This window comes from Nocardioides sp. Soil796 (assembly GCF_001429525.1).
Lineage (GTDB): Bacteria > Actinomycetota > Actinomycetes > Propionibacteriales > Nocardioidaceae > Nocardioides.
The window spans coordinates 1-57,671 of the sequence record NZ_LMSQ01000021.1 but is presented as its reverse complement, the minus strand read 5'-3'; the positions used below and the strand labels follow the sequence as shown (position 1 = coordinate 57,671).

General features: G+C 69.5%; 50 protein-coding genes and 3 tRNA genes (1 of these 53 running past the window's edge). 28 read left to right on the top strand and 25 right to left on the bottom strand.

Annotated features, from left to right (window positions below; genetic code table 11):
• On the bottom strand, positions 1-268 hold the 5' end (the start) of the coding sequence (locus ASH02_RS23120) for an ABC transporter ATP-binding protein (RefSeq protein WP_056687679.1). 644 nt of this gene lie to the left of the window's left edge; 268 of the gene's 912 nt are visible here — the first part of the coding sequence; the start codon lies at positions 266-268; its stop codon lies off the left edge, out of view.
• Positions 269-341: 73 nt separating this feature from the next.
• Here ASH02_RS23120 and ASH02_RS23115 point away from each other — a divergent pair, with 73 nt between their 5' ends.
• The 4 genes from ASH02_RS23115 to ASH02_RS23100 are packed head-to-tail and all read left to right on the top strand — an operon-like array spanning position 342 to position 3,430.
• Positions 342-824 (top strand): GbsR/MarR family transcriptional regulator, encoded by a 483-nt coding sequence (locus ASH02_RS23115; RefSeq protein ID WP_056891364.1) that lies wholly within the window; start codon positions 342-344, stop codon positions 822-824.
• 57 nt (positions 825-881) lie between these two features.
• Entirely contained in the window at positions 882-1,211 is a 330-nt protein-coding gene (locus ASH02_RS26750) for a hypothetical protein (protein WP_057295534.1), read from the top strand.
• An 18-nt stretch (positions 1,212-1,229) separates the two neighbouring features.
• Entirely contained in the window at positions 1,230-2,777 is a 1,548-nt protein-coding gene (locus ASH02_RS23105) for a sensor histidine kinase (RefSeq protein WP_082620992.1), read from the top strand.
• Positions 2,762-3,430 (top strand): response regulator transcription factor, encoded by a 669-nt coding sequence (locus ASH02_RS23100; protein WP_056687685.1) that lies wholly within the window; start codon positions 2,762-2,764, stop codon positions 3,428-3,430. Before ASH02_RS23105 ends, ASH02_RS23100 begins: the two co-directional genes overlap by 16 nt.
• Positions 3,431-3,679: 249 nt before the next feature.
• Here the strand turns inward: ASH02_RS23100 and ASH02_RS23095 are convergent, their stop codons facing one another.
• The 3 genes from ASH02_RS23095 to ASH02_RS23085 all read right to left on the bottom strand — a co-directional run bounded on the left by ASH02_RS23095 (position 3,680) and on the right by ASH02_RS23085 (position 6,145).
• Positions 3,680-5,212 (bottom strand): AMP-binding protein, encoded by a 1,533-nt coding sequence (locus ASH02_RS23095; RefSeq protein ID WP_057295533.1) that lies wholly within the window; start codon positions 5,210-5,212, stop codon positions 3,680-3,682.
• A gap of 164 nt (positions 5,213-5,376) precedes the next feature.
• Positions 5,377-5,451: transfer RNA gene (locus ASH02_RS23090), tRNA-Val, on the bottom strand.
• A 229-nt stretch (positions 5,452-5,680) separates the two neighbouring features.
• Positions 5,681-6,145, bottom strand: coding sequence for a peroxiredoxin (locus tag ASH02_RS23085; RefSeq protein ID WP_056687696.1), 465 nt, complete (start codon positions 6,143-6,145; stop codon positions 5,681-5,683).
• Positions 6,146-6,193: 48 nt separating this feature from the next.
• On the opposite strand from ASH02_RS23085, the gene ASH02_RS23080 reads away from it, so the two are divergent.
• The gene (locus ASH02_RS23080; RefSeq protein WP_057295532.1) at positions 6,194-7,024 is read left to right on the top strand and encodes a septum formation family protein; all 831 of its coding nucleotides are present in this window, start codon (positions 6,194-6,196) and stop codon (positions 7,022-7,024) included.
• A gap of 15 nt (positions 7,025-7,039) precedes the next feature.
• On the opposite strand, the gene ASH02_RS23075 is transcribed toward ASH02_RS23080, so the two are convergent.
• Together ASH02_RS23075 and ASH02_RS23070 are read right to left on the bottom strand one after the other, a co-directional pair.
• Positions 7,040-8,644 carry an AMP-binding protein gene (locus ASH02_RS23075; protein WP_056891366.1) on the bottom strand — a complete coding sequence of 535 codons (1,605 nt, stop codon included), beginning with the start codon at positions 8,642-8,644 and terminating at the stop codon, positions 7,040-7,042.
• Between the two features lie 84 nt (positions 8,645-8,728).
• Positions 8,729-9,160 (bottom strand): DUF3052 domain-containing protein, encoded by a 432-nt coding sequence (locus tag ASH02_RS23070; RefSeq protein WP_056687704.1) that lies wholly within the window; start codon positions 9,158-9,160, stop codon positions 8,729-8,731.
• A gap of 151 nt (positions 9,161-9,311) precedes the next feature.
• Between ASH02_RS23070 and aceE the strand changes: the two genes are divergently transcribed.
• On the top strand, positions 9,312-12,083 hold the full coding sequence (gene aceE, locus ASH02_RS23065) for a pyruvate dehydrogenase (acetyl-transferring), homodimeric type (protein ID WP_057295531.1): 2,772 nt from the start codon (positions 9,312-9,314) through the stop codon (positions 12,081-12,083).
• Between the two features lie 24 nt (positions 12,084-12,107).
• Here the strand turns inward: aceE and ASH02_RS23060 are convergent, their stop codons facing one another.
• Positions 12,108-13,106: an alpha/beta fold hydrolase gene (locus ASH02_RS23060; protein WP_056687710.1), complete on the bottom strand. Its 999-nt coding sequence runs from the start codon at positions 13,104-13,106 to the stop codon at positions 12,108-12,110.
• Between the two features lie 269 nt (positions 13,107-13,375).
• Here ASH02_RS23060 and ASH02_RS23055 point away from each other — a divergent pair, with 269 nt between their 5' ends.
• The 7 genes from ASH02_RS23055 to ASH02_RS23025 all read left to right on the top strand — a co-directional run bounded on the left by ASH02_RS23055 (position 13,376) and on the right by ASH02_RS23025 (position 20,916).
• The gene (locus ASH02_RS23055) at positions 13,376-14,560 is read left to right on the top strand and encodes a PucR family transcriptional regulator (RefSeq protein WP_056687713.1); all 1,185 of its coding nucleotides are present in this window, start codon (positions 13,376-13,378) and stop codon (positions 14,558-14,560) included.
• A gap of 127 nt (positions 14,561-14,687) precedes the next feature.
• The gene (locus tag ASH02_RS23050; RefSeq protein ID WP_056687716.1) at positions 14,688-15,875 is read left to right on the top strand and encodes an acyltransferase domain-containing protein; all 1,188 of its coding nucleotides are present in this window, start codon (positions 14,688-14,690) and stop codon (positions 15,873-15,875) included.
• Complete coding sequence (locus ASH02_RS23045; protein ID WP_056687719.1) at positions 15,872-16,873, top strand: beta-ketoacyl-ACP synthase III; 1,002 nt, start codon at positions 15,872-15,874, stop codon at positions 16,871-16,873. Before ASH02_RS23050 ends, ASH02_RS23045 begins: the two co-directional genes overlap by 4 nt.
• A gap of 66 nt (positions 16,874-16,939) precedes the next feature.
• Positions 16,940-17,185 carry an acyl carrier protein gene (locus ASH02_RS23040; protein WP_056687722.1) on the top strand — a complete coding sequence of 82 codons (246 nt, stop codon included), beginning with the start codon at positions 16,940-16,942 and terminating at the stop codon, positions 17,183-17,185.
• Between the two features lie 75 nt (positions 17,186-17,260).
• Positions 17,261-18,511 (top strand): beta-ketoacyl-[acyl-carrier-protein] synthase family protein, encoded by a 1,251-nt coding sequence (locus tag ASH02_RS23035; RefSeq protein ID WP_056687724.1) that lies wholly within the window; start codon positions 17,261-17,263, stop codon positions 18,509-18,511.
• Positions 18,511-19,929 (top strand): carboxyl transferase domain-containing protein, encoded by a 1,419-nt coding sequence (locus tag ASH02_RS23030; protein ID WP_056687727.1) that lies wholly within the window; start codon positions 18,511-18,513, stop codon positions 19,927-19,929. Before ASH02_RS23035 ends, ASH02_RS23030 begins: the two co-directional genes overlap by 1 nt.
• A gap of 117 nt (positions 19,930-20,046) precedes the next feature.
• Positions 20,047-20,916 (top strand): crotonase/enoyl-CoA hydratase family protein, encoded by an 870-nt coding sequence (locus ASH02_RS23025; RefSeq protein WP_057295530.1) that lies wholly within the window; start codon positions 20,047-20,049, stop codon positions 20,914-20,916.
• Positions 20,917-20,949: 33 nt separating this feature from the next.
• On the opposite strand, the gene ASH02_RS23020 is transcribed toward ASH02_RS23025, so the two are convergent.
• From ASH02_RS23020 to ASH02_RS23010, 3 genes are all read right to left on the bottom strand, one after another.
• Positions 20,950-22,020: an alpha/beta hydrolase family protein gene (locus tag ASH02_RS23020; RefSeq protein ID WP_235539106.1), complete on the bottom strand. Its 1,071-nt coding sequence runs from the start codon at positions 22,018-22,020 to the stop codon at positions 20,950-20,952.
• Positions 22,021-22,034: 14 nt separating this feature from the next.
• Positions 22,035-22,574 carry a DUF3145 domain-containing protein gene (locus ASH02_RS23015; RefSeq protein WP_056680868.1) on the bottom strand — a complete coding sequence of 180 codons (540 nt, stop codon included), beginning with the start codon at positions 22,572-22,574 and terminating at the stop codon, positions 22,035-22,037.
• A 143-nt stretch (positions 22,575-22,717) separates the two neighbouring features.
• Positions 22,718-23,527 (bottom strand): PP2C family protein-serine/threonine phosphatase, encoded by an 810-nt coding sequence (locus ASH02_RS23010; protein WP_056680872.1) that lies wholly within the window; start codon positions 23,525-23,527, stop codon positions 22,718-22,720.
• A gap of 140 nt (positions 23,528-23,667) precedes the next feature.
• Between ASH02_RS23010 and ASH02_RS23005 the strand changes: the two genes are divergently transcribed.
• The 9 genes from ASH02_RS23005 to ASH02_RS22965 all read left to right on the top strand — a co-directional run bounded on the left by ASH02_RS23005 (position 23,668) and on the right by ASH02_RS22965 (position 33,048).
• Positions 23,668-24,210 carry a hypothetical protein gene (locus tag ASH02_RS23005; RefSeq protein ID WP_057295529.1) on the top strand — a complete coding sequence of 181 codons (543 nt, stop codon included), beginning with the start codon at positions 23,668-23,670 and terminating at the stop codon, positions 24,208-24,210.
• A gap of 55 nt (positions 24,211-24,265) precedes the next feature.
• A complete protein-coding gene (locus tag ASH02_RS23000; RefSeq protein ID WP_156393593.1) occupies positions 24,266-25,672 on the top strand; it encodes a serine/threonine-protein kinase in 1,407 nt (468 codons plus the stop codon).
• Positions 25,673-25,781: 109 nt separating this feature from the next.
• On the top strand, positions 25,782-26,864 hold the full coding sequence (locus tag ASH02_RS22995; protein WP_200959231.1) for a glycosyltransferase family 2 protein: 1,083 nt from the start codon (positions 25,782-25,784) through the stop codon (positions 26,862-26,864).
• 21 nt (positions 26,865-26,885) lie between these two features.
• Positions 26,886-27,293, top strand: coding sequence for an LPXTG cell wall anchor domain-containing protein (locus ASH02_RS22990; protein WP_056680882.1), 408 nt, complete (start codon positions 26,886-26,888; stop codon positions 27,291-27,293).
• Positions 27,290-27,982, top strand: a complete 693-nt coding sequence (locus ASH02_RS22985; RefSeq protein ID WP_056680885.1) for a hypothetical protein — start codon at positions 27,290-27,292, stop codon at positions 27,980-27,982. Before ASH02_RS22990 ends, ASH02_RS22985 begins: the two co-directional genes overlap by 4 nt.
• Positions 27,983-27,986: 4 nt before the next feature.
• Positions 27,987-29,645, top strand: a complete 1,659-nt coding sequence (locus ASH02_RS22980) for a sigma-70 family RNA polymerase sigma factor (protein ID WP_056680888.1) — start codon at positions 27,987-27,989, stop codon at positions 29,643-29,645.
• A gap of 164 nt (positions 29,646-29,809) precedes the next feature.
• A complete protein-coding gene (locus tag ASH02_RS22975) occupies positions 29,810-30,505 on the top strand; it encodes a thermonuclease family protein (RefSeq protein WP_156393594.1) in 696 nt (231 codons plus the stop codon).
• A 44-nt stretch (positions 30,506-30,549) separates the two neighbouring features.
• On the top strand, positions 30,550-31,917 hold the full coding sequence (locus ASH02_RS22970; RefSeq protein WP_056680895.1) for an FAD-binding oxidoreductase: 1,368 nt from the start codon (positions 30,550-30,552) through the stop codon (positions 31,915-31,917).
• A 24-nt stretch (positions 31,918-31,941) separates the two neighbouring features.
• Positions 31,942-33,048 carry a pyridoxal-phosphate-dependent aminotransferase family protein gene (locus ASH02_RS22965; RefSeq protein ID WP_057295528.1) on the top strand — a complete coding sequence of 369 codons (1,107 nt, stop codon included), beginning with the start codon at positions 31,942-31,944 and terminating at the stop codon, positions 33,046-33,048.
• A 91-nt stretch (positions 33,049-33,139) separates the two neighbouring features.
• On the opposite strand, the gene ASH02_RS22960 is transcribed toward ASH02_RS22965, so the two are convergent.
• The 6 genes from ASH02_RS22960 to ASH02_RS22935 form a co-directional block, all read right to left on the bottom strand.
• Positions 33,140-33,213: transfer RNA gene (locus ASH02_RS22960), tRNA-Ile, on the bottom strand.
• A 300-nt stretch (positions 33,214-33,513) separates the two neighbouring features.
• A complete protein-coding gene (gene hrpB, locus ASH02_RS22955; RefSeq protein WP_235539105.1) occupies positions 33,514-36,051 on the bottom strand; it encodes an ATP-dependent helicase HrpB in 2,538 nt (845 codons plus the stop codon).
• Between the two features lie 88 nt (positions 36,052-36,139).
• Positions 36,140-40,774 carry a family 78 glycoside hydrolase catalytic domain gene (locus ASH02_RS22950; protein WP_162262618.1) on the bottom strand — a complete coding sequence of 1,545 codons (4,635 nt, stop codon included), beginning with the start codon at positions 40,772-40,774 and terminating at the stop codon, positions 36,140-36,142.
• A gap of 289 nt (positions 40,775-41,063) precedes the next feature.
• The gene (locus ASH02_RS22945; RefSeq protein ID WP_056680913.1) at positions 41,064-41,738 is read right to left on the bottom strand and encodes a M15 family metallopeptidase; all 675 of its coding nucleotides are present in this window, start codon (positions 41,736-41,738) and stop codon (positions 41,064-41,066) included.
• A 166-nt stretch (positions 41,739-41,904) separates the two neighbouring features.
• Positions 41,905-42,492 carry a hypothetical protein gene (locus tag ASH02_RS22940; RefSeq protein WP_156409842.1) on the bottom strand — a complete coding sequence of 196 codons (588 nt, stop codon included), beginning with the start codon at positions 42,490-42,492 and terminating at the stop codon, positions 41,905-41,907.
• 164 nt (positions 42,493-42,656) lie between these two features.
• The gene (locus ASH02_RS22935) at positions 42,657-43,127 is read right to left on the bottom strand and encodes a hypothetical protein (RefSeq protein ID WP_056680919.1); all 471 of its coding nucleotides are present in this window, start codon (positions 43,125-43,127) and stop codon (positions 42,657-42,659) included.
• Positions 43,128-43,277: 150 nt separating this feature from the next.
• Between ASH02_RS22935 and ASH02_RS22930 the strand changes: the two genes are divergently transcribed.
• Together ASH02_RS22930 and ASH02_RS22925 are read left to right on the top strand one after the other, a co-directional pair.
• Positions 43,278-43,955: a DUF1345 domain-containing protein gene (locus ASH02_RS22930; protein WP_057295525.1), complete on the top strand. Its 678-nt coding sequence runs from the start codon at positions 43,278-43,280 to the stop codon at positions 43,953-43,955.
• A gap of 148 nt (positions 43,956-44,103) precedes the next feature.
• Positions 44,104-45,048 carry a Dyp-type peroxidase gene (locus ASH02_RS22925; RefSeq protein ID WP_057295524.1) on the top strand — a complete coding sequence of 315 codons (945 nt, stop codon included), beginning with the start codon at positions 44,104-44,106 and terminating at the stop codon, positions 45,046-45,048.
• 152 nt (positions 45,049-45,200) lie between these two features.
• On the opposite strand, the gene ASH02_RS22920 is transcribed toward ASH02_RS22925, so the two are convergent.
• The 9 genes from ASH02_RS22920 to ASH02_RS22880 form a co-directional block, all read right to left on the bottom strand.
• Positions 45,201-45,276, bottom strand: a tRNA-Asn gene (locus tag ASH02_RS22920).
• A gap of 78 nt (positions 45,277-45,354) precedes the next feature.
• Complete coding sequence (locus tag ASH02_RS22915; protein ID WP_056680927.1) at positions 45,355-45,858, bottom strand: hypothetical protein; 504 nt, start codon at positions 45,856-45,858, stop codon at positions 45,355-45,357.
• A complete protein-coding gene (gene dnaG, locus ASH02_RS22910; protein WP_056680930.1) occupies positions 45,855-47,774 on the bottom strand; it encodes a DNA primase in 1,920 nt (639 codons plus the stop codon). The genes ASH02_RS22915 and dnaG overlap by 4 nt, the downstream gene beginning before the upstream one ends.
• A gap of 117 nt (positions 47,775-47,891) precedes the next feature.
• Positions 47,892-49,133, bottom strand: coding sequence for a deoxyguanosinetriphosphate triphosphohydrolase (locus tag ASH02_RS22905; protein ID WP_056680965.1), 1,242 nt, complete (start codon positions 49,131-49,133; stop codon positions 47,892-47,894).
• Positions 49,134-49,386: 253 nt separating this feature from the next.
• Complete coding sequence (locus tag ASH02_RS22900; RefSeq protein WP_156393600.1) at positions 49,387-50,250, bottom strand: hypothetical protein; 864 nt, start codon at positions 50,248-50,250, stop codon at positions 49,387-49,389.
• Positions 50,251-50,404: 154 nt separating this feature from the next.
• Positions 50,405-51,547 (bottom strand): tRNA dihydrouridine synthase DusB, encoded by a 1,143-nt coding sequence (dusB, locus tag ASH02_RS22895; RefSeq protein ID WP_056680936.1) that lies wholly within the window; start codon positions 51,545-51,547, stop codon positions 50,405-50,407.
• 186 nt (positions 51,548-51,733) lie between these two features.
• Positions 51,734-52,387 (bottom strand): hypothetical protein, encoded by a 654-nt coding sequence (locus ASH02_RS22890; protein ID WP_156388700.1) that lies wholly within the window; start codon positions 52,385-52,387, stop codon positions 51,734-51,736.
• Between the two features lie 48 nt (positions 52,388-52,435).
• The gene (locus ASH02_RS22885; RefSeq protein ID WP_056680941.1) at positions 52,436-53,833 is read right to left on the bottom strand and encodes a glycine--tRNA ligase; all 1,398 of its coding nucleotides are present in this window, start codon (positions 53,831-53,833) and stop codon (positions 52,436-52,438) included.
• A 94-nt stretch (positions 53,834-53,927) separates the two neighbouring features.
• Positions 53,928-54,236: an antibiotic biosynthesis monooxygenase family protein gene (locus ASH02_RS22880; protein WP_268793394.1), complete on the bottom strand. Its 309-nt coding sequence runs from the start codon at positions 54,234-54,236 to the stop codon at positions 53,928-53,930.
• Positions 54,237-54,391: 155 nt separating this feature from the next.
• On the opposite strand from ASH02_RS22880, the gene ASH02_RS22875 reads away from it, so the two are divergent.
• From ASH02_RS22875 to ASH02_RS22860, 4 genes are read left to right on the top strand one after another with little or no spacing between them, the layout of a single operon-like run.
• Positions 54,392-55,321: a metal ABC transporter substrate-binding protein gene (locus tag ASH02_RS22875; RefSeq protein WP_057295522.1), complete on the top strand. Its 930-nt coding sequence runs from the start codon at positions 54,392-54,394 to the stop codon at positions 55,319-55,321.
• Positions 55,315-56,130 (top strand): metal ABC transporter ATP-binding protein, encoded by an 816-nt coding sequence (locus ASH02_RS22870; RefSeq protein WP_082563735.1) that lies wholly within the window; start codon positions 55,315-55,317, stop codon positions 56,128-56,130. The genes ASH02_RS22875 and ASH02_RS22870 overlap by 7 nt, the downstream gene beginning before the upstream one ends.
• Positions 56,130-57,116, top strand: a complete 987-nt coding sequence (locus tag ASH02_RS22865) for a metal ABC transporter permease (protein WP_056680950.1) — start codon at positions 56,130-56,132, stop codon at positions 57,114-57,116. Before ASH02_RS22870 ends, ASH02_RS22865 begins: the two co-directional genes overlap by 1 nt.
• A complete protein-coding gene (locus ASH02_RS22860) occupies positions 57,103-57,540 on the top strand; it encodes a Fur family transcriptional regulator (RefSeq protein WP_056680953.1) in 438 nt (145 codons plus the stop codon). Before ASH02_RS22865 ends, ASH02_RS22860 begins: the two co-directional genes overlap by 14 nt.
• The last annotated feature ends 131 nt before the right edge of the window (positions 57,541-57,671 follow it).

Sequence of the window (57,671 nt, the reverse complement as noted above, 5' to 3'; positions counted from 1 at the left end):
GCCACAGGTTCACGTCGCCCGGCACGTAGGCCAGGCGGCGGTGCAGCTGGGCCGCGTCGCGCCACGGGTCGCCGCCCAGGAGCCGGGTGGTGCCCTCGTCGGGCCGCAGCAGGCCGAGCAGCACGCGGATGGTCGTGGACTTGCCGGCGCCGTTGGGACCCAGGAAGCCGTGGACCTCGCCGGTCGCGACGGACAGGTCGAGGTGGTCGAGAGCCGTGGTGGCGCCGAACTTCTTGACCAGCCCCGAGATCTCGATGACATCACTCATGCCCGTCACGCTACTCCTAATTCACGAATTTGTGAAACTTCCGAACTACTTGAATTTCGGATAGTCTGAGGCCATGGCCGACGCCCCTGATCCCGCGAGTGATACGCATCCGCGACAGTTCGTGGAGGACCTCGCCTCCATGCTCAGCGGCATGGGCTTCCCCCGCATGCCTTCACGCGTCTTCGCCGCCCTCCTCGGTGCGCCGGGCGCGGGCATGACCTCGCGTGAGCTCGCCGAGTCCCTTCAGGTCAGCCCCGCCGCGATCAGCGGCGCGGTCAACTACCTGCTGCGCGTCCATCTCGTGCGCCGGCGCCGCGATCCCGGCGAGCGCGCCGACCGGTTCTCCACCGAGGCGGACCTCTGGGCCGACGCCATGATGCTCGAGATCAAGGCGTACGACGCCCTGGTCAAGCTGATGGACACCGCCCTGTCCTCGGGCGACCTCTCCCCCGATGCCGAGACCCGCATCACCGACACCCGTGACTTCTTCGTCTTCATCGGCAACGAGCTGCCGAGTCTCTACGCGCGCTGGCAGGACGAGCAGAAGTCTCGATGAGGGTCTTCTCATCCGGGTCTCACGAGGACCCCACGATGAGGCAGGATCATCCAGGTCATGGGCAAGTGGAAACTGATCCTCGCGGCAGCGCTGGTGCTGCCGATGCTGGCCTACGTCGCCGGCTCTCTCGCTGCCGCCGGTGACGCGCCCGGCGACCGCAGCCCGATCCGGATCGACGAGCCGACCGGAACGAGCGGTACGCCGACCGACCGGCCCAGCCGCACGCCGAAGCCGCCGAAGAGGTCCGACGGCCCGCGGACTGTGACCGCCGTGCCCGATGACCTCGACGACGCCACCGACGACGACGGTCGTGACGATGACCGGCACGACGGTCGCGACGACGACGGGCTGGATGACGACGGCGACGACGGTGGCGATGACGACTGACTCCCGTGGCGGACGTCGATGACTGCCGCCGACCCCACCACCCGAGATGCCCGGCGACGCCCGGGCATCTCCGTGCGCGTGCGGATCACCGCCACGGTCGCCGTACTCGTCGCCCTCGCCCTGGCCGGCGCCGGTGCGATCATCTACGCCCTGGAGTCGGCCCGGCTCGAGAACGCAGCGTCGGCCCAGGCCGACCAGGAGATCGCCGAGTTCCGCCAGCTCCAGGAGAAGGGCAAGGACCCCAACACCGCGAGGCCCTTCGCCAGCGTCGAAGACCTCCTGGTCGTGTTCCTGCAGCGCAACGTGCCCAGCGACAACGAGTTGTTCTCCGCGTGGATCGATGACGAGTCCAAGTTCGAGTCGACCTCCGACCACTCCGGGTTCAGCAGGTCCCCCGAGTTCGAGTCGGTCGTCCGCCAGCACCTGCGCAAGGGCGGGGAGGAGCTCTTCGAGTCCGAGGTCGGTGAGGTGCTGGTGACCGTGCAGCCGGTGCAGGGAACCCGCACCGGGGGCGCCCTGGTGGTGGTCACCTTCCTCGACGACTCCCGGGGCGAGCTCAAGGAGCTCATCGAGACCTACACGATCGTCTCCCTGCTCTCGCTCGGCCTGATCACCGCACTGGCCGCGTGGCAGGCCGGCCGGCTTCTCTCTCCCCTGCGTGAGATGAGCGAGACCGCCCGCGAGATCAGCGAGACCGACCTCTCGTTGCGGCTCACCGAGACCGGCAACGACGACATCACCTCACTGACCCGCACGGTCAACGACATGCTGGCCCGGCTCGAGGCGTCGTTCACCAACCAGCGCGAGTTCCTCGACGCGGCCGGCCACGAGCTCAGGACTCCGCTGACTGTGCTGCGCGGACACCTCGAGCTGCTGGACGCTCACAATCCTGAGGAGGTCGGCGAAACCCGGGCGCTGCTGCTCGACGAGATCGACCGCATGTCGCGACTGGTCAACGACCTGATCCTCCTCACCAAGAGCGCCCGGCCCGACTTCGTCACGACAGGACCGGTCGACCTCGGCGCGCTCACCGACCTGGTGCTGACCAAGGCCCGCGCACTGGGCGATCGCGCGTGGGTCGACGACGGTACGGCGACCCGCACCGTGCACCTCGACGAGCAACGCATCACGCAGGTGCTGCTGCAGCTGGCCGACAACGCGGTCAAGCACACCGTGCCCGGCGACACGATCGCCATCGGCTCGTCCGACGAGGGCGAGCGGGTGCTGCTGTGGGTGCGCGACACCGGGCACGGCGTACGACCCGAGGACCGGGAGCGGATCTTCGAGCGGTTCACCCGCAGCACCGTGCTCCGGGGCGACGACGGCTTCGGCCTCGGACTGTCCATCGTGCGTGCGTTGGTCGAGGCGCACGGTGGCACGGTCCACGTCGAGGACGCCGATCCGCCGGGCGCCCGGTTCGTCGTCGCGCTGCCCGCGGCGACGACGGGCTCGGCGTCCGGCAGCAGCTCCTCGACGGACCTGCCTCCCGACACCGGCCATGCCGACACGATCAGGTTCGAAGCAGTCCGACCCGACGTCGAGGAGCGCCCATGGCCAGCATCCTGATCATCGAGGACGAGGCCCGCATCGCCTCGTTCGTCGCCAAGGGACTCACCGCTGAGGGCCACCAGACCACCATCGCCGACGACGGGCCGACCGGCCTCGACCTGGCGCTGGGCAACGGCTTCGACCTCGTCGTCCTCGACATCGGCCTGCCCGGCATCGACGGCTTCGAGGTGCTCGACCAGCTGCGCTCGCAGGGCTCCCGTGTCCCGGTCATCGTGCTGACCGCGCGCGACTCCGTGACCGACACGGTCAACGCCCTCGAGGGCGGTGCCGACGACTACATGCCCAAGCCGTTCCGGTTCGCCGAGCTGCTGGCCCGGGTCCGGCTCCGCCTGCGGCAGTACGACGACCAGGGCGCGGCGCGTGACGACGTACTCCGGGCCGGCGCGGTCAGCCTCGACGTCCGCACCCGGCGGGCCACCGTCGACGGGACCGAGGTGGACCTCTCCGCGCGCGAGTTCACCCTGCTCGAGATCTTCCTGCTCAACCCCGGACAGGTGCTGTCGCGGGAGCAGCTGCTCGACCACGTGTGGGGCTTCGACTTCGACCCGGGATCCAACGTGGTGGACGTCTACGTCGGCTACCTGCGCAGGAAGCTCGGCGCCGACCGGATCGCCACCGTGCGCGGTATGGGCTACCGCCTCGTCCCCTGATCGTCCCACCATCGACCTGTCGCCAGTTCCTGCCGACCCGTCGCGAATACCGGTTGACCCGTCGCCAGTTCTCGAACTCACGACGGGTCGATCCGAACTAGCGACGGGTCGATCCGAACTAGCGACGGGTCAGCGGCGGACCTTGAAGCCGGCAAGGTGACCGCGGGGCTGCCGCTCGAGGACGGGCTGCAGCGCCTCGGCGATCTCGGGCGGCACCCGCTCGGGCAACGCGCCGGGATCCGTCACCAGCTAGTTGACCTGTTTGGCCTGGTCTGCCCAGTAGGGCTCACGCAGCTTGAACTTCTGCAGCTTGCCGGTCGCCGTACGCGCCAGCTCCTCGCGGAACTCGATCGAGGTCGGCGCCTTGTAACCGGCCGCCTTGTCCTTGCACCACGCGATCAGCTCGGCCTCGGTGACCTCGGCGTCCGGCGCCAGCACCACCAACGCCTTGATCGTCTCGCCCCACTTCTCACTCGGCACGCCGATCACCGCAACCTCAGCCACCGCCGGATGCGAGAACAACACGTCCTCCACCTCGATGCTCGAGACGTTCTCACCACCAGTGATGATGACGTCCTTCTTGCGGTCACTGATCGTGAGATACCCGTCCTCACCGATCACCCCACCGTCACCGGTGTGGAACCACCCACCAGCCAGGCACCGCTGCGTCTCCTCCGGGTTCTGCCAGTACCCCTCCAACACCACGTTCGACCGGGCCAACACCTCACCCTCCGCATCAGTGGACAGGCGTACGCCGATCGCCGGCGCCCCCGCACGCACCAGGTTCGACGCCCGCTCCAACGGGTCCAGGTCATCCCACTCCGCACGCGACCGGTTGATGGTCAGCAGCGGCGACGTCTCGGTCAACCCGTAGATCTGGATGAACTCCCACCCCAGCTCGGCCTCCACCCGCGCCACCGTCTTGGTCGGCGGCGGCGCACCAGCCACGATGATCCGCACCCGGTCACGACCCGGGATCTCCCCCTCCCACTCGGCCGCGGCCTCCAGCACCGCGGCCACCACCGCCGGCGCCGCACACATCACCGTCACCCCATGCTGCTCGACACGGCGCAGGATCTCCGCACCATCGATCTTGCGGATCACCACCTGCGGCACCCCCATCCCCGCCATCGCGAACGGCATCCCCCACCCGTTCGCATGGAACATCGGCAACGTGTGCAAGTACACGTCCCGATCCGAGACCCCGGCATGCAACCCGAACGTCACCGCATTCACCCAGATGTTGCGGTGCGTGATCTGCACGCCCTTCGGACGCGCCGTCGTACCCGAGGTGTAGTTGATGCACGCCGTGGCAGCCTCATCCGGCTCCCACACCACCGGCTCCACACCCTCAGCAGCATAGATCTCGTCATCGTCGCCGATCACGAACTTGAACTCCGCCTCCACCCCGGCCAGCGACTCCTCCAGCTCCGGGTCGACCAACAACACCCGGGCCCCCGAATGCTCCACGATGTAGGACACCTCATCAGGGCGCAGCCGGAAGTTCACCGGCACCAACACCCGCCCGAACCCCGCCACCCCGAAGAACGACGTCAACAACCGCGCACTGTTGTGCGAGACCACCGCCACCCGGTCACCGAACCCGACACCCAGCTCATCGAGCTTCGCCGCCTGACGACGCGCGTTCGCCGCGATCTGCGCATAGGTCAACGAACCCTGCGACGGCGCCGGCTGATCAGGCTCATCGACCACCCCCACCCGATCGCCGTACACGACAGCGGCACGATCGATGAAGTCTGCAACCTGGAAATTGACGTGCATGAATGCTCCCTCACTGGTGACGGTGATCTCACCCTAGCCAGCAACGGTTGGCCCGCGGGAGTGCCCGGCCCTCGACTTGAGACGGACGGCAGCGGTGCTGCGACGAAAGGCGATCGCACGCCGACGGGCGGCCAAAGCGGCCGCCGGGGAGCAGGAGGACAGGCTGGTGCGTCGGGACGGTTTCGAACCGCCGACCGCTCGGGTGTAAACCGAGTGCTCTACCGCTGAGCTACCGACGCATTGAGGCGCGGGAAAGACTACGCGATCGCGCAGTCGGCCCCTAACTCGCGGACACCAGGAGGACTCCCCGAAATGAGCTGCGACCGCCGGCGTCTCGGGTCACCAGCGGTCGCAACAAGGACAATTCTGCGGCGTCTCCGGACTGTGCGTCAGGGGTTTGAGAAATATCCACAAAATTGGAGACGGCGGTCCAGACCAGCCCCTGCGGAACAGGTCCGGGCAGTGCGTTCAGACCAGTGCGTGCAGCTCGCGCAGGTGCTCGTCGAGGTCGCGGCCCTCGGGCATGGCGTTGTGCACCGCCCACGAGATGCGGCCCTCCTTGTCGATGATGTACGACGACCGCCGGGGGCATCCCTTCACGTCGTCGAACACGTCGTACCGGCGCGTCACCTCGCCGTGCGGCCAGAAGTCGGCCAGCAGCGGGAAGTTGAGCCCGTCGCGATCGGCGAAGGCCCGGATCGAGTAGATCGGGTCGCACGAGACCGCCAGCACCTCGGTGTCGAAGGTCAGGAACTCGTCGAGCCGGTCCCGGATGCCGGTCAGTTCTCCGGTGCAGATTCCCGAGAACGCAAATGGGTAGAAGAAGAGCGCAACTGCCTTGCGGCCACGGAAGTCGGAGAGGGACACGTCCTGACCGAACTGGTCCCGCAGGGTGAAGTCAGGTGCCGTGTCGCCGAGCTGGAGGGGTGTCACCGAGTGCCTGTCCTAGGATTCATCGTGTTAGCGACCAAGGGGTGTTTCATGTCTGACCGTCATCTTCGCACCAGCGCCCTGGCGCTGGCAGCCGGCCTGCTGCTGCTTGCCCAGGCATGCGGTACCAACACGGGGACGACCGAGCTGAATGCGGCGATGGGAGAGCCCGCCCAGTCACCCGAACCCGAGCTCGACCCGATGGCCGGAGCCCCCGTGGTCGGCTCCTGCTACAGCATGAGCCGCACCCAGTCCGTGTCGACGACCAACACCAGGAAGCCGGTCTCCGACTGCTACGAGAAGCACAACACGCTGACCTACCACGTCGGCCTCTTCAAGGCCGGCACCACGAGCTCGGACTACGCCGTGGTCACCAAGCAGTGCAAGAAGCACCTCCCGGAGGCGACCGGTCTGAGCAAGGGCAGGCTGCTCGGCTCGGTGCTGGACTGGATCTGGTTCGAGCCGACCACCGCACAGTGGTCGGCCGGCGCCCGCTGGTTCCGCTGCGACCTGGTCGCCGAGTCGGGAGACAAGCTCAAGCTGCTCCCCGAGACCTCGAGGACGACCGACCTCTTCGCCGACGGGCTCGAGGACCCCTACGCCCGCTGCATCCGGCGGGGCCCCGACACCAACGACGACGGTGAGGACGACGCGATCTACGTGACCTGCGACAAGCCGCACGGCTACCGCTGGGCCGGGTGGTTCGAGGCACCGGTCGGCAAGAGCGCGAAGTACCCCACCGACGCACAGTTCGAGAAGTTCGCGAACGCCAACTGCGGCCGCATCGCCGGCACCGACAGCTGGTGGGTGACCTGGCCCCTCGAGGCCTGGTGGCGCGACGGCGAGCGCCGGCTGTCCTGCTACAAGTTCACGTCGTCCTGACGGGGGCGCCCGCGCTCAGGGCTGCCAGTCGAACAGCTCGCGCTTGAGCACCTTGCCGGTGGCGTTGCGTGGCAGCTCGTCGAGGACGTGGATCTCGCGAGGCACCTTGAAGCGCGCGAGGTTCGCCTTGACCCAGTCCTTGAGCTGGTCCTCGTCGACGTCACCCGTGATCACGACGAACGCGCGCAGCCGCTTGCCGAAGTCGGGGTCGTCGATGCCGATCGCGGCGGCCTCGACGACGGCCTCGTGGCGACAGAGGCAGTCCTCGACCTCCTTCGGGAAGACGTTCTCGCCTCCCGACACGATCATCTCGTCGTCGCGGCCCTCGACGTACAGGCGGCCGTTGGCGTCGTACCGCCCGACGTCACCGCTCGACATCAGCCCGTCGATGACCTCCTTGCCGCCACCGCCGGTGTAGCCCTCGAAGAGCAGCCCGTTGCCGACGAAGATGCGGCCGGACTGCCCCTGCGGGACCTCCTTGCCCTCCGGGTCGAGGATGCGTACGACGGTCGCGTGCGGCGGCTTGCCGGCACTGTCGGGAGCAGCGCGCAGGTCTTCGGGTGTGGCGATCGAGGCATAGGCGATCTCGGTCGAGCCGTAGATGTTGTAGAGGGTGTCGCCGAAGGTGTCCATCCAGTTGAGGGCCAGGTCGCCCGGCAGTGCGGAGCCGGAGGCGGCGACCACCTTGACGGTGGAGAAGTCGTAGCGCGACCGGGTCTCCTCGGGCAGCTGGAGGATGCGCTGCAGCATCACCGGGATCACCACGAACGAGTCGCACTTGTTCTCGGAGACCACCTTGAGCGCGGTCTCCGGGTCGAAGCGCCGGGTGAGTACGGCGGTCGAGCCCAGCAGCATGCCGAGCGCCAGGTGTGCGAAGCCCCACGTGTGGAACAGGGGTGCGGCGATGTGCGAGCGCCACTGGGCCCGCAACGGCATCCGCGAGAGCAGGGAGACCGCCGCGTCGATACCGGCCTCGTTGCGGGGGGCGCCCTTCGGCGTACCGGTGGTGCCGGAGGTCAGGATGATCGTGCGCGAGTGGCGGTCCGGCGGCTGGAGGTCTGCGGAGGAACCCGCGGCGATCAGCTTCTCGACGGTGTCGAGGTCGGTGTCGGCGTCTGTCCACGCCAGGATGCGGTTCTCGACGTGGGCGCCGTCGAGGAGCCCGGTGAACTCCTCGTCGTGGATCACCGCGATCGGCTTCTCACGGGCCAGGACGTCCACCAGCTGGGGGCCGGCGAAGGCGGTGTTGAGGTAGAGCACGTCGGCACCGAGCTTGGCCACGGCCAGGCTGGCGTCGACGAAGCCGCGGTGGTTGCGGCACATGATGGCGACGCCGTCACCCTCCTTGACGCCGCGGGCGCGCAGGCTCGACGCGAGGGCGTTGCTGCGGCGGTGGATGTCGCCGAAGGTGAGCGTGCCGAGCTCGTCGATCAGCCCCGGGCGGTCGGGATGGCGCACGGCCAGTGACGCGAACCCGCCGGCCACGCCGGTCCCCCAGGTGACCACGGTGCGGGCCAGCCGGGCCAGCTTCAGTGGCGAGTAGGGGCGAACGACCCCGGATCCGGCAAGCACCTTGACGGAGGTTGCGCCCGACTTGAGGCGTTCACGACCCTGTCCCATGGATGTTCCTTTCGGCCGCCCGCACGGCAGCAGCTGGTCTGAGGGACCCAGCCTGCCAACTCGCCGGTAACAATGGGAAGGTGCTCAGTGGGCGGACTTCGGCGCCACCAGCCGCGTCGCGGCCCAGTCCTTGCTCACGGTCGCGGTCGTGGTCTGCGACAGTCCGGCGATCGGGGCCGCCTCTGCGATGTCGGACGGGTCCACGGCACCGGGGCGTCCCACCTTCGGGGTGAGCAGCCAGATGACACCGCCTCCGACGAGGTCGGTCAGTGAGTCGACGAGCGCATCGACCAGGTCGCCGTCGTCGTCACGCCACCACAGGAGGACCGAGTCCACGACGTTGCCGTAGTCCCCATCGACCATGTCCGCGTCGATGCAGTCCTCGATCTGAACACGCAGGTCGTCGTCGGTGTCGTTGTCCCAGCCGAGTTCCTGGATCACGAGCCCGGGCTTGAGCCCAAGGCGTTCGGCAAGTACGGCATTCTGGGCGGCCGGGCCACCCGCGGTCGAGCTCAAGAGACTCCTCCAGTCACGCGTCACGGAAAACAGGTGCCCGTAGTCCACCGGACATCGCCCCGCTGCGCAACCCTGCGCCCCCGGAGGTGGGCACCCGGGGTCTACCCCTCGGTAGATTTCCTCCCCTGTGGGCGCGTGCCAAGATGGCGGAGTGACCGACACCACCAAGCCCTTGAATCCACCCGTAATTCATGAGGGCCTCCCGACACAGCTGCCTGACATCGACCCCGAGGAAACAGGCGACTGGCTCGCGTCCTTCGACGCCATGATCGATGAGCGAGGCCGGGAACGCGCCCGTTACCTGATGCTCCGCCTCCTCGAACGTGCCCGCGAGAAGCAGGTCGGCGTACCTGCCCTGCGCAGCACCGACTACATCAACACCATCCCGCCGGAGCGTGAACCGTGGTTCCCCGGCGACGAGGAGGTCGAACGCAGGATCCGTGCGTTCATCCGCTGGAACGCCGCGGTCATGGTCTCCAGCGCCAACCGCAAGGGGCTCGAGGTCGGCGGCCACATCGCGACCTACCAGTCCAGCGCGAGCCTCTACGAGGTCGGCTTCAACCACTTCTTCCGCGGCAAGGACCACCCCGGCGGCGGTGACCAGCTCTTCATCCAGGGCCACGCCTCCCCCGGCATCTACGCCCGCGCGTTCCTCGAGGGCCGGCTGACCGAGCAGCAGCTGTTCCGGTTCCGTCAGGAGGTGCAGCACGGCAAGGGCGCTGGGCTGCCTTCCTACCCGCACCCCCGGCTGATGCCCGACTTCTGGGAGTTCCCCACGGTGTCGATGGGCCTGACCGGCATCGGCTCCATCTACCAGGCACGGTTCAACCGCTACCTCGCCAACCGCGGCATCAAGGACACCAGCGAGCAGCACGTCTGGGCCTTCCTCGGCGACGGCGAGATGGCCGAGCCCGAGTCCCTGGGCGCGATCCGCATCGCGGCCCGCGAAGAGCTCGACAACCTGACCTGGGTGATCAACTGCAACCTGCAGCAGCTCGACGGCCCGGTCACCGGCAACGGCAAGATCATCCAGGAGCTCGAGGCCAACTTCCGCGGTGCCGGCTGGAACGTCATCAAGGTGGTCTGGGGCCGCGAGTGGGACGACCTGCTGGCCCGCGACGTCGACGGCGTCCTGGTCAACCAGATGAACACCACCCCGGACGGCGCGTTCCAGACCTTCTCCGTCGAGAGCGGCGCCTACAACCGCGAGCACTTCTTCGGGCCCGACCCCCGGTTGCGGGCGATGGTCGAGCACATGACAGACCGGCAGATCGAGAAGCTGCCGCGCGGTGGCCACGACTACCGCAAGGTGTACGCCGCCTTCGACGCCGCGACGAAGCACGTCGGCCAGCCGACGGTGATCCTCGCCCACACCGTCAAGGGCTGGACGATCGACGCACTGGAGGGCAAGAACGCCACCCACCAGATGAAGAAGCTCACCCAGGACGACCTGAAGAAGTTCCGCGACCGGCTCTACCTGCCGATCAGCGACCGCGACCTCGAGTCGGCGTACGAAGCCACCGGCACCGCGCCGTTCTTCCACCCGGGCGAGAACTCCCCCGAGATCGAGTACATGATGGAGCGGCGCAACCAGCTGGGTGGCTCCATCCCGCAGCGGGTCAACCGCGCCAAGATGCTGACCCTGCCCGGCGACGGCACGTACGCCGAGCTCAAGAAGGGCGCCGGCAAGAACAAGGTCGCCACCACGATGGCCGCGGTCCGGTTGCTCAAGGACTGGATGCGCGACCCCGGCATCGGCGACCGGATCGTGCCGATCGCACCCGACGAGTACCGCACGTTCGGCATGGACGCGATGTTCCCGTCGGCGAAGGTCTACGACCCGGCCGGCCAGACCTACGAGTCGGTCGACCGCAACATGCTGCTCCAGTACAAGATGTCGACGACGGGCCAGATGCTGCACGAGGGCATCTCCGAGGCCGGCGCAATGGCGTCGGCCACAGCCGCCGGGTCGTCGTACACGACGCACGGCGAGCCGATGATCCCGTTCTACATCTTCTACTCGATGTTCGGGTTCCAGCGCACCGGCGACTCGATCTGGGCGATGGCCGACCAGATGGCGCGTGGGTTCCTGATCGGCGCCACCGCGGGGCGTACGACGCTCACCGGCGAGGGCCTCCAGCACGCCGACGGACACTCACCACTGCTCGCCGCGACCAACCCGGCCGTGGTGCACTACGACCCCGCGTTCGCCTACGAGGTCGGCCACATCATGCGCTCCGGCCTGGAACGCATGTACGGCACCAGCGAGCAGCACCCGCAGGGCGAGAACGTCATCTTCTACATGACCGTCTACAACGAGCCGGTCGCCCAGCCGGCGGAGCCCGAGGGACTCGACGTCGCCGGCCTGCTCAAGGGCATGTACCAGGTCTCGACCACGGACGCCGAGGGCCCGCGCGTGCGTCTGCTCGCCTCCGGCGTCGGCTTCCCCTGGATCGTGGACGCCCAGCGGATGCTCGCCGAGGACTGGGGTGTGCAGGCGGAGACGTGGTCGGTCACGTCGTGGAACGAGCTGGCCCGTGAGGCCATCGAGGTCGACAAGTGGAACCTGCGGCACCCGCAGGAGAAGCACCGGTCGGCGTACGTCACCGAGGTGCTGGCCGACGGCCAGGGTCCGGTCGTCGCGGTGTCCGACTACATGACGGCCGTGCCGCTGCAGATCGCCCGCTGGGTGCCCGAGGACTACCGGGTGCTGGGCGCCGACGGCTTCGGCTTCGCCGACACCCGGCCCGCGGCACGACGGTTCTTCCACATCGACGCGGAGTCGGTGGTCGTCCAGGCCCTCGGCGCGCTGGCCGATGCCGGGGAGATCGATCCGGCGCGGGTCACCGAGGCGCTCGATCGCTACCGCATCGACGACCCGACGGCCGTGGCCGGCGTGCTCCAGGAGGGCGGCGACGCCTGACCTGCTTCGTCCGCGCGGGGTCGGTCAGGCGAGGGCCTGGCCGACCTGCGGGTCGGTCTCGAGCGCGCGGAGCGGGGCGATCGGTGCCTTGCCGGCCAGCGAGCTCTGTACGTCGATCTCGCCACCGCGGGCGAGCAGGTCCCGGAAGACGGCCCGGTCGTAGACGGCCGGCTGGGTGCTGCCCATGAAGCCCTGCACGATCCTGACGAACCGTTCGGGGTGGTCCTTGTGCGGGAAGTGCCCGCAGTTGGCCAGCACCTCGACACGGGACCCGGGCGCCAGGGCGGCGGCGGTGTTGGCGTGCCGCACCGGGATCACCATGTCGTTGCGTCCCCAGATCACGCAGACCGGGACGGCCTCGGTGAGGTAGGCGCGGTCGCTCATCGTGACGACCTGACCGCGCCAGTCGACCACGGCGCGGGTGACGTGCCTGATTGCGGCCCGGGCTGCCGGATCCTTGAACGTGTCGACGATGTCGGCGACCTCGTCGAGGTCCCGGGCCCAGGTCTGGCCGGTCCCGGCGAGTGCGCGCAGGGCCGCGGTGGCCAGGTGGCGTACGCCGGGCAGGGTCAGCACGCCCAGGGCCGGGTCGGCGCCGGGCGTCGTCAGCGCGCGGATCGCCGGGGTGACCTCGGGGCCGAAGCCGCCCGAGGCGACCAGGATCATCCGCTCGGTCCGCTCAGGGAACTGGTAGGCGAACTGCATGGCCACCCCGCCACCGAAGCTGTGGCCGACCACGGTGGCCCGGTCGATGCCGAGCAGGGTCAGCAGGTCGCGCATGCCGTTGGCGTAGCCGCCCAGCGAGTAGTCGGCCCGGGGCTTGGCCGAGCGTCCGTGGCCGAGCAGGTCGGGGGCGATCACGGTGTGGTTGCGGGCCAGCTGCCGGATCACCGGCTCCCACGTGGTGTGGTCGCAGCCCAGGCCGTGGAGGAGCAGCAGCGCCGGACCGGACCCCGTGCGGACGAACGCCCGCCGGTGGCCGTGCAGGGTGACGTACTGGACGTCGAGCTTCTGCGCCGTCATCACCGCTCCTGTCTGGTCACGCCCGTCTGGCCACGCCGTCTGGTCACGGCGCCCTTCGTCTTGACAGTCGTCAAGTGAACCAGACGTCCGGCCGATTTCGGAGACCACCCGCCCGACCTCTTGCCCACTGGACCGGGTCTTGACAGAACTCTCCTTCCTGTCCATTGCAGTCATGTGACGCCGTGGTCACGATCGGCACACGCAGTGGCCGTCGCCGAGGTTCGTCGGGCCACCCGGCGAACTTCGACGTCGTCCACTAGCCTGCGAGCGTGACCCGGCCGACCACTCCACGCGAGGACGCCTCCGCACTGCTGCAGCGTGCGGTGGGTCCGCTGAGCACGGCAGCGATGGCCGGCATGGACACCGAGAAGGCCTGGTTCCGCGACCTCTCCGCGGAGAATCGGTCCTGGGTCGGCATGATCGTGCAGGCCGGTATCCGTGGCTTCATCTCCTGGTTCCGCGACCACGCCGATTCGTGGGATCTCTCCACCGAGGCCGACTCCCCCATCGCCGCGCAGGTCTTCGGGGCTGCTCCCCGTGCCCTGGCCGGTGTGATCACCCTGCAGCAGACCGTCGACCTGGTCCGCCTCACGATCGACGTCGTGGAGGCCAACCTCGACGACCTGCTCGGCGCCGAGCTGGCACCCGTCGTCCACGAGGGCCTGCTGCGCTACGGCCGGGAGCTCGCCTTCGCCACCGCCGAGGTCTACGCCAGGGCCGCCGAGTCGCGCGGCGCGTGGGACGCCCGGCTCGAGGCGCTGGTGGTCGACTCGGTGCTGCGCTCCGAGAGCGACGAGACCGTGCTCTCCCGCGCCAGCGCGCTGGGCTGGGGCGGCTCGGGCGAGGTGGTCGTGGTGCTGGGGCGAGCCGCACCCGGCTCGACGGTCAACATCTTCGACGACGTACGCCGGTCCGCCCGGGCGCACCACATGGACGCCCTGTGCGCCGTACAGGGCGATCGCATGGTGGTGATCCTCGGCGGCGTCGAGGAGCCGGAGTCCGCGGTGCGAGCGCTCAGCAAGCACTTCGCCGAAGGGCCGATCGTGTTCGGACCGGTGGCACCCGACCTGGGCAGTGCCCACCACTCGGCGACGGCGGCCCTGGCCGGCTTCCGGGTGGCTGCGGCGTGGCCGCAGGCACCACGTCCGGTCGCCGCGCGCGACCTGCTCCCCGAACGCGTCCTGGCCGGCCACGAAGACGCCAGGCGCCAACTGATCGAGGAGGTGTACCTGCCGCTGAAGGAGGGCCGCGGCACCCTGATCGAGACCCTCGACGCCTACTTCGGGCACGGTGGCTCGGTGGAGGGCACGGCCCGGTCGCTGTTCGTCCACCCGAACACGATTCGCTATCGCCTGCGCCAGGCCGCGGAGCTCACCGGGCTCACCGCCAGCCAGCCGCGCGACGGCTACACCCTGGCCGTCGCGTTGACGTGCGGACGTCTCTCCGAAACATGACGTTAACCTGGCGCCGACAACTCACTGGCGGGTAACAGGAAATTGTGGGAACCCGACAAGGAACCGCCCATGTATTTCGTGCGTGGCACCCCTCGGTCCACGGCCCGGACACGGCACAGTTGACGACGTGCTCGTCATTGTCGCTCCAGGCCAAGGTGCCCAGTCCCCCGGATTCCTCTCCCCCTGGCTCGAGGACCCCGTGTTCAGGGGTCGCTTCGAGTGGCTGTCGACAGTCGCCGGCCTCGACCTGGTGCACTACGGCACCGAGGCCGACGCGGAGACGATCCGCGAGACACAGATCGCGCAGCCGCTGCTCGTGGCCGCCGGCCTGGTCGCTGCCCTCGAGCTCTTCCCGAGCCCGGCCGACGCGTTCGGCAAGATCGGTGCCGTCGCCGGCCACAGTGTCGGCGAGCTGACCGCCGCCGCCGGTGCCCGTGCGATCACCGCCGAGCAGGCCATGGTGCTGGTCCGCGAACGCGGCCGTCTGATGGCCGACGCCGCCGCGCAGCGCCCGACCAGCATGACCGCTGTCCTCGGTGGCGACCGTGAGGAGGTCCTCGCATCGCTCGCCAAGCACGGCCTGACCCCGGCCAACGACAACGGCCCCGGCCAGATCGTCGCCGCCGGCACCGTCGAGCAGCTCGCCGCGCTGGCCGAGGACCCGCCCGCCAAGGCCCGCCTGATCCCGCTCTCGGTGGCCGGCGCGTTCCACACCGACCACATGGCTCCGGCCGTCGAGCGCATGGGCAGCCTGGCCCGCTCGGTCTCCACCCACGACCCACGCACGGTGATCATCTCGAACGCCGACGGCCAGGTCGTCCACGACGGCCGCGAGGTGCTGGCCCGCATCGTCAAGCAGATCAGCCAGCCGGTGCGCTGGGACCTCTGCATGGACACGATGCTCGACCTCGGCGTCACCGGGATCCTGGAGATGCCGCCGGCCGGCACTCTCACCGGTATCGCCAGGCGGGCGATGAAGGGCGTCGAGACGTTCGCGCTCAAGACCCCCGACCAGCTCGACGACGCCCGCGCCTTCTGCGAGAAGCACGGCGAGGCCTCCCAGATCGACACCAACCCGACCTGGCGGATGGTGGTCAGCCCCGCGAAGGGCACGTTCCACCGCGACGCCGCAGCGGCCGACGCCGTCGAGCTCGGCGAGCGCGCCCTGATCGGTGCCGTCGCCAGTCTGCGTGACCGCATAGACGTCACCGCCGCCCACGGCGGTACGGTCGTGGAATGGCTCGTCGAGGACGGCGACATCGTCTCTCCCGGCCAACCTCTCCTCCGACTCCACCCGACGGGCGCCGCCTCATGACCGCACTCCGCAGTTCCACCGGCTCAGCCGAGGCGACGATCCTGGGCGTGGGCGCCTACCGCCCGCGCCGCGTCGTCCCCAACTCCGAGGTGGTCGAGGCGATCGACTCCAGTGACGAGTGGATCCAGCAGCGCTCCGGCATCAAGACCCGTGGCTTCGCCGAGGACGACGAGACCGTGCCGATGATGTCGGTTGCCGCCTCGAAGCAGGCCCTCGAGCAGGCCGGCGTCGCCGCGGAGCAGATCGACTGCGTCATCGTCGCCACGGTCAGCCACCTGATGCAGACGCCGTCCGCGGCGTCGCTGATCGCCCACGAGCTCGGCACCAACGGTGCCGCGGCCTTCGACATCTCCGCCGCCTGCGCCGGCTTCTGCCACGGCGTCTCGCTGGCCGCCGACATGGTGCGCGGCGGCTCGGCCGGCCACGTGCTGGTCGTCGGCGTCGAGCGCCTCTCCGACATCACCAGCCCGACCGACCGCGGCACGGCGTTCATCTTCGCCGACGGCGCCGGTGCGGTCGTGGTGGGCCCGTCCGAGGTGGCCGGCATCGGCCCGGTGGTGTGGGGCTCCGACGGCGAGCACTACGACTACATCCGGCAGAACGTCGACTGGCGCGACGTGATCGCCTCCGACGATCCGCAGATGCCGCACCTGATCATGGAGGGACGCTCGGTGTTCCGCTGGGCCGCCTTCGAGATGGCCAAGGTCGCCCAGGAGGCGCTCGACCGGGCCGGGGTCACCGCCGCCGAGCTCGACGTCTTCGTGCCGCACCAGGCCAACATGCGCATCACCGACGCGATGGCGCGGGCGATGAAGCTGCCCGACACGGTGCGCATCGCCCGTGACATCGCCGAGCAGGGCAACACCTCTGCCGCCTCGGTCCCCCTTGCCCTCGAACGCATGATCACCGAGGGAGAGGCGCGCAGCGGCGACACCGCACTGCTGATCGCCTTCGGTGCCGGCCTGGCGTACGCCGCCCAGGTCGTCACCGTTCCCTGACCTGCACGTCAGACTGCACAATCAGACTGCACCACCAGAAATAACCCAACCCAAGGAGAACCCGGCATGGCCACCACTGAAGAGATCCGCTCCGACCTCGCCGAGATCGTCAACGAGGTTGCCGGCATCCCCGCCGACGACGTACAGCTCGACAAGTCCTTCGTGGACGACCTCGACGTCGACTCGCTGTCCATGGTCGAGGTCGTCGTGGCCTGCGAGGAGAAGTTCGGCGTCTCGATCCCGGACGACCAGGTCAAGAACCTCAAGACGGTCGGCGACGCGGTCTCGTTCATCGAGAACGCCGCCAGCTGACCCTCCCCCGTTCATCCCGGCCCCTCTGGGGCCAGCCCCCTCGAGGGCCCGCTTCCCAAACCGCGAAGGAACCGCATGTCTCTCAAGCGCGTGGTCGTCACCGGACTCGGCACCACCAACCCTGTCGGCGGCGACGTCGCCAGCACCTGGTCGGCGCTCCTGGCCGGCACCTCCGGCGTTCGCCACCTCGATGACGAGTGGGCACAGGACATCCCGGTGAAGATTGCCGGCCGGATTGCCGTGGAGCCCGGCGAAGTGCTCGACCGGGTCAAGGCACGTCGCCTCGACCGGTCGGCGCAGTTCGCCATGATCGCTGCCATGGAAGCCTGGCGGGACGCGGGCCTCGAGGGTGTCGAACTGGACGGCACCCGCACGGGTGTCGCCGTCGCGTCCGGCATCGGCGGGGTCACCACCCTGCTGGCCAACTACGACACACTCAAGGAGAAGGGCGCCCGCCGGGTCTCCCCCCTCTCCGTCCCGATGCTGATGCCCAACGCACCGGCCGCCAACGTCGGCCTGTACGTCGGCGCCCGCGGCGCGGTCAACGCACCGACCTCGGCCTGCGCCTCCGGCAACGAGGCCATCTCGATGGCCCTCGACCAGATCCGGCTCGGCCGGGCCGACGTCGTGGTCGCCGGTGGCACCGAGGCCGCGATCCACCCGCTGCCGATGGCCGCGTTCGCCCAGATGATGGCGCTGTCGAAGACCGGCAGCGAAGAGGGCGGCGACCCCACCACGGTCTCCCGTCCCTGGGACACCGCCCGCGACGGGTTCGTCCTCGGTGAGGGCGCCGGCATCCTGGTGCTCGAGTCCGAGGAGCACGCCCTGGCCCGCGGCGCCCGCATCTACGCCCAGGTCATGGGCTCGGGCATCAGCAACGACGCCCACGACATCGCCCAGCCCGACCCCGAGGGCCGTGGTGGCACCCGCGCCATCCAGCTCGCGATCGACTCCGGCGACTTCAGCCCGCGCGACGTCGTACACGTCAACGCCCACGCGACCTCGACGCCGCAGGGCGACGTGGCCGAGGGCCTGATGCTGCACGCCACGCTGGGCGACCAGGTCGACAACTGCGTGGTCACCTCGACGAAGTCGATGACCGGCCACCTGCTCGGTGGCGCAGGCGCCCTCGAGGCCGTCGCCTGCGTCCTGGCCATCCGCGACCGGGTGAGCCCGCCGACGATCAACCTGGACAACAAGGACCCACGGGTCGACCTCGACATCCCGACCAAGGCCCGCGACCTGCCCCAGGGCGACATCGTGGCGCTGAACAACTCCTTCGGGTTCGGTGGCGCCAACGTGGCCGTCGCCTTCGGCAGCATCTGATGACCGCGGTCGCCACCACGGGGACCAAGCCGAGCCGGGTCGACGACTCGCGTCACCCGCTCAACCGGATGGGCGCGTTCTTCGACGAGGGCACGCTCGAGACGCTGACCGAGGACGACGGGTCCGGCATGCTAGCCGCCCGCGGCCTGGTCAACGGCTCCCCCGTGGTCGCGTTCTGCTCCGACCCCACGGTCATGGGCGGCGCGATGGGCGACGAGGGCTGCAAGGCCGTGCTGGTCGCCTACCGTCGGGCCCTCCAGGACGACGTGCCCGTGGTCGGCCTGTGGCACTCCGGTGGCGCCCGACTCGCCGAGGGCGTGCTCTCGCTGCACGCGGTCGGCGAGATCTTCCACATCATGACCCAGGCCTCCGGCAGGATCCCCCAGATCTCGATCGTGCTCGGCGCCGCCGCCGGTGGCGCCGCCTACGGCCCCGCGCTGACCGACGTCGTGATCCTCGGCCCCGACGGCCGGATCTTCGTGACCGGGCCCGACGTGGTGCGCTCGGTGACCGGCGAGGACGTCGACATGGCGCGCCTGGGCGGTCCCGAGCCGCACGGACGACGTTCCGGTGTCGTCCACATCCTCACCGAGACCGAGGCCGAGGCGCTCGACCGCGGACGACGCGTGGCCACCCTGCTCGGCGCACAGGGGTCGATGGACCTCGACACGATCGAGGACCGCGACCTCGCCGCCTGCCTCCCCGAGTCGAAGAAGCGCGCCTACGACGTGCACCCGCTGGTCGAGGAGGTCCTCGACACTGGCACGATCCAGGAGCTGCACGCCCGCTGGGCACCCAACATCGTCACCGCACTCGGCCGCATGGGCGGTCGCACGGTCGGTGTCGTCGCCAACAACCCGATGCGCCTGGGTGGCTGCCTCGACTCGGCCTCGGCCGAGAAGGCCGCCCGGTTCGTGCGCATGTGCGACGCGTTCGGCGTGCCGCTCGTGGTGCTGGTCGACGTACCCGGCTACCTGCCCGGCGTCGGCCAGGAGTGGGACGGCGTCGTACGCCGCGGCGCGAAGCTGCTGCACGCGTTCGGCGAGGCCGTCGTGCCGCGCGTGACGCTGGTGACCCGCAAGACGTACGGCGGGGCCTACATCGCGATGAACTCCCGCTCCCTGGGCGCCACCCGCGTGTTCGCGTGGCCCGGCGCCGAGGTGGCCGTGATGGGCGCCGTCGCCGCGGTCCGCATCCTCCACCGCCGCAAGCTGGCCGAGGTCGCCCCCGACATCCGTCCGCAGGTCGAGGCCGAGCTGGCCGTCGAGCACGAGCGCATCTCCGGTGGCGTGCAGAAGGCCGTCGAGATCGGCGTGGTCGACGAGATCATCGAACCCGACGTGACCCGCAGTGCCCTGGCCCGGGCGATCGCCGGTGCCGCCGAGATCCGCGGCGACCACGGCAACATCCCCCTCTGACCCTCCCCCTTCCCCGTGTAACGCCCTGTCCACGACACTTTGCACCCCCTCGGCAGGGTGCAAAGTGTCAACATGGGCGCACAAGAGCCGTCGTACGCCGGCGGATAGCCTGCGGGCATGACCTACGAAACGCTGCGCTATGACGTCGCCGACGGCATCCTGACGCTGACCCTGGACCGGCCCGAGCAGATGAACGCGTTCACGGTGACGATGGCCGACGAGCTCGAGGCGGCGTTCAACCGGGCCAGCCAGGACGATGACGTCCGCGCGATCGTGGTGACCGGCGCGGGCAAGGCGTTCTGCGCCGGGATGGACCTCTCGGTCGAGGGCAACGTGTTCGGACTCGACGAGAGCCAGACGCCCACCATGGCGGACATGCAGGACCGGCTCGAGGACCCCGAGATCGCCACCGGTGTGCGCGACACCGGTGGCCGGGTCACGCTGGCGATCTTCAACTGCACCAAGCCGGTCATCGGCGCGATCAACGGTGCGGCGGTCGGCATCGGCGCGACCATGCTGTGCGCGATGGACGTGCGCCTGGCCTCGGAGAAGGCGCGCATCGGCTTCGTCTTCGGCCGGATCGGGATCACGCCCGAAGCCGCCTCCACCTGGTTCCTGCCCCGCATCGTCGGTATCTCCCAGGCCCTGGAGTGGGTCTACTCCGCCGACATCCTGACCGCCGAGGAGGCCCGCGACGGGCGCTTCGTGAAGTCGGTGCACCCGGCCGACGAGCTGCTCGACGCGGCGTACGCCCTGGCCCGCAAGTTCACGACGAACCGTTCGCCGGTGGGCACCGCGCTGGCCCGGCAGATGATGTACCGCAACAGCGCGGCCGCGCACCCGCTCGAGGCGCACCGGGTCGACTCGCTGTCGATGTTCTACACGAGCATCGGCGACGGCAAGGAGGGCGTCGCGGCGTTCCTCGACAAGCGCGACCCCGAGTTCACCAGCAAGGCCTCGGAGATGCCGCCGTTCCACCCATGGTGACAGCGCCGGTCTCGGGACGGACCTCAGGCCCTCTCAGCTGAGGGTGCGGCGCAGGAAATTGACGGTGCGTTCCATCGAAAGCGTCCACTGGGGGCCGAAGGCGTGCTCCTCGCCGGGATAGACGTGGAAGGTCACCCGCTCGCCGTGGGCCTGGAACGCCCGCACCGTACGACGACTCCACGGCAGCGGGCACGAGTCGTCCGACGTGCCGTGGTGGATCATCAGGGGTTCGGTCACCCGGCCGAAGAACGTGCGCGGACTGACGTTGCGCCAGAACCTGCGGTGGGTCCGCGGCTCGCCGTACCTCGTCAGGATGCGGGTCGCCACGTCGCCGCGCTCCGGACGGGTCCAGCGCTCGAAGTTGTCGACCGTGTCGGAGCTGACCGGTGCGAAGACGACGGCCGCGTCGACCAGACCGGGCTGCACCGTCAACGCGTTGTAGATGACGCCGCCGCCCATCGAACGACCGACCAGCCCGATCCGGTCGTCGTCGACGGGTCCGCGCCACCTGCGCAGGGCGAGCACCGCGTTGATGACGTCCTCGGTGTAGCCGAGCCGGAGCGACTCCTCCGCGCGCGGCGCCGGGTCGGAGAACGCGTGGCCGCGGTAGTCCACGTGCAGGGTGAGGTAGCCGGCCCGGGCCAGGTAGTCCTGCTCGCGCCGCATCCCTTGGCCGTTGTCGTAGTAGGCCGGGTCGATGTAGCCATGGGCCAGCACCAGCGCCGGGAACGGGCCCTTGCCGGTCGGCACGTTCATCAGCCCGGACACCTTCATCGTGCCGCTGAGGTAGCTCACGGTGTGCTGGGTGTACGCCGAGGTGCTGGCCGCCTCGGCGCCCAACGTGAGGGCGCGCCCGTCGTACGACTTCTGCATGAGGGCCGGCAACGAGACCGGGTGCGGAGGCCTGGCCGGAATCGTCGGAGCGGCGCCGGGTTCGGGACCCGTGGACGTCGACGAGCTGGAGGTCGGCCCGTCGTCGGCCGAGTCGTCGGAGTCCTTGGAACCTGACGTGTCGGAGCACGCCGTGAGCAGCCCGGCGCAGAGCACCGACGCCAGCCAACCGGCCGACGTGGTTCTCGAACCCTGTGCGGGAGCGACGCTCACATCTCCAGTGTGCGCTAGACGACTTGGTGCAGCCAGCGGACCGGAGCACCGTCACCGGCGTGCCGGAACGTCTCGAGCTCGTCGTCCCACGGCTTGCCGAGCAGCTTGTCGATCTCGTTGAGCACCGTCGTGTCGCCCAGCGCGGCCTTGACCACGGCAGCCTTGAGCCGGTCCTCGGGGATCATGATGTCGCCGTGCAGGCCGGTGACGGCGTGGAAGACACCCAGCTCGGGCGTGAACGAGTAGCGGCCACCCTCGGTGCTCGAGGTCGGCTCCTCGGTGATCTCGAAGCGGAGGTGGTTCCAGCCGCGCAGGGCGGAGGCGACGGCAGCAGCCGAGCCGGCGTCTCCGGTCCAGGAGAGCTCGGCCCGGTAGGTCCCGGCCTGGGCAGGCTGCGGGGTCCACTCCAGGCTCACGGCAACACCGAGTACGCCGCCCACGGCCCACTCGATGTGCGGGCACAGTGCGGACGGCGCGGAATGGACGAAGAGGATTCCCCTCGTCGTCTTGGTGTTGGTGCGCGTTGCAGTCGTGGTCACTGTGACCTCCTCCATCTCAGGCGTCGAGATACGCCTTCCCCAGCGGTCTACGACAAATCGAGATGAAGTCACACAAGTGACACATGTGTAGTTATGGAGCCATTGTGACCCATGTTGCCGCTGAATACCAGCGGATCAGCAGATCACCCGAAGATTGTTCAGGAGGTGCGGACCGCAGCCGGGTCGACGACGTTCGCGAGGTCGCGCACGGCCCCCAGCAACACCCCGTCGCCCACGACGCGCGGACCGTCGATGACGTCGAGCACCACGCAGGTGATGTTGTCGACGCCGCCGGCCTCGAGGGCACGCTCGACGAGGGTGGCCGCGGCGGACTGGGGATCGGCGACCCTGAGCCCTTCGGCGATCTCGTCGTCGGTGACCAGGTCGCTCAGGCCGTCACTGCACAGCAGCAGCCGGTCACCCAGCTCGACCTCCAGCTCGAGCACGTCGGCGTCCTCGACCTGGCCGATCTCAGCGCCGGGCAGCGCGCGCAGCACGACGTTCTTCCACGGGTGGATCCGCGCCTGCGCCGCAGTCAGGTGGCCCTGCATCACCAGCTGATGGACGTAGGTGTGGTCGGTCGAGAGCTGCGCCAGCCGGCCCTGGTGCAGCAGGTAGGCCCGCGAGTCCCCGACGTGCGCCATCACCACGCGGGTGCCGTCGGTGGCGACCGCGGTGAGCGTGGTGGCCATGCCGGTGCGGCGTACGTCGTGGGCGACGCCCTGGAGCAGCTGGTTCCGGGCGAACGTGACCGCCTCGCCGAGCACCTCGACCGGATCGTCGTCGGGGCGTGCGATCGCCTGCGCAGACACGGCGTACGTCGTGGTGGCCGAGGCGATTTCGCCCGCGGCAGCACCACCGACACCGTCAGCGACGAGGGCGACATAGGGACCGACGAAGGCGGAATCCTCGTTGTGGTCGCGCACGAGACCCACGTCTGTCACACCGGCACCCGAGAATCGCAACATGGGAGGCACCCCTCTCCTTGGCTAGGAGGAAGTAGAGCGGGTGACGAGTGAAGTCGTCAAGACCGACATTCGCCGTGACAATCTTCTCCCCGTGTGCCAAACCGGGTGTTTTCCGACTGCGTCCGCTTACCCTGAGCCCCATGCAATCCGTCCCGGAGACCGGCTCCGGCCTCGAGGTCTCACGCCGCCGGTGGCTCCCCTGGCTCTGGCTGCCGGCCGTGGTCGCACTGGTCGCCGTCGCTGTCTGGTGGGCCCGGCACCCGGCACCGCTCCCGCTGACCGACTCCACGGTGACCGCCTCGCCGAAGGTCGGGCAGCGCGTCTACCTCGGTGCCACTCGGAGCGACCTCGAGGCACGCGACCTCGCCATCAGCAGTACGTCGTTCCGCACCGCGGACAGCTCGACCGACGGGCTCGACGTCGACGGGCTCGAGGTGGAGGCGTGGATCTGTCGCGACGGGGCGATCTCGCAGACCACGGACCCGAGCCGGTTCTGCGCCGACGTGCTGCCCGCGGAGGGCAACACGCTGCATCTCGGCGGCGGGGACCAGCTGATGCTCAGCGTCGAGTCGCCCACCCCCGTGGCACTGGTCCTCGACCCTGTCGAAGTGGCCTACCGCGACGGCCTGCAGTGGGGCACGGACCGGATCGGCTCGGAGTTCGAGGTCGTCGTCATCGGCTGAGGACCGACTTTCCCCACCCGGCGTCTAGGATTCGCGGAGTCGAGGAAGGGGTTTCGTGAGCACATTGATCGCAGGGCGCTACCAGCTCGATCGGGAGATCGGACGCGGTGGCATGGGCGCGGTCTGGCTCGCGCGCGACGTCGTGCTCGGTCGAGACGTGGCGCTGAAACGTGTGGGGCTGCTGCCCGGCACCGACAGCGCCGACGTCGAACGGGTCCGCCGTGAGGCCCGCGTCTCGGCGATGCTCAACCATGCGCACGTGGTGGCGGTCTACGACCTGGTCACCGAAGGACACGACCACTGGCTGGTCATGGAGCACGTCCCCTCACGTGATCTCGGCGAGATCATCAGGCAACGCGGCCCGCTCTCCCCTGACGAGACGGCGCACCTCATCGGCCAGGCGGCCAAGGCCCTCGCCGCCGCCCACCGGGCCGGCATCGTGCACCGCGACATCAAGCCGGGCAACATGCTGGTCACCGACGACGGCAGGCTCAAGCTCGGTGACTTCGGCATCGCCCGCACGAAGAACGACCCGACCCTGACCCAGACCGGCATGGTCACAGGCTCCCCCGCCTACCTCTCCCCCGAGGTCGCGTCGGGGTCGAGCGCCAGCCCGGCCAGTGACATGTGGTCCCTGGGCGCCACCGTCTTCCATGCGGTGACCGGTTCCCCGCCGTACGACGCGAGCGAGAACCTGATCGGGGCCCTCTACCGCCTGGTGCACGACGAGCCGCCGCGCACCGACCGCGCCGGGTGGTTGGCGCCACTGCTGCTGGCCACGATGCACACCGATCCGGCGGGCCGATGGAACGCCCAGCAGGTGGCGCAGTTCCTCAGCGCGGGGCCGTCGGCGTCCGCACCGCCGATCCCGGTCGCCGCACCGGCCCGCCCCTCTCCCGCGAGTCCGCAGACGGCCGTCATCCCGGCCGCACCGGCGCCGGCCAACCAGCATGCCGCGCCGCCGCCCAGCGCGCTCCCGCCGACCCCACACCGCCGCAAGCGCTCGTGGGGTGCGATCGTCGCCGTGGTGGCCATCGTGCTGGCACTGGCCGGTGTCGGCGGCTGGCTGGCGACCCGCGACAACGACTCTCCGTCGGGCAACGCCTCCGACGGCAGTACGTCGACCGACACCGGATCCGAGTCGCCGGCCGACGAACCGACCGCCGACGGGATGTCGCAGTTCATCACCACGTATCTCGACACGGTCACCTCCGACCCGGCCAGCAGCTGGGAGATGCTCACCCCGAGGTTCCAGGACGCCAGCAACGGATTCGGCTCCTACACCGGCTTCTGGGGGACGGTCGCGAAGGCAAGCGTCTCCGACATCGTCGCGGACCCCGACTCCCTGGTGATCAGCTATCACGTCGACTACACGATGAAGGCCGGCAAGAACCGCAGCGACGACGTGCAACTGCAGCTTGCCTACCAGGACGGCACCTACCTCATCGACGACGAGTTCTGAGCCACGTGACCCACCTCACACTCATCCCCGCGTAACAGGTCCGCCCTTCCGGTGCTCTCTCCATGTGCCGGGCCCGATCGGGTCCGGCCAGGGGGAAGGACACCGGGGGGTGTGGGAACAGTTGGTCGAGCACATCCGAGGAAGCCAGCGCGTGGTCGCGCTGGTCCCCGCGCACAACGAGGGCGACCGCATCGCGGCAACACTGTCGTCGTTGTCGGAGCAGTCCCGTCGGCCCAGCCGCATCCTCGTCGTGGCCGACAACTGCACGGACGACACCGTCCAGGTCGCGCGCAACCAAGGGGCAGAGGTCGTCGAGTCGACGGGCAACACGCACAAGAAGGCGGGCGCACTGAACCAGGCGCTGCACCGCCTGCTCCCCACTCTCGACGACCGCGACCTGGTCCTGGTCGCTGACGCGGACTCCACCCTCGCGCCCGACTTCCTGGAGGTCGCGGTGGGCACGCTCGCAGGACGACCCGAGGTCGGCGCGGTCGGCGGGATCTTCCTCGGCGAGCCGGGGGCCGGTCTCCTGGGGGCACTGCAACGCAACGAGTACGCGCGCTACCAGCGCCAGATCCGTCGCCGTCACGACGACGCCCTCGTGCTCACCGGCACCGCGACGCTGCACCGGGTCGACGTGCTGCGCGGTCTTGAGCGCGACCGTGGGCAGGTCTATGACACCTCTGCCCTCACCGAGGACAACGAGATCACGTTGGCCATCAAGCACCTCGGCCTGCGGTGTGTGTCACCGCGAGAGTGCATCGTGGAGACGGAGGTGATGCCCACCTGGGGCGACCTCTGGCGGCAGCGACTGCGGTGGCAGCGCGGTGCCCTCGAGAACCTGTCCGCCTACGGCCTGACCCGGGTCACGTTTCCCTATGTCCTGCAACAGGCCGGGATGACCCTGGGCTTCGTCGCCATGTGGCTCTACATCGTCTACACCGGTTACCTGGTCGTCTCGGGAGAGTTCGGGTGGCACCCCTGGTGGACCCCTCTCGGCCTCCTCTTCGTGCTCGAGCGCATCGTCACCGTGTGGCATGCCGGCCCCCGGGCCAGGCTCCTTGCCGCCGCGTTCCTCGTGGAATGGGTGTACGACCTCTTCCTCCAGGCCGTCCTCGTGCGGTCGGCAGCCGACGTTCTCCTGCGCCGTCCGGCGCACTGGCACCACCTCTCGGGCGCACCACAGACCTGACCGAATCCACAGAAGGAAATCATGTACGGCACAACGCACATCGCCATGCCCGGAGCCGTTGGCGCCGGTGTCCTCTCCGGCACCCTCGAAGGTGGTGCCGCACCGACCTCCGGCGTCCTGCCCAACACCGGCGCACCCACCACCACCCTGTTGGCGCTCCTTGCGGCAGTCACCCTCATCACCGTCGGTGTCACGCTGATGCGCCGGAAGCACGAACCGCGCCACCGCCGCCGCCGCCCCGTCGGGGCCCTGGTCCTCGCCGGCGCCACCCTGGCGGTCATGGGTCTCCTGGTCACCTCGGCCGTGGTCGACGGACGGACCGGCAGTGGGTGGGGCGCTACCGGCCTGGCCGTCGCGCTGTTCACCATCGGCTACCTCGGGCTGGCGGTGCGGAACCTGCTGCCGGCGGGTGTGGCCCCGCGATCATGACCACGCTCCCCGAACACTCCCGCCTCGACGAGCTGACGACCGCGCTGGCCAGCGGCCGTCGAAGCCAGGGGGTGATAGCCGAGATCGCGCGGGAGTACGCCGTCCAGGGCGAGCCCTTCGCGGTCTTCCTCGAGGACCTGGATCTGGCCTGCACCCAGGCAAACCGACGGCGGGCCGGAGTCGCGGTTCTCCGTGCCGCGGCACTGGCCTGGTCCGACTCGGTGCTCGAGCGCACCCACGCCTCACGCTGCGAGGACCCTGCCACCGGCCTGGCGACGCTCCAGCACGCCCAGACCCAACTCTCGGCGTTGTACCAGGCGTCGGCCCGCACCGCCGCGACCGGAGTGCCGGTGAAGCAGTCGCACGAGCTGGTTGTCGTCGAGCTCCGGCGTCCTGCACCGGCCACGGCGTGCGTTGCTGGTCTGCAGCTGGCCGCGGTCGGGGAGTCGCTGCGCATGGTCTTCGACGGCGACGAGGTCATTGCCGGCATCGGCCCGCACCGGGCTGTCGTCATCGCCGAACGGACCGCGAGGCTCGCCCGCGCCTGTGTCCAGGTCGCCGAACTGCTGGCCGCACCCCGCCAGCGACTGAGAGTCGGCCTGTGCCGGGTCTGGCTCGAACCACTTCCGGCTCGACACGAGGCAGCCCAGTCCCTGCTGGGCTGCCTGGCCGCCTCGAGCACGGAATGACGTCATGAAGCATCGTCCCGACCGTCCCAAGGACGTCATGACAGTCGCCACGAGGCCCAGCGCCGCAGTCCTCAGCGACCAGGAACTCATCACGCTGGTGCGGGGCGGCAAGCTGGAACACTTCGGTGAGCTGTTCGCCAGGCACGGTGAGGCGGCCCGCCGGGTCGCGTCGTACGTCGGCGGCAGGTCCCACGCCGACGACCTGGTGTCGGAGGCCTTCGCGCAGATCCTGCGCGCCCTGCAGAACGGCAAGGGGCCCGACATAGCCTTCCGGCCCTACCTCTACACCACGATCCGCCGCCTGCACTCCCGTCGCAGCCAACAGGACGCCCGACAACTCCTCACCGACGACTTCGAGGTGTTCGGCGAGCACACCGTGATCCCCGATGACCTGAGCAGTCGGCTCGAGAACGCGGCCGTCGAGCGCGCCTTCCGCTCGCTCCCCCAACGCTGGCAGGCGGTCCTCTGGTACACGGTCGTCGAGGGGCTCCCCCTGGCCGAGGCAGGTCGCCACCTGGGGCTGACGCAGAACGGGGTGGCCGCGCTCAGCTTCCGCGCTCGCGAAGGCCTGCGACAGTCCTACCTCGCCGATCACGCGGCAGACACTGCCGATGCACACTGCCATGACGTCGTCTCCGTTCTCCCGGCGTACGTCCGAGGCGTCGCGCGCGGCACCAGGGCCGGCCTCGTCGAGCGACACCTCCCCGGCTGCCGGGCATGCACTGCCGTCTTCCTGGAGCTGCAGCAGATCAACGACAACCTCGCGGCCCTGCTGGCACCGATGGTGCTGGGCGGCGCGACCGTCGCCGTGTCCCCGCGGGCGTGGGACTCGACAGGTGGGTTCACCGGCACGGTTGCCCGCGTCGTACCGTTGGTCGGCATCGTGGCGGCCGGCCTGATGATCGGGACCACCGGGGTGCTCACCGTCGTCGATTCCGTCGTGGACGAGGCGGGAGCCTCCACCGAGCGGTGGCTGTCGAATCGGCCCGATGCGCCACTTCCTCGGGCAGAGGCCGGCCCGAGGACGGCGCCGCCCACCTTCCTACGCCCCGAGCGACCCGGCGAACGGCCTCCGTGGACGAGGATCCCCGCCGCGCCCGCACAGGAGGCGCGCACTGAAGCAGGCTCCGGGGAGACCGGCACCTCCAGTGCGCGCCGGCGTCCGCCGCGTGCCCCGGTGGCGCCGAGCAGCCGGGCCGACAAAGTCCCGGCAGCCGAGCAACTGCTCACGGCACTCCCTTCAGCGCCCGCCCTGCCCTCTGAACCGACCGCGCCACTCGGCCCTCCCACGACCACCGTCGATGTGGCCGTGCAGCCGCTGAGGAGCAGCACGTTCGTCCAGGACGGCCAGTCCTGGTACCACGTCGAGCTCGACGTGGTGGCCGCACCGACAACCGAGGTCACCGTCCACGTCGACACGCCGGCGAACGTCGAGGTGCATGCCGCCGGCAGGTACGCCGTGTGGGCGTGCAACCCGCCGACCCGTGGGTCCGAGGTCGTGATGTCGTGCCGCACCAGCAGCACTCCCGGCACGCAGAGCACGCTCGCGTTCGACCTGCTTCTCGCGGGGCAGGCGACCGTCACGGTCACCTCGAGCAGTCCCGGCAACGACGACCCCAACCCCGCGAACGACGGCTGGGCGCAACAGCTCCCCGCGCCGTGAGCGTTGACGCCTCGAGCGTTCGACGGGCTGCTGACAGGACATCAACTTCCTGAGCGGACCATGCCGGATAGTCCCCTTGGGCCATTTGGCGTCATTGCGCTGCGGACGGGTAGCACCGCTGCCTAACCTCGGGACTTCATTCCGTTCTTTCCTGGGGGATCCTCGTGCAACGCTCCGTCCTTGCTCCATGCCTTCTCGCGCTCGCCCTGGTCAGCGGCGTGATGGCCCTCTCCGCGCCGGCGTATGCGTTCGTCGACCGCGACTGCTCCGACTTCTCGACCCAGCAGGCCGCGCAGACGTTCTTCGAGAACAACGACCCCGCCTCGGACCCGCACCGTCTCGACGGCTCCGACAACGACGGCCGGGCCTGCGAGTCGCTCCCCTGTCCCTGCGGCAGCACCGGCTCCGGCCAGACCGGGACGACGGAGCCCAAGCCCAAGGCCACGTTGCGCCAGCTCGCCCGGATCACCAAGGTGGTCGACGGTGACACCGTGAACGTGCGCCTCGGCAACGGCCGTCGGCGTACGGTCCGGATGATCGGGATCAACACCCCCGAGGTCTACGGCACCGTCCAGTGCGGCGGCCCCGCGGCGTCACGGGCACTCAAGCGCATCCTGCCGGTCGGCACCCGGGTGCTGCTGCGTTCGGACCCGACCCAGGCGTACGCCGACCGCTACGGCCGCGACCTGCGGTACGTCGTGAAGCGGTCGACCGGCAAGGACGTCAACCGCATGCAGGTGCGACGGGGACTGGCCCGGGTCTACGTCTACAACAACAAGCCGTTCCAGCTGACCCGCAACTACCGACTGGCCCAGGCGGCCGCGAAGAACGCCCGGCTGGGCAACTGGCGCACCTGCTGAGACCAGATCCCCTGGCCCGCTGAATCGCTGGCACACTCGGCTACATGGAGATCGACGCCGTCGCCGAGCTGGTGGCCGAGCTGCCCGAAGGGGTGGTGGTGACCGGCGCGGCCGAGGTCGAGAAGTACCGCGAGGACTTCGCGCGCGACGGCTCGGCCGGGCTGCCCGCCGCCGTGGTCCGCGCCGAGACGGCCGCCCAGGTGCAGCAGGCGGTCCGGTGGGCGGCCGCCCATCGAATACCCGTGGTTCCCCGCGGTGCCGGGACCGGGCTGTCGGGCGGCTCCTCCGCCGTCGACGGAGGGATCACGATCTCGCTGGACCGGATGCGCGCGATCGAGATCGACTCTGCCTGCCAGGTCGCCGTGGTCGAGCCGGGCGCGCTGAACGTCGAGGTGAAGCGGGCCGCGGCCGAGCACGGCCTCTGGTACCCGCCCGACCCGTCGTCGTACGAGATCTGCTCGATCGGCGGCAACCTCGCCACCAACGCCGGCGGCCTGTGCTGCGTGAAGTACGGCGTCACGACCGACTACGTCCTCGGGATGGATGTGGTGCTCGCCGACGGCACCCTCGTGACCCTGGGCGGCAAGCAGATCAAGGACGTTGCCGGGCTGTCCCTGCTCAAGCTCTTCGTGGGCAGTGAGGGCACCCTCGGGATCATCACTCGCGCGATCCTGCGGCTGATCCCCGCACAACGGGCGGGGGCCACCCTGGTCAGCTCCTTCCCCACGATGACGGACGCGTCGCGGGCCGTGGTCGCGATCCGCAACCGCGTGCGGTCCTCGATGCTGGAGCTGATGGACAACGCGACGATCAACGCCGTCGAGGACTGGCGCTCCCACGGACTCGACCGGTCGACCGGCGCGCTGCTGATCGCCCAGTCCGACGCCCACGGTGCGTCCTGCGAGGCCGAGATCGACGTGATCCGCCAGTGCTGCGAGGAGGAGGCTGCGACCGAGGTCTTCACCACCACCGACGCGGACGAGGCCGACCTGTTCGTCTCGGCGCGACGCAACGCCTTCCTGGCCCTCGAGCACCGCGGAAGCGTGCTCTTCGAGGACGTCGGCGTCCCGGTCCCGTTGCTGCCCGACCTGATCGACGGCATGGCCGTCATCGCCGAGCAGTGCGGTGTCGAGATCGCCGTGGTCGCGCACGCCGGCGACGGCAACACCCACCCGATCGTCGTGTACGACGCCGCCGACCCTGCCGCCGTGGCAGGCGCGCGCAAGGCCTTCGACCAGGTCATGGCGCTCGCCATCGCGCTCGGCGGCACCATCACCGGCGAGCACGGAGTGGGGCGCGCGAAGAAGGGCGCGCTCCCCGACCAGCTCGGCGCCGACGTGATGGCCCTGACCAGGCGCGTGAAGGATGCCCTCGACCCCGATGGCATCCTGAACCCGGGCGCCGTGCTGTAGCCGCAGTCCCACAGAGGAGAACACATGACATCGATCGTCCAACGCCACCTGTTCGGCCCCGGCCCGAGCAACCCCTACCCCGAGGCCACCGAGGGCCTGGCTCGACCGCTGCTCGGCCACCTCGACCCGGCGTTCCTCACGATCATGGACGAGACCTGCGACCGGCTGCGCGTGGCGTGGGGCACCGACAACGCGCGGACCCTCCCCCTCTCCGCGACCGGTTCGGCCGGCATGGAGGCCGCCTTCGTCAACACGGTGCACCCCGGCGACGTCGTCGTGGTCGCCGTCAACGGGCTGTTCGGCCAGCGGATGTGCGAGGTGGCCAGCCGCTGTGGCGCGGAGGTGGTCCCGGTCGAGCACACGTGGGGCACGGCGATCGACCCCGAGCGGGTGCTGGCCGCCCACCCCTCCCCGAAGATCGTGGCTGCCGTTCACGCGGAGACGTCGACCGGTGTCCGCTCCGACATCGCCACGCTGGGCGACGCGGTCCATGCCTCCACCGACGCCCTCCTCGTCGTCGACGCGGTCACCTCGATCGGAGGCATCGAGCTGCGGGCCGACGACTGGGGCATCGACGTCGGCTACGCCGGCACCCAGAAGTGCCTGGGCGTCGCACCCGGCCTGGCCCCCTTCACCATCAACGACCGCGCGTTCGCCCGGCGGGTCGAACGGCCACAGTCGTGGTACCTCGACCTGGGCCTGCTCGGTGGGTACGTCGGCGAGGCCGGCGCCAAGGGTGGCGGCCGCACGTACCACCACACCGCGCCCGTGGCGATGATCAGCTCCCTGCACGCCGGACTGGGCCGGATCCTCGACGAGGGCCTGGAGAACGTGTGGGCGCGCCACGCGGCCGCAGGCCAGGCACTCCAGGACGGGCTCGAGGCGATGGGCCTCGAGCTGTTCGCGGAGAAGGGCTCGCGGCTGCCTGACCTGACCACGGTGCGCGTCCCGGACGGCATCGACTCCGCCGCCGTACGGCGCACCCTGCTCGAGCGCTACGACATCGAGATCGGCGGCGGGGCGGGCGAGTTCGCCGCGTCGGTGTGGCGGATCGGCCTGATGGGCCCCAACGCCCGGCCAGACGCGGTCGCGCTGCTGCTCGCGGCACTGGCCGAGACGCTGGGGCGGTAGGGCCTCGACCCGGACCCAGAGAGAGACGACGTGATGGATCGCACGCACCCGGTGCCGGCGATCCACCACGCGGTCTTCAGTCGTGCTCGAGTAGGGCGGGTGGGGCTCGAACCCACGACCCAAGGATTATGAGTCCTCTGCTCTAACCGACTGAGCTACCGCCCCTCGGCGGGTGAGCCTACTGGGTGCGCGGCCGGACCGTGGTCGTCGGTACCGAGTGGTCCCACCTACTTGTGCTTGTCATAGGTGTGGACGGCGACCAGCATGCCGAGAGCGAGCAGCAACATGACGCCAATGGTCGTGCTGAGGAACCAGATCATCGTGGTGGACGTGGACATGGATGGACCTTTCCGGCGATCAGGCCAGTGCGACGTACGTGGCCGCTGATTCCGGCCCCCGATGACGTCGAGCAGCCACTCTTCGAACATACGCCTGCCTTGTCGACTCACCACGGGACCAAGGTCCTCAGCTGCCGGCCTTCTTGGTGCGTCGGGTGGCCTGCGCGGCGCGAGGGTCGTCGGGCCACGGGTGCTTCGGATAGCGGCCACGCAGCTCGGCCCGCACCTGCGGGTAGCCGTTGTCCCAGAAGGAGTCGAGGTCGGCGGTCACCGCGGCCGGGCGGCGGGCCGGCGAGAGAAGGTGCAGGAGGATCGGCACGCGGTCGTCGGCCAGTGCGGGAGCCGAGGTCCAGCCGAACACCTCCTGCAGCTTCACGGCGAGCACCGGCTGCTCGCCTTCGTAGTCGATCCGCACGTTCGATCCGCTGGGTACGGCGACCCGCTCGGGCGCGAGCTCGTCGAGTCTCCCGGCCTCGGGCCAGGGCAGCATGCGTCGCAGCGCGCTCGTCACGTCGATGCGGTGCAGGTCCTTAGCGCCGCGGACGCGTGCGAGGTCAGATCCCAACCAGGACTGGAGATTCTCCGTCAGTGCGCCGTCACTGACGTCGGGCCACGGCTCGCCCAACGATCTGTGCAGGAAGGCGAGACGCGCACGCAGCGAGACCGCCGAGTCCGACCAGCGAAGGACACCGAGTCCGTCCGTGGCCAGGCCGTCGCGGATTGCCGCCGTCACGAGTTCGACGGGCGGGTCGCTGATCGGCACGGAGCTCAACTCGATGGCGCCCAGGCTCGTGCGTCCACGGGCGACCACACGGCCGTCGGTCCAGGAGACCTCGTCGTCCTCGGTCCACAACGACGCTGCCGCCTCGAGGGCGAGGTCCTCGGTCAACGGCGCAGCCGAACGGATCGTGGCCTCAGGCCTTCCGGGCCGCCGGTCGGCATCGGCGATCGCCAGCCACTCGAGCCCGGCCAGGGGTCCGGGGCTCCGCGGGTCGAGTTCCGCGCCGGTGCCGGACGCCATCAGGTAGCCGGCCGATCCCTTGCGCTTGCGGGCGATCCGGTCGGGGTGGGCGAGGGCCACGACGAGCCCCGCGGCGACGTCGTCGGTGAGCTGCGCAGCGGGCGTCTGGAGAACTCGACCCGGCTCGTCCGGACCGGCGATCGCCTGGAGTCGTCCGACCTGTGTCTTCCAGGCGCCGGCATGGTGCCCACCGCGTAGGCCGCGAAGGGCTGCGACCAGGTCGCCTCCGGGGGCGCGGACGTCCTCCGCGAGCATGGCGACGATCTCGGCACTCCGGCGTGCGCCGACCAACGGCGCACCGTCGATCAGGGCTCGTGCCAGTCTGGGGTCGGCCGGGACGTCCGCGATCCGTTGGCCACGCGCTGTGACCCGTCCCTCGTCGTCGACCGCCCCCAGCTCGAGCAGCGTGGACCGCGCGGCCGCCATGGCATGCACCGGCGGCGGGTCGAGCAGGGCGAGCCCCGAGACGTCGGGACTCCCCCAGCGCGCCACCTCGAGGGCGAACGCGGTGAGGTCCGCGGTGGCGATCTCGGGCTCGGGATGCGCCGCCAGATGGGCGTGGTCTGCCTCCGACCAACAACGCAGCACGGCACCAGGCCCCAGGCGACCGGCTCGCCCCGCGCGTTGTTCGGCGGACGCCCGACTCACCGCCACCGTGACAAGCCCGGCCAGCCCGCGCCGGTGATCGGTCCGTGGCTCGCGGGAGAACCCGGCGTCCACGACGACCCGCACACCAGGGACGGTCAGCGACGACTCCGCGACCGCGGTCGAGACCACCACCCTTCGTCCGGGCCCCTCAGTGAGCGCGCGGTCCTGCTGCGCCGTCGGCAGCCGACCGTGCAGGGAATGTACGTCGACACCGGTGCCGGCGAGTCGGCGTACGGTCTGGTCGACTTCGGCGACACCGGGCACGAAGACGAGAACGTCACCGTGGTGCTCGGCCAACGCCCGCCGTACGGTGGCGGCCACATGGTCGTGGAAGGCCGGGGTGATGCCACGGTCGTCCGTGCGCCTCCGGCCGGCCGGCAGCGGGCACCAGACCTGCTCCACGGGGTGCAGCGCGCCCGGCACGCTCACCACCGGCGCAGGCGCATCGCCGCCGAGCAGGTTCGCCGTACGCTCGGCCTCGATCGTCGCCGACATCGCCACCAGGCGGAGGTCCTCGCGCAGGTTCTGTCGAAGATCGATCAACAGGGCGAGCGCGACGTCGGCGTCGAGATGGCGCTCGTGCACCTCGTCCAGAATCACCGCATCGACGCCCGGAAGCGCCGGGTCGTGCTGGATGCGCCGCAACAGCAGTCCGGTGGTGACGACCTCGATCCGGGTGGATGCACCGACCCGGCGGTCGCCGCGGACGGCGTAGCCGACGGTCTCGCCCACCCGCTCTCCGAGCAGCCCGGCCAGGCGTCGGGCCGCGGCACGGGCCGCGATCCGACTCGGTTGGGTGACCACGACGCGTCCGCCGAGGTCTGCGGCGACGCACGGCGGGACGAGAGTGGTCTTGCCGGTGCCCGGTGGGGCATGGACGACCACCAGCCCGCGCGCCCTCAGTGCCTCGGTGATCGCGGGCAGCCCAGCCACGACCGGCAAGTCGGGCGGGTCGGCAAGCAGTCGAACGATCGACGGAGTGGACGGAGACGGCACGCCTGCAGTGTGCCCGACCCGTGTCCAGACGTCAGCGGTGCCGTGGGCGCCGGCGACCGATCCTTGATCGCCCCGCCGACCCCTGTCCTCAGGGGCCGTAGACCTCCAGCTCGGCCAACTGCAGCCGGTAGAAGCCTTGCGATGACTCGTCCGGGGCGCTCCGCCCGAGCTTGGTCACGTGTACGCGCACGAAGCGGCCCTCGCCCTCGACGTCATAGCCCATCCCCCGGCTGCCGTCCGAGGTCTCTCCAGTGAGGCTGCGCAGCGTCGACCACGTGACCCCGTCGTCGGAGACCTCCACCGCGAAGGTGTCGGGATAGCCGGCGCCACCGTTGCCGACCGGCTCACCGGCCGTCGCGGTCCGCGGCCAGAGCCACACGCTGCTCAGCTGCCGCACCTGCCCGAGGTCGACCTGCACCCACTCCACGTTGTCCGGATCGCCGCGCGGCGGGTCACTGGTGTAGCCGCGGCTCGACGGGGTGCTGGCGCGGACACCGTCGACGAGGTTCGCGTTCCCCCACGCGCAGCAGTTGAGCGTGGCGCGCGCCACGACCGGCCGTCCAGCTGCCAGGTTCAGCGACTGGCTGGGCGGCGGCTCTGCGGCATCGAGGCCCACCTGGTCGATCTGGAAGTTGCCCGGCCACACCCGGTCACCGGCAGCCCGGAAGGACACCTCGATCGACACCAGGTCCACACCGGCCCAGTCCCCGAAGGGCACGCGGACCTCGGTCCAGGCATCAGGGCTGATGGCCTGGGTCTTCTCGAGGGTCGACCCGGTGCTGTCCCGGAGCACCACGCGGGCCTGGTACGGCCCGCTGGGCGCACCTCCGTACGCATTGACGTGGACCACGAGCGCGTTCGCCCGTCCGAGCGGGACCGGCACCGGCTCGCGCACCGAGACCGTGCGCCACGCGTCGGCCGGGGTGTTGGCGGCGGCGGTCGCCTCGAGCAGTCGCCTGCCGAGCCGGGCGGCACCGGGGCTGTTCGCCATGCTCGGCACCGAACTTGCCGAGGTGACGTACTCCCCCGCGATCCACCCCTCAGCACCCTCCTCGAAGTTGTGGAGGAGGGTGAAGTCCGTTGTCAGACAGGCCTCACCGCGGGGGTCGAGGTCGCAGCCCGCGCCGCGAACGAAGGCTGACGTGCGCGCCTGCGCCCACTCCTGCCCGCCGGAAGAGGCGGACACCACGATGTCGCCACCAGACGCGGACTCCGCGGTGCGCTGGAGGGTCAGCGACGCGCTACGAGTCGCCCCGGCCGGGATCTCCACCGCCGTCGTTCCTGGCGCCGTCCACCCCTCGGGCGCGTTCTCGACGGCCAAGGTGACCTGGACCGACTGCTGCGACCGGTTGGACATCGTTGCGCTCACCACGGTGTCGGTGTCCTCGGTCTCGAGCACGCGCGGCAGGGCACGGACAGTGTCGATCGACACCGGACTCCGCACCGATACCGGGAGCCTGACGGGCACCCGCAGCCGAGTGCCGTTGCGGGCCGCGGAGAAACTGCCCTCCAGCACCACCTCTCCGAGCGGCTGCGCGAGCGGCACCGTCACCCTGAAGACAGCCGTGGCGGACTGACCTGGAGAGATCGCGCTGGGCAGCGTTGAGTCCGTCCGGACGGCCCAGCCGTCAGGGGCCAACAGCAGCGCTGCGGCCCGGGTGAGCGGCTTGGTCGAACCGTTCGTCACCACCAGGCGAGCGTCGAGGGCGCTCCCGGCGACCGCGTCGTCGACCGGCTCCAACTCGACGGTGATGCCGTCGGAGCGGGTGACGAGCGTGGACAGCTCGCCGCGAGCCTGCTCGAGGTGCCGGCGTACCTCCGCCGCGGCCGCGCCGGTGAGCTGGCCGTCCGCCTCGAGGTCGTCGACATGGACCGCCAGCACGTGCAAGCGACCGAGCGCCTCGGCGGCGAGCTCTCGCACCCGGTCGAGGGACGCACCGCCCATCCGGGCATCGATGGCGCCCTGGACGTCCCGGCGTGCCAGGCCCACGTCGCGAGAGAGCTTGCGGGTTGCCGCAGCTGTCACGCCCGGCCCGTCCAGCCGAGTGTCGAGCGCCCTCAGGGCGTCGTCGGCGCTGCCGAGCATCCCGAGCACGGCGTCCGACCTGAACTCGTAGGTGCCCGATCCGACGGTGACCACGACCCCGTCAGAGGTCTCACGCAGGCTGTGCACGCCGACGGCGTCCTGGGCATACCCCGTTCCTTCGAGCACCGACCGCGCCGAGTCGGCCGGGACGGTCACCTCCGAAGTGGTGTTGACCGGCACGGTGACGGTCTGGACCAGACGCCCGCCGACGTGCTTCCAGGCGCTCGAGAGGGTGCCGTACGGCGTGGTGACACTGCCGTTGCCCTGGCCGAGCCGGTCCGTGACCTGGGGAGCCACGACGGAGTGCTGGTAGCCCGTCGACCCCGGCGCCTGGTCGATCCCGGCGACCGAGTCGTAGAGCCAGTTGTCGATCGAGGTGAACATCGGGTGGTTGAGGGACGAGGCCCCGCCCCAGTCCTCCCAGATCGTCCCCGGGCCGTTCTCCAGCATGTAGCCCCAGCCGGGATACGCGGTGTTCGTGACCACGTCGAGGACCACGTCGGAGTGGCCGTGCAGGGCCAGCGCCTCCGGGATGTACTTGATCCCGGGCAGGCCGCCGGTGAAGTGACCGCCACGTTCGTCGACGACGTCCCGAACGAGATTGTCGACCACCCCCTCCACGTGCCCGTCGGGCACGATGTCGAGGACCAGGGGGAAGGCGTTGGCGAACTGGCTCGAGCCGTAGGACTCAGCCTCCTCGTCGAAGTACCGCTCGTTGATCGCGGACGCGACTCGATCGGCTCGGTCGTCCATCTGCTCCGCGTCGTCGCCCTTGTCCAGCTGACGTGCCGCGTCGGCGCCCTCACGCAGGGCCCAGAGGTAGAAGCCGCTGCGGAACAGCACCGAGTCAGTGTTCTCCAGCGCCAGCCAGTCGTTGCCCCAGGTGTTCACGGGCGAGGTCAGCAGATCGCCGCTGGTGGTGGTCTCGAGGTAGGCGAGGTAGTCGCGTAGTGAGTCGTAGTGCTCGGCCAGGACCCGCGTGTCGGCGTACCGCTCGTTCACGTAGGCGGGGATCAGCACGTGGGCAACCGCCCAGGCGGGGTCGGACCGGGTCTCCCACGCGCCGGCGGGCTCGGTCGGGACGATGTCCGGCACGCGGCCGTCCCCCTGTTGTGCGGAGCGCATCTCCTCGACCCAGTTGGAGTAGAAGGCAGCCACACCGAAGTTGTTGATGACCGCTTCGGCGGCGATGTGGGCGTCGGCCATCCAGCCCCGCTTCTCACGGGTGGGGGTGTCCTCGGGCACTGCGTGCAGGCCGTTCGACTCTGTTTGGACGTTGGCCTTGTGCAGGCGGTTGAGCAGGTCGTTGCTCGAGGAGAACGTGCCGGTGGGCTCAACGTCGTTGTGGACCTCGCGGGCCACGATCGTCCCGGGTGCCGGGGCACCGGGCAGCCCGGTCACCTCAACCCAACGGAAGCCGGCGTACACGAACGACGGTTCCCAGGTCACCTGGCCGCCGGCAGCGGTGTAGCGGCTGGTCTGCTGGGCACCGATGATGCTGTTGTCGACGCGGCCGTTGGAGAGTCGCTCGCCATGCTTGAGTGTCACCGTCGCGCCCGCCGGCAGATCCAGGGACATCTGGGTCCAGCCGGTCAGGTTGGTCCCGAAGTCGAGGACGTGGACACCGGGGGCCGGCGACGTGACGGCGACCGGCTCATGGGTGCGGACCACTCGCATCGGTTCGAACGTCGCGGCCTCGAGCCTTCCCGTGACCGTGCTGCTCACACGCACCGGCTGCCACGTCGTTGACGGCGCCATGTCGACGGTCGACCAGCCGGTGATCTCCTTGCGGGCGTCGTAGGTCTCGCCGTGATAGCGGTGCGCGCGGATCACCGGACCGGGGGCGGACGTCCATGACCCGTCGGTGCCGAAGTCGAGCACCTCACCGTCAGTCGTGGTCACCCGCAGTTGGGCCAGCACATCGGAGTCCTCGCCGATCAGGATGCCGAGAACGTTGTCGCCGGCCGTGAGTAGGTCGGTGACGTCGTAGGTGCGGTAGAGCGCGCGCACCCGGGTGTCGACCATGGTCGACTCCACCTGCGAGTCGGAGACCCGCTGGCCGTTGATGTGGGCCTCGTAGACGCCGCGGGCCAGGCCGAACTGCTGCTCGCAGCAGATCCCCTGCCCGTCCGGCCCCCGCTCGTAGTTGCCTCGGCCCGAGACGTAGAGCCGGACCTGCTCCACATCGGTTGGGAGGTTGATCTCCGAGCGCAGGTAGGAGCCACCTTCGCGGGAGATCGCCGGCGCGACCCACTGGGCGACCCAGTCCTCAGCCTCGAACAACCCCGTCTCGAACGTGCTGATCTCGCTCCAGGCAGATGGACCAGTGTCCTCCGCCGACCAAGCACGGACACGCCAGTAGTACCGCGTCGCGCTGGTCAGTGCTTCCCCGCCGTACTGGACGTTGACCGAGTCGTTCGTCGGCACCCGGCCGGTGTCCCACACAAGGGCCTCACCGGCCTCCAGGGTGTTCTCGCCGGTGGCCACCTGCACTTGGTACGCCGCCTGCGTGGCGTCTCGCCGGTCCGCCTCGAGCGTCCAGCTGAACCGCGGGCGGCGAGCGTCGAGCCCGAGGGGCTCGTCGAGGTACTCGACGCTCGTTCCGGCCACGACCAGGTGGTCGTTTTCGCCAGTCACGCTCGGGGACAGAGCCGCCGTGGCAGGCCCGGAGATGGCTGGCCCGGACATGCCTGCCAGGACCCCGCCGGTCAGGAGTACGAACGCGCAACCCGTGACGACGAGTTGTCGTCGCCGCGAGCGTCGGCTGACACCGGAGGTGATGCTGCGGACGTGGGAGCGTGACACAAGCAAGGGAGTCTCCTGAATTGCAACGTTTCAGGCGACTCTAGGCGTGGGGTGTGACCGACGCCACAAATGTGACAGGATCCGGTCAGGAACACCTGAGGGAAGACCCTCGGGCGCGTGCTCAGGACTTCTTGGCCTCGAAGTGCTGGTAGTCCTTGAGCGAGTGCCAGTCGCCGCCCCAGTCGAACCCGCGCTTCTTGAACGCCTTCACGACCGGGTCGTTCTTGGTGATCATGCCGGGGCGTACGTCGTCGCGGTCGAGGAACTCCTCACCGGCAGGCGGCAGCACCAGGTCACCCTTCACATAAGGGTTCTCGATGGTGTTGATGTCGATCGCCTTGCCGTAGGAGTGGATCGAGAACCTGCCCGGGCTGCCGGTGATCGGACGGCAGTTGAACGACGACGTGTTGTCGGCGGCCATGGACGCGTCGTCGGAGCCGTCGTACTCCTCGATGAGCTCCATCCGCCTGATCGGGAACTGCGCGTCGAACATCTCCCCGAACACCGTGACCACCGTGTCGGCGACGTCCTTGTGCACCATCAGCTGCCCGCCGTCATGGACCGTGCCGTCGAAGCCGCGGTAGTTCATCTCGATGATCCGCAGGTCGTCGATCGGCACTGGGCAGCCCTCCTCCCAGGAGACACCGATCATCCGGTCGCGGTACTCCTCGGAGATCGTGTGCACCGACGCCGAGAACTCCGGATCGTCGGACGACGTCTGCTGGACCGGTACGGCACTGGCCGGCGCGGTCACGGCGAGGCTGACGAGCGAGGCCAGGGCGAGTCTGACGAGCATGTGGGTCCTCCCGAGAGGTTCGGCTGCTGGACCTTCAACCTGTCACGGATGGACCGCACGCTCAACGCCTCCGACACCCTTCGAGGGTTGCAGTTCGTACGACTTCACGCAGGCTGCACGTACGAACTGCAACTCTCGCGCTGAAGCAGACTCAGAGACCCGCTGATCAGTCGTGGTCGAACTTCCAGTCCTTGCGCACCACGCGACCATTCCGGAACTCAACCGATCCGTACTGCCAGAAGGCCATCAGGTCAAAGGTGCGCCACATCTGGTTACCGTAGCGACCACCGTGGCCGCTGTACCCCACGATCCGGCTGACCCTCGTTGGTGTCATGCCGCGCTTGATCCGACGGAACTCCTTCCAGGACATCGTCGTCCTGGCCGTCTTCTCGTGCACTCTCACCACCTCGACGCGTTGCGCACTCCGGGTTCCGCAACGCGCCTCGGTCGAGAGCTCGTAGCGACCGACTGCCACTCGAGGGAAGTACAGCCCCGGAAGCGAGCCGCGGTAGCGCCACACCGCGCGGAAGTTGTTGTCGACCCCCTCGACGACGGTGCGGACTGCCGGCTCGGCACCACTCGGGCACCAGACGACGGGATTCATCAAGCCGCCCTTCTGACCGATCGGCGCGCGCTCCACACGTGTGTCACCAATGCTGGGGCCTCCTTCGGCGTACGCCGAGGCAGTGTCTGCCGTCGATATGCCAGCCAGGGCGCAGAGCAGGGCGCAGAGCGCAGCAGTGAAACGTGACATGAAAGCGCCTCCCGATGAATGATCCTTCATCGTAGTTTCCGTCCACCGAAGCCGCAGGCGCTTGCGAAGAACTGCTGATGGGTGGGCCGTGGAAAGCCGAAATGCAAAGGCTCGGGTGGACTCGAACTGGCGCGGCTCACCGGCGTCGCGCTATGACGGCTCGTTCACGACACGAGGTCGATGCGGTGCTCGCGGCCGCCGAAGTTGAAGGTGTCACCCACCCGCAGACCCTCGACCGACGCGTAGATCGGGGAGTCCGTCGAGATTCCCTCGTAGGTCACTCCGTCGCACTCGAAGGCGCTCGCGACGACACCGACCACGTAGCGGTCGCCTCCGAAACCGACGATCGCGCCCGGTCCGACAGTGTCCTTGGGGCCGAAGTCGAGATCGTCGATCCGGGCCAGTCCCGCCTGCTGATGGTCTTCCGCAGCGCCGAGGAGCCCTGAGAGCTCCCCCTGTTCGTCCGACTGCGACAGGTCGTCGACCGAGTGCGTCGCCTCCTGGTCCAGCTCGGCTGCGGACCGCTCCTGCCTGACGGTGTTCTCGAAGGACCGCAGGTGATCCGCAGCCCTGGCCTCGAGAGCTTGTCTGACTCGCTGCTTGGCAGCCTGGTCGAAGCTCGCCGACTCATTCATGGAGATCGCCTCTCTCGGAACACACGTCGAATGCACGGCTCGTTGACCTGCACTGTTCTTGGACATTGTGCCCCGATGCGCTCCGCAGCCACCCCATCCGAACCTCTCCCCACTTGCGGGCAATGAAGCGCTGGCGCATATTGAACCGTCATGAGCGGGGACGAACGGCACAGCGGGTCCAGCAGTGGCGGCAGGCTGCCCGTGGCGGCGATCCCGCGGGTCATCGGGTCGGTGCTGCTGGGTGCCGTCGCGGGCGTGGCCTGCGTGCTCGCACTCAACATCCCGCTCGGCATCCTGATCGGAGTCACGGTCACGCACGTCGCGTTCGCCGTGTGCGGGTGGATGGTGCTGTGGCCGCTCGACGCGCGTGCCACGGCTGCCAATGCTCGACGTGAGGACTTCCGCCCGGTACTCGAGGAGCTGCTCGTCCTGCTGATCTCACTGGGCGGGCTGTTCGGCATCGTGGCCGTGCTCGTCCTAGGACGCTCCGACACTGGCGACGCGGCCGCTGCGACGGCCCTGTGCGGGGTCTTCATGGCCTGGGCCGACCTGCACCTGATGTACGCCACTCGCTACGCACACCTCTACTACGGGGCCGCGGGAGCAAAGGGCGGTGGGATCGACTTCAACTCCGACGAGTCACCGGCCTATCGCGACTTCTTCTACTTCAGCTACAACCTCGGGATGACCTACCAGGTCTCCGACACGGACGTGTCGAGCTCGACGATCCGGTCGGTGGTGTTGCGACACTCGCTCCTCTCCTACCTGTTCGGAGCCGTCGTCCTGGCCACCACCATCAATCTCGTTGCCGGGGTGGCCACCGGCTGACTCCCCGTGGGAGCACCGGCACCGCGCCGTACTCACGGGTGCGACCTGAGCCGTCCTGGCGCTAACGTGCAGGAAGGGCTCAACTTCGAACCGTTCTGACCAAGAGAACCGGAGGCGACGAGATGGCGGGTGCGGCGAGGATGGTCCGATGACGCAGCAGCCGGTCTCACAGGCCGTGATCGCACCTCCCGCGGAGGCGGCCATCTTCCTGGTGGTCACCGTGCGCGCGGGGCACGAGGACGTCGTACGCGATCTCCTTGCGGACGTGGCGGGACTCACCCGCGCGGTCGGCTTCCGCTCGAAGGACGGCGAGCTGCGCTGCGTGGTCGGCCTCGGTGCCGAGCTGTGGCCCCGGCTGTACGACGTCGCACCGCCGGCGCACCTCCACCCGTTCGAGGCAGTCCAGGGCGCCGTGCACACGGCCGTCGCGACCCCGGGCGACATCCTGTTCCACCTCCGCGCCCGGCACATGGATCTCTGCTTCGAGCTCGCCCAGCAGCTCATGGCGCGTCTGGACGGTGCGGTCGACGTCGAAGACGAGGTGCACGGGTTCCGCTACTTCGACGAGCGTGACCTGCTCGGCTTCGTCGACGGCACCGAGAACCCCGAGGGCACGGCGGCCGAGGCGGCCGTCCACATCGGTGACGAGGACGCGGCCTTCGCCGGCGGGAGCTACGTGGTCGTGCAGAAGTACCTCCACGACCTGGTGGCCTGGAATGCGTTGCCCGTCGAGGCGCAGGAACGCGCGATCGGACGTCACAAGCTCAGCGACATCGAGATGCCGGACGACGTGAAGCCGTCCAACTCACACGTCGCCCTCAACACCATCGTCGACGAGAACGGTGTCGAACGGCAGATCATGCGCGACAACATGCCGTTCGGCAACGTGGGATCGGGTGAGTTCGGCACCTATTTCATCGGCTACGCCGCCAGTCCCGACGTCGTGGAACAGATGCTCCGCAACATGTTCGTCGGCAAGCCGCCCGGCAACCACGACCGGATCCTCGACTTCTCCACGGCGGTCACCGGCTGCCTCTTCTTCGTGCCGCCCGCGGACTTCCTGGAGGACGGCCCCTCGGCATCGGAAACGTGATGGGAACGCAATCAACAGCCGGCCCGCGGACAAGGACTGGTCCCGGAAGGACTATCGCCACCCTGCCGCGGGATGGGGCGCCACGATCTTGGCACCAGGGTCAAATGTCGAAGGGCCCCTGCCCGCGTTTCCGCAAGTCAGAGGCCCTTCGTTGGCTCCCCCGGTTGGACTCGAACCAACAACCCTCCGATTAACAGTCGAATGCTCTGCCAGTTGAGCTACAGGGGACCGCTAGGCAGCCCGGGAAGAATAGCAAGGACGCAGCGGAGGTGCGAAATCAGCCCCTCCCTTCGCGCCTGCGAGCGACTACAGGTCGTGGCCGACCTCGCCCCGCACCACCTCGAGGGCAGCGGCGGCACGGCGCCGCACCTCGGGATCGTCGGGGTCGACGCCCTCCTCGAACTCGTAGACCCACTGCACGGGCTGGTCGCCCCGGGGGGCCCTGCGCGCAATCACGAAGACGCCGCGGCGGCCGCGGATCGGCACGTGCCGCTGGAGTACGACGCTCGCCGTGACCCGCTCACGCACCAGCTCGAGCAGGCGCCCGGGCTCGTCCAGAGGGACCACGTGCACCGGCCGCACCTCACCCCAGGAGCCGACCTCGGTCACGGTCAGGGTGGAGGCATCCTGGGACCAGTCGGCCTTCTCGACCGTCTCCCACGGGATGCGCCGCTCCCCGACGTACAACGCGTCGCGGGTGCCGACCAGCACGACGCCGTCCGTGCCGACCGCGCCGGCCAGGGCCTTCTCCCCCGTCGGCAGGTCCGCCGCGCGCACCTCGTCGGGCAGCGCGTTGCCGAACAGCCTCATGTGCCCATCCCCGCATCACGAAGGGTGCGACGCTGCGCCTCGAGGGTCATCAGCTCGCCGAACAGTGCGTTGTGGTTCTCCGCGTCATCCGGGTTGGTGCGCTGCAGCTTGCTCTTCACGTCGGCGATGCTGCGCAGCACGGTCAGCTCGCGCAGCCGGTAGACGTGCGCGTGCACGTAGGCGAGGTCGGGTTCCTTCTTGGACAGCAGCGGCTCGACGCTCAGCTCGGTCAGGGCCGCGGCGACGGCCGGCTCCTTCACGTGGTCACGCAGCCCGGCCGCCCAGCCGTCCTTCGCACTCTCGGGTCCCCCACCGGCCTGGATCGCCTCCCACACCCCGCGGTACGTCGGGTGCGTGAAGTCGGCAGGTGTGACGTCGCGCGCCGAGCGCACCACGACCTCGGGGTGGTGCAGGACGAGCTTGAGGGTCTCGCGCTCGATCGCGAAGCGCGGGTCGCGCAGGTTCGGCAGCGGCGGCGCGGCGGGCTGCTGCGGCTTCGACGGGTCGTTGACCGGCGCCGCGGTGCGCTGGGGAGCACCCGAGGCCCGGCCCATGGCGCCGCCCGGTGCCTGCTTCTGGACCCTCCCCTGCCGCGCGGCTGCCCGGCGTACCTCTGTGCGGGCCTCGTCGACGTCGACGCCGATGGACGAGGCGATCTCGCGGGCGAACGCGTCGATCTTCGACTTGTCGCGCACGCTGCTCACCAGGACGGCAGCCTCGCGCAACGCATCGATGCGGCCGTCGGCGCGGTCGAGGTCGTAGCGCGAGAGCACGTTGCCGAGCACGAAGCGATAGAGGGGTACGCGACCGGAGACGAGATCCCGGACCGCCTCGTCGCCCTTCTTGATGCGCAGGTCACAGGGGTCGAGGCCGTCGGGCTCGATCGCGACGTAGGTCTGGGAGACGAAGTTCTGGTCGCCGCCGAAGGCGCGAAGGGCCGCCTTCTGGCCGGCGGAGTCACCGTCGAAGGTGAAGATGACCTCACCGCGGAACTCGTCGTGGTCGTGGAGGAACCGGCGCAGCACGCGCGCGTGGTCGTCGCCGAACGAGGTGCCGCAGGTGGCCACCGCCGTACCGACGCCGGCGAGGTGGCAGGCCATCACGTCGGTGTAGCCCTCGACCACGACGGCCTGCGAGGTGCGGCCGATCTCACGGCGCGCCAGGTCGATGCCGTAGAGCACCTGGGACTTCTTGTAGATCGGTGAGTCAGAGGTGTTGAGGTATTTAGCCTCGATGCGGTCGTCGTCAAAGATGCGGCGGGCACCGAAGCCGATCACGTCGCCGGACGCGTCGCGGATCGGCCACAGCAGGCGTCCGCGGAACCGGTCGTAGAGTCCACGCCCACGACCGACCAGGCCCCCGGTGACGAGCTCCTCCTCGCTGAAGCCCTTCTGCCGCAGGTGCTTGAACAGCACCTCGCCGCCGTTGGGGGCGAACCCGACGCCGAAGGTGGCCGCGGCGTCCTGGTCGAAGCCGCGGCCGTCGAGGAACTGACGGGCCACCACGGCGTCGGGGGTGGCCAACTGCTCGGCGTAGAAGAGCTGCGCCTGCTTGTGGGCGTCGATCAGGCGGCTGCGCTGCGGGCCACGCGGCGGGGTGGGTGCGCCGCCGTCCTCGCGCCGCAGCTGTACGCCGTACTTGTCGGCCAGGCGCTCGACGGCCTCGCTGAAGGTGATGCCGTCGATCTTCATCAGGAAGCTGAAGACGTCGCCGCCTTCCTGGCACCCGAAGCAGTGGAAGAACGCGCGCGCCGGGTTCACGTTGAACGACGGGGACTTCTCGTCATGGAAGGGGCACAGGCCCTTCATCGAGCCGCCGCCGGCGTTGCGGAGCGTGACGTAGGAGGACACGACCTCGTCGATGCGAGCCTTCTCGCGGACCTCCGCGATGTCGTCGTCCCTGATCCGTCCTGCCACGTCGCGGAGTCTACGTCGGGGACCGTTGGACGCACTGGCCGGGCGACGGGAGCTGTGGAGAATCGAGGGCCCGGCCCAGCGGACCGTCAAGGGTCCCGACGGCCTGCTTCGAGGGTCTCAGTCGCCGATGGCGTAGCGGCGGTGCCAGGTCAGCGCCGAGGAGTCCGTGAGCGAGGCGACCTGGTCGATCACCACCCGCAGCCGGGCGGCGTCGTCGGGCGCCTCGGCGTGGTCGTGGGCGAACGCGGCGTCCAGCCGGTCGGGCCGGTCGACGAGCGCGGCCACCAGCTCGGCCAGCAGCTCACGCTGGCGAGCCATCACCTCGAGGCGCTCGTCGGACCGCATCACGTAGTGCGCGGCGATGCCCTTGAGCACGGCGATCTCGAGGAGGGTCTCGTCGGGGATCACCAGGTCGGCGCGGTAGCGCACGAACGACTCGGTGCCGTAGGCCGCCACCATCGCGGTCTGCACACTGCCGCAGAACCGGCCGATCAGGTCGCTGGTCAGGTTCTTCAGGGCGGCCAGCGACCGACGCGAGCCGTCGTACGGCGCCTGCGGCCAGCTGCCCTGCGTCTGCATGCGGGCCAGCGCCCTGCCGAGGGCGTCGTCGGAGACATCGGGGAGGTACCACTCGCGGGTGGTCTGCCACACCTCGCGTCGCGCGCCCGGGTCGGCGAGTGCGGTCAGGTCGATGCGGTCGGCGACGATGCCGTCCTCGACGTCGTGCACGGAGTAGGCCACGTCGTCGGCCAGGTCCATCACCTGCGCCTCGACGCAGCGCCGCCGGTCGGTGCGACCGTCGCGCATCCACGTGAAGACAGGGAGGTCGTCGGCGTACGCCCCGAACTTGGTGCCCGGGCGCTCGCGCAGCCAGGGGTACTTCGTGCAGGCGTCGAGCGTGGCGCGGGTCAGGTTGAGCCCCACCGAGTGGCCGTCGGCGTCGAACGTCTTGGACTCCAGGCGGGTCAGCAGTCGCAGCGTCTGGGCGTTGCCCTCAAAGCCTCCGCACGGCTCACTGAGCGCGTCGAGCACCTGCTCGCCGTTGTGGCCGAACGGCGGATGGCCCAGGTCGTGGGCCAGGGCAGCGGTCTCGGTGATGTCAGGGTGACAGCCCAGCGCCCGAGCCAGGTCGCGGGCGATCTGGGCAACCTCGAGAGAGTGGGTCAGCCGGTTGCGGACGAAGTCGTCGCTCTGGGGGCCGACGACCTGGGTCTTGGCGGCCAGGCGCCGGGACGCCGCCGCGTGGACCACGCGGGCCCGGTCACGCTCGAACGGCGTGCGCACGGGTGCGTCGACCCGCTTCGGCGGCTCCGGGACGAGGCGCTCGCGGTCGCGCTCGTCGTACTCGTTGGTCTCCATCACGGCCCGAGAGTAGTGCCACCCGCCCACGGTCGGGGGCGCCGGTGCGGAAGTCGTGCACCCCGGACCACAGACCGGTCGAACGGACCGTCGAACAGGTGACCTCTGCATCTCTCATGTCCTCGCACGCTCAGGAGAGGACATCCGGACCCCGACTTACCCGTCGGATGGTCCGCGGCCGGGCTCGCGCCGCCCGAAGAATGACGAATGGCCGCGGCCCACGAGGGCTGCGGCCATTCGGCGGGGTCAGAGATCAGTACGTCGTGACGTGCACGTGGTCGTAGTGGTTGGCCGTGGTCGAGCCACGGTCCTCCATGCCACGCCAGCCCTCGCCCGACCGGTCGACCGACCAGATCTGCTGGGAGTAGATGATGTAGTTCACGCCCAGCTCGGCGTAGTGCTCGCGCACGAAGTCGCGAACCTGGTAGCCGCGGTCGCCGCTGACCATGATGTCGACGGCGAGGCCCTGCGAGTGCTCACCGTCGCCGCGGAACGTGCCGTAGGTCGTGATGTCGGGGAACGCCGCGCACACGGCCGCGTGCACCTTGACGATGTTGGGGCTCACGCCGCTGGGCACGGAGGTGCCGTTGGTGCACTCGCCGCCGATGCCCTCGACGGGCTTCTCGTCGTCGAGGTAGTCGGCGGTCACCCAGCGCGACCGGCCGCCGACGACGATCTCGGTACGGCCGTTCTGCTCGCGCCCGGTGACCAGCACCTGCTTGCCGGCGTCAATGCTGCCGACCTGGGTCGCACCGTCGGTGGGCGCGTCCCAGAGGTTCAGTTCCTCGGTGGTCCACAGCTTGGAGTCGGCGGACTTCACCGCGCGCTGGGTGGCGAGGCGGTTCGCGCTGCGGGAGTACGTCGCGGAGGCGCTCAGCTGGTCGAGGTCGAGGCTGGCCCGACCGCTCGAACGGGAGACTTCCTGCTTGCGCTCGGGGGCAGCACCGCCGATGGATGCCTGGTTGGCGCTCACGACCTCCTTGATCTCGGGGTCGGATCCGAGGACTCCGACGCCGACGACGGCGAGGGTGGCGAGCGTGGAGACCGATGCTGCGATGGTCACCAGGCGGGGCTTGCTGCGGGCATTGGTGTCCCGCTTGTGGCCATGATTTGCCACAGCGCTGATCCTTTGCGATAGCTGACAGGGTCTGTGTCCGAACGGGGTGTCCGTCTGGGCACGAAGATCGAGTGAAACATAAACGAACCGGAAATGTCCCATTTGGGGACACTGTTCACAGGGTGTTCCGAGTCACCCGATCCTCACCCGATCCTCACCCGCCCGAGGCCGCGGACAGGTCCTCCTCCATGCCGCAGCCGGCCCCGTCGGCGTCGTCCAGCCACCCCTCGGGCAGCACGACCCGCTTGCGTGGCGTGCCTTGGCGCCCCCGTGGAGCACCCAGCTCGGCGACCGGGAAGACGGCGTCGGGGTCGAGCTCGGCAAGCAGGACGTCGAGGGTGGCGAGGCTGTCGATCAGGGCCAGGGAGTGACGCAGTGCACCACCGGCCGGGAAGCCCTTGAGGTACCACGAGACGTGCTTGCGGAACTCCTTGCAGCCCCGCTCCTCCCCCATGTGCGAGCTGAGCAGCTCGGCGTGGCGACGCATCATCGCGGCCACCTCACCCAACACGGGGAGCGTAGCCACGGTCTCGCCGGCGAAGGCCGCGGCCAGGTCGCGGAACAGCCACGGACGGCCCAGGCAGCCGCGGCCGACCACGACGCCCGCGACACCGGTCTGCTCGACCATCCTCAGCGCGTCGGCGGCCTCCCAGATGTCGCCGTTGCCGAGCACCGGGATGTCGACGTGCGCCACGAGCTCGGCGATCGCCTCCCAGTCTGCCTGGCCGGAGTAGGCCTGCTCGACGGTGCGGCCGTGCAGCGCAATGGCCGCACACCCCGCCTCCTGGGCGATGCGTCCGGCATCGAGGTAGGTCAGGTGGTCGTCATCGATGCCCTTGCGGGTCTTCATGGTGACCGGCACGCCGTACGGCTCGGCGGCGCGGACCGCGTGCTCGAGGATCTCGCCGAGGAGCCCGCGCTTCCACGGGAGCGCTCCCCCGCCGCCCTTGCGGGTCACCTTCGGAACCGGGCAGCCGAAGTTGAGGTCGATGTGCGCGACGCCGTACTCGGCGCAGAGGATCTCCGCGGCCTTGCCGACGTAGACCGGGTCGGTGCCGTAGAGCTGCACCGAGCGGGTGTTCTCGAGCTCGTCGAAGACCAGCATCGACCTGGTCATCGCGTCGCCCTCGACCAGGCCGCGTGAGGTGATCATCTCGCAGACGAAGAGCCCGTCCGCGCCCTGCTCGCGCATGCTCTCGAGGCACAACCGGCGGTACGCCGCGTTGGTGATGCCGGCCATCGGAGCCAGGACGACGGGCGTCTCGACGGTCAGGTTGCCCAGCTGCATGGGCTCCATTGTGAACTGCCACCCCTCGAATGCGCGAACCGTGGGCTTTCGATGCGCGAACCGTGGATCGTGATTGCCGAGCCGGGGGTCCTTGCGGTGCCCGTCAAGGATCCACAGTTCGAGGCGCAATCTTCCACGGTTCGCGCATCAATGACGCACGGTTGGCGCATCAAAAAGGCACGGTTCGCGGTTGGGTCAGCGCTTCTTCTTGGCGCCCTTCTTGGCCTTCGCGCCCGGCGCGGTCACGTCACCGGTCCAGTCGATCTGCTCCTGGGCCTCGTCGGGGCGCAGCGCGACGGTGCGCAGCTCGGTCTTCGCCGGGGCCAGGAAGACCATGCACAGCGAGGCGGGCTTGGCGTTGGGCCCGAACTTCTTCGGCAGCAACCGGTCGGCGCACGGGGCGAATCCGCTGATGTGCGCGGCCGGGTAGAGGATCGAGGAGCCGTTGTCGAGGAACACCGGCGGTTCGAAGCCGCCGAGGTTGGACGTGCCGGCGTTCTTCACCCGCAGGTGCACGTAGTAGGGCGTCGACTTCTTCATCGCGTCGCTCAGCTTGAAACCGCTGAACGCCTTGATCGGCGCCTTGTCGATGCGGGTGACGGTGACCTCGGCCTGGCCGGACACCTTGGCGGTGGCCTGCCACTTGAAGGTCGCCGGCTCGCCGAGCTCGAGTGCCGACCCGGGGTCGGTCAGGCCGTCGTCCTCGGGCGTGCTCGAGCCGTCACTGCTCTGCGACGAGTCGTCCTTGGAGTCCTTGTTGTCCTTGTCGTCGTCCCCGCCTCCACAGCCCGCGAGGGCCAGGACGGCGACGAGGGACAACGCGGCAAGACGAAGAACTCCGGATTTCATGGCGTCATTGTGCACCGACGGTGCGGTCGTCGTACGACGAAACACTGGTCAGGAGCCCAGCAAACGCTCGGCGAAGTACGTCGAGATGCCGTCGAGGCTGATCCGCTCCTGCGACATCGAGTCGCGCTCGCGCACCGTGACCGCGTTGTCGTCGAGGGTGTCGAAGTCGACGGTGACGCAGTACGGCGTGCCGATCTCGTCCTGGCGGCGGTAGCGGCGACCGATCGCACCCGAGTCGTCGAACTCGACGTTCCAGTTGCGGCGCAGCTCGGCGGCGAGGTCCTTGGCCTTGGGCGAGAGGTCGGCGTTGCGGCTCAGCGGGAGCACCGCGACCTTGACCGGCGCGAGGCGCGGGTCGAGACGCAGCACGGTGCGCTTGTCGACACCGCCCTTCGTGTTGGGCGCCTCGTCCTCCTGGTAGGCGTCGACCAGGAAGGTCATCAGGCTGCGGCTCAGTCCGGCGGCCGGCTCGATGACGTAGGGCGTGTAGCGCTCGTTGTTGGCCTGGTCGAAGTAGGAGAGGTCCTGGCCGGAGTGCTTGGAGTGCGTGGTCAGGTCGAAGTCGGTGCGGTTGGCGATGCCCTCGAGCTCACCCCACTCGGAGCCCGCGAAGCGGAAGCGGTACTCGATGTCAGTGGTGCCCTTGGAGTAGTGGCTCAGCTTCTCCAGCGGGTGCTCGAAGTGGCGCAGGTTGTCGGGGTTGATGCCCAGGTCGACGTACCACCTGGTGCGCTCGGCGATCCAGTACTTGTGCCACTCGTCGTCCTCGCCGGGCTTGACGAAGAACTCCATCTCCATCTGCTCGAACTCACGGGTGCGGAAGATGAAGTTGCCCGGCGTGATCTCGTTGCGGAAGCTCTTGCCGATCTGGGCGATGCCGAACGGCGGCTTGCGCCGGCTGCTGGTCACCACGTTGGCGAAGTTGAGGAAGATGCCCTGCGCGGTCTCGGGGCGCAGGTAGACCAGGCCGGACTCGTCCTCGAGGACACCGACGTGCGTCTTGAGCATGCCGGAGAACTCGCGCGGCTCGGTCCACGCACCACGGGTGCCGCAGTTGGCGCAGGCGACGTCCTTGAGGTCGACGTCGTCGGGGTTGTCGATGCCCTTCTTCTCGGCGTACGCCTCCTGCAGGTGGTCGGCGCGGTACCGCTTGTGGCACGACTGGCACTCGGTCAGCGGGTCGTTGAACGTGTCGACGTGGCCGGAGGCGACCCAGGTCTCGCGCGGCAGGATGATGCTGGAGTCGAGGCCGACGACGTCTTCGCGGCCCTGGACCATCGCCTTCCACCACTGGCGCTTGATGTTCTCCTTGAGCTCGACACCGAGCGGGCCGTAGTCCCACGCGGAGCGGGTGCCGCCGTAGATCTCACCGCACGGGTAGACGAAGCCTCGGCGCTTGGCGAGGGAGACGACGTTGTCGACGGGCGAGGGGGGCGGCTTGGCCACGGGAACTCCTGGGAAGGTCGGCCGACTGGCTGTCGGTCTTGAAGGATCAAGCCTAACGAGCGTGTCACCCGACTTGTGTGTCGGGCCGCGGCGGTCAGGTCTCTCGGGCGAGTGGCTCGTTGAGCTCGCCACCCGGTTCGACGACCTCGTAGGCGCTGGGCTCGTCGAGTGCCGTGCCCAGCAGCTCCCAGGCCCCCACCTTCACGTCGTACGACGACAGGGCGCGGCGGTAGGACCCGACGTTGGCCCAGCGCGTGGTGAGCAGCCAGAGGTCGGGCTGGTCGACGTTGCGTCCGACCGTGCCCTCGACGTAGCCCGCGCAGGCCGCGAGCAGCGCGTGCGCTTCCTCGACCCGCGCCCGGAAGCTCGCCTCGTCATGCTCGGACACCCGGAACCTGTTCACGACCAACACGTCCCCCAATCTCCCATGCAACGCGGGGTTACGGTCGCTCCACACGCGTCCTGCCACGGGCGAGCCGTCAAGAAGGCCGCACAGGTTCCGCCCTGCCCGGAGAACTCGATTTGACAACCATTCTCATCTTGCTGAGAATCGTTCTCATGAACTTGCCTGCCGCGCGCTTCGCCGTACCCCTCGTTGTCAGTGCTTCGCTCTTCCTTGCCGGATGCGGTGCACTCTCGGGCGACGGGGACGTCGACGAGCAGAAGGTCTCCGCGGCCTTCTACCCGCTGGCCTACGCCGCCGAGCGCGTGGCAGGCGACCACTTCGAGGTCGAGAACCTGGTCCAGGCCGGCCGCGAGCCCCACGACGTCGAGCTGAGCGTGCGCCAGACCGGCGACGTCGCCGATGCGGGACTGGTGATCTTCGAGACCGGCTTCCAGCCCGCCGTCGACGACGCCGTCGAGCAGAACGCGGAGGGCGAGACCCTCGACGCGGCCAAGGTGATCGACCTGCACGAGAACGGCGAGGACGCCCACGCGCACGAGGAAGAGGGCCACGACCACGAGCACGGTGACCACGACCCGCACTTCTGGCTCGACCCCCTGCTGATGGCCGACCTCGCCGACGCGATCGCCGACAAGCTCAGCGGCATCGACCCCGACCACGAGGACGAGTTCACCGCCAACGCGGCGGCGTTCCGCGCCGAGCTCGAGACCCTCGACAAGGCGTACGCCGACGGGCTGGCCGACTGCAAGGTCGACACCGTGGTGGTCAACCACGAGGCGTTCGGCTACCTCAGCCGCTACGGCCTCCACTTCGAGGCGATCACGGGCCTCTCCCCCGGCGCCGAGCCGATCCCGGGTGAGCGGGCGAAGCTGGAGAAGCTGATCCGCGACGAGCACCTGACCACCGTCTTCTCCGAGGCCCTCGGCAGCAAGAAGTCGGCCGACTCGCTGGCAGACGACCTCGGCGTCGAGACGGCCGTGCTCGACCCGATCGAGGGCCTGAGTGACCAGACCTCCGATGAGAACTACCTTTCACTCATGGAGAACAACCTCACCGCACTCAAGAAGGCCAACGGTTGCTGACCGACCCCACCGACCGCGACCGGACCGTCCTCGAGATCGAGGACGGTTCCGTCGCCATTTCCGGGCGTCCCATCCTCCGTCACATCGACGTGCGCATCGAGCGTGGCGAGTTCGTGGCACTGATGGGCGCCAACGGCTCCGGCAAGTCGACCCTGGTCCGTGCCATGACCGGCCTGCTGCGGATCGGCGGAGGATCGGTGACGCTGTTCGGCGCGCAGCTCTCCGACTTCCACGACTGGCATCGCATCGGCTTCGTGCCGCAACGCGCGACCGCCGCGAGCGGCATCCCTGTCTCGGTCTGGGAGGTCGTGGCCTCGGGCCGGCTCACCCGACGTCGCCTCCTGCGACCGCTCCTGCGCAAGGACCGCCAGGCCATCAAGGACGCCCTCGACGTGGTCGGGCTACGCGATCGCAGCCACGACGGCATCAACACCCTCTCCGGCGGCCAGCAGCAGCGAGTGCTGATCGCGCGCGCCCTGGCCGGCGAGCCCGAGCTGTTCTTCCTCGACGAGCCCACCGCCGGCGTCGACCTGCCCAACCAGCAGGCCCTGGCCCTCGCCCTCGAGACGCTCAAGTCCCGCGGCGCGACCGTCGTGCTGGTCGCCCACGAGCTCGGCCCGATGACTCCGCTGGTCGACCGCGCGATCGTCATGCGCGACGGCCGCATTGCGTACGACGGCCCGCCGCTGGCCGACCACGAGGTGCACGGGCCACTGTTCGGCGCCGGCCACAGCCACCACCACGTGGTGCCCGTCGTCGATGACCACACGCCTCAACTCGGCCTCAACCGCCACCGGGAGCACCACTGATGGACATCCTGGGCTACGACTTCATGATCCGCGCGATGATCGCCGCGGTCTTCACCGGACTCGCCGCGCCGGTCGTCGGCACCTACCTGGTGCAGCGCCGCCTCGCCCTGATGGGTGACGGCATCGGCCACGTCGCCGTCACAGGTGTGGCACTCGGCCTGCTGACCAACACCTCACCGACCTGGACGGCGGTCGTGGTGGCCATCCTGGGCGCCGTACTCATCGAGGTGATCCGCGAGAAGGGTCACGCGAACGGCGACGTCGCGCTGGCGTTGCTGTTCTACGGCGGCATCGCCGGTGGTGTGATGATCACCGGCCTGGCCGGACAGAGTGCGGCCCGCCTCCAGGAGTTCCTGTTCGGGTCGATCACCACGATCTCGCCACAGGACGTATGGGTGACGATGGCGCTCAGTGCCATCGTGATCCTGCTCGGGGTCGGACTCGCACCCCAGCTGTTCGCGGTCGCCCAGGACCAGGAGTTCGCTCGGGTCGCCGGGCTCAACATCCGCGTCTACAACGTGCTGGTCGCCGTGCTGGCCGCGGTCACGGTGACCGTGGCGATGCGCACTGTCGGCCTGCTGCTGGTCTCGGCGCTGATGATCGTGCCGGTGGCCACCGCCCAGCAGCTGACCCGCAGCTTCCGGGCCACCCTGCTGGCCGCGATGTGCCTCGGCGTCGGCGCGTCCTTCGGCGGACTCATGGTCTCGGCAGTCGCCTTCGACGTGGCGCCCGGACCCACCATCGTGCTGCTCGCGCTGGCCTGCTTCGTGCTGACCTGGCCGGTGGGCATGTGGCTGCGTCGACGTCGCCGCCAGCGGCAGCCGTTCGACGAGCTCGCGCCGCTGGCCCATGACGCGATCGACGAACACCCCCACGAACACGGTGAGAACTGCGGGCACACCGCCGTACCCCACGGTGACCACGTCGACTACGTCCACGACGGTCACCGCCACGCCCCCCACGGAGTGCACTATGACGAACACTGAGCCGAAGACCGAGCCCACCACCGAGCCCCGCACCACCCCGGTGGCCGGCGGGCGCCCGACCAAGCAGCGCCTGGCCGTGGCCAACGTGCTCTCCACGTTCGGCGACTTCCGCAGCGCCCAGGAGATCCACTCGCTGCTGACCGACTCGGGCGAGAAGGTCGGGCTGGCCACCGTCTACCGCACTCTGCAGCTGCTCGCCGACAGCGGCGAGGTCGACGTGCTCCGCACCGAGGACGGCGAGGCCGCCTACCGGCGCTGCTCCGACTCACACCACCATCACCTGGTCTGCCGGTCGTGCGGCGCCACGGTGGAGGTCGAGGGCCCGACGGTCGAGCGGTGGACCAAGGCGATCGCCGCCGAGCACGGCTACCGCGACATCAGCCACACGCTGGAGATCTTCGGCACCTGCGCCGCCTGCTCCTGACGGTCGCCCGGCTCGGTACGGCGTTCGAGACGGCCGCACTTGTGCGCCCTTCTTGACACTTTGCCCCCGGCGGAATCAATCGGTCTAAGCAACTCAACCCTGTTGGGTGGTGTTGTGGATGCCGAGGTATG

Excerpts from the sequence above, each read along its gene's own strand:
- ASH02_RS22865 (WP_056680950.1), top strand. The coding sequence starts at position 56,130 with ATGGACATCCTGGGCTACGACTTCATGATCCGCGCGATGATCGCCGCG.
- ASH02_RS22890 (WP_156388700.1), bottom strand. The coding sequence starts at position 52,387 with ATGAAATCCGGAGTTCTTCGTCTTGCCGCGTTGTCCCTCGTCGCCGTC.
- ASH02_RS23080 (WP_057295532.1), top strand. The coding sequence starts at position 6,194 with ATGTCTGACCGTCATCTTCGCACCAGCGCCCTGGCGCTGGCAGCCGGC.
- ASH02_RS22935 (WP_056680919.1), bottom strand. The coding sequence starts at position 43,127 with ATGAATGAGTCGGCGAGCTTCGACCAGGCTGCCAAGCAGCGAGTCAGA.
- ASH02_RS22985 (WP_056680885.1), top strand. The coding sequence starts at position 27,290 with ATGACCACGCTCCCCGAACACTCCCGCCTCGACGAGCTGACGACCGCG.
- ASH02_RS22905 (WP_056680965.1), bottom strand. The coding sequence starts at position 49,133 with ATGGAGACCAACGAGTACGACGAGCGCGACCGCGAGCGCCTCGTCCCG.
- ASH02_RS22940 (WP_156409842.1), bottom strand. The coding sequence starts at position 42,492 with ATGTCACGTTTCACTGCTGCGCTCTGCGCCCTGCTCTGCGCCCTGGCT.
- ASH02_RS23025 (WP_057295530.1), top strand. The coding sequence starts at position 20,047 with ATGACCTACGAAACGCTGCGCTATGACGTCGCCGACGGCATCCTGACG.
- ASH02_RS23115 (WP_056891364.1), top strand. The coding sequence starts at position 342 with ATGGCCGACGCCCCTGATCCCGCGAGTGATACGCATCCGCGACAGTTC.
- ASH02_RS23035 (WP_056687724.1), top strand. The coding sequence starts at position 17,261 with ATGTCTCTCAAGCGCGTGGTCGTCACCGGACTCGGCACCACCAACCCT.
- ASH02_RS23015 (WP_056680868.1), bottom strand. The coding sequence starts at position 22,574 with ATGGAGGAGGTCACAGTGACCACGACTGCAACGCGCACCAACACCAAG.
- ASH02_RS22930 (WP_057295525.1), top strand. The coding sequence starts at position 43,278 with ATGAGCGGGGACGAACGGCACAGCGGGTCCAGCAGTGGCGGCAGGCTG.
- ASH02_RS22970 (WP_056680895.1), top strand. The coding sequence starts at position 30,550 with ATGGAGATCGACGCCGTCGCCGAGCTGGTGGCCGAGCTGCCCGAAGGG.
- ASH02_RS23005 (WP_057295529.1), top strand. The coding sequence starts at position 23,668 with ATGCAATCCGTCCCGGAGACCGGCTCCGGCCTCGAGGTCTCACGCCGC.
- ASH02_RS22990 (WP_056680882.1), top strand. The coding sequence starts at position 26,886 with ATGTACGGCACAACGCACATCGCCATGCCCGGAGCCGTTGGCGCCGGT.
- ASH02_RS23030 (WP_056687727.1), top strand. The coding sequence starts at position 18,511 with ATGACCGCGGTCGCCACCACGGGGACCAAGCCGAGCCGGGTCGACGAC.
- ASH02_RS22965 (WP_057295528.1), top strand. The coding sequence starts at position 31,942 with ATGACATCGATCGTCCAACGCCACCTGTTCGGCCCCGGCCCGAGCAAC.
- ASH02_RS22925 (WP_057295524.1), top strand. The coding sequence starts at position 44,104 with ATGACGCAGCAGCCGGTCTCACAGGCCGTGATCGCACCTCCCGCGGAG.
- ASH02_RS23095 (WP_057295533.1), bottom strand. The coding sequence starts at position 5,212 with ATGCACGTCAATTTCCAGGTTGCAGACTTCATCGATCGTGCCGCTGTC.
- ASH02_RS22860 (WP_056680953.1), top strand. The coding sequence starts at position 57,103 with ATGACGAACACTGAGCCGAAGACCGAGCCCACCACCGAGCCCCGCACC.
- ASH02_RS22945 (WP_056680913.1), bottom strand. The coding sequence starts at position 41,738 with ATGCTCGTCAGACTCGCCCTGGCCTCGCTCGTCAGCCTCGCCGTGACC.
- ASH02_RS23045 (WP_056687719.1), top strand. The coding sequence starts at position 15,872 with ATGACCGCACTCCGCAGTTCCACCGGCTCAGCCGAGGCGACGATCCTG.
- ASH02_RS23040 (WP_056687722.1), top strand. The coding sequence starts at position 16,940 with ATGGCCACCACTGAAGAGATCCGCTCCGACCTCGCCGAGATCGTCAAC.
- ASH02_RS22875 (WP_057295522.1), top strand. The coding sequence starts at position 54,392 with ATGAACTTGCCTGCCGCGCGCTTCGCCGTACCCCTCGTTGTCAGTGCT.
- ASH02_RS23105 (WP_082620992.1), top strand. The coding sequence starts at position 1,230 with ATGACTGCCGCCGACCCCACCACCCGAGATGCCCGGCGACGCCCGGGC.
- ASH02_RS23010 (WP_056680872.1), bottom strand. The coding sequence starts at position 23,527 with ATGTTGCGATTCTCGGGTGCCGGTGTGACAGACGTGGGTCTCGTGCGC.
- ASH02_RS22980 (WP_056680888.1), top strand. The coding sequence starts at position 27,987 with ATGAAGCATCGTCCCGACCGTCCCAAGGACGTCATGACAGTCGCCACG.
- ASH02_RS22915 (WP_056680927.1), bottom strand. The coding sequence starts at position 45,858 with ATGAGGCTGTTCGGCAACGCGCTGCCCGACGAGGTGCGCGCGGCGGAC.
- dusB (WP_056680936.1), bottom strand. The coding sequence starts at position 51,547 with ATGGAGCCCATGCAGCTGGGCAACCTGACCGTCGAGACGCCCGTCGTC.
- ASH02_RS23060 (WP_056687710.1), bottom strand. The coding sequence starts at position 13,106 with ATGACGGCGCAGAAGCTCGACGTCCAGTACGTCACCCTGCACGGCCAC.
- ASH02_RS23075 (WP_056891366.1), bottom strand. The coding sequence starts at position 8,644 with ATGGGACAGGGTCGTGAACGCCTCAAGTCGGGCGCAACCTCCGTCAAG.
- ASH02_RS23100 (WP_056687685.1), top strand. The coding sequence starts at position 2,762 with ATGGCCAGCATCCTGATCATCGAGGACGAGGCCCGCATCGCCTCGTTC.
- ASH02_RS26750 (WP_057295534.1), top strand. The coding sequence starts at position 882 with ATGGGCAAGTGGAAACTGATCCTCGCGGCAGCGCTGGTGCTGCCGATG.